Raw genomic sequence first — 53953 nt, 5'->3', positions numbered from 1 at the left:
TGGGTCACAAAAGCTCCCCCGTCGGGCTGCGCCTGCAGATCAACCGCACCTGGGACAGCCGCTGGTTCGCGGATGGCGGCGCCTATTCGAAGCAGTTGGTCGAGGATCTGAAGATCCGCAACTTCATCATGAAGACGCTGCCGCAGGCGGCGATCTCGAAGGTTGTGATCGAGCGTCCGGCCAAGCTTTGCCGCGTCAGCGTCTATGCCGCACGCCCGGGCGTGATCATCGGCAAGAAGGGCGCCGATATCGATAAGCTGCGTAAGAAGATCGCGGCGATGACGACCAGCGACGTGTCGCTGAACATCGTCGAGATCCGCAAGCCGGAGGTCGACTCACGTCTTGTTGCGCAGTCCGTCGCCGATCAGCTGGAGCGCCGGATCGCGTTCCGCCGCGCCATGAAGCGCGCCGTGCAATCGGCGCTGCGTCTGGGCGCGGAAGGCATCCGTATCACTTGCGGCGGCCGTCTCGGCGGCGCGGAGATCGCGCGCGTCGAATGGTACCGTGAAGGCCGCGTGCCGCTGCACACGCTGCGCGCGAATATCGATTATGCAGAGGCCGAGGCGCACACCGCGTACGGCGTCTGCGGTGTGAAGGTCTGGATTTTCAAGGGCGAGATCCTCGAGCACGATCCGCTCGCCCAGGAAAAGGCCATGATGGACGCACAGACATCGGGGGTCCGGCCGGCGCGGTAAGTCCATACGGACCATACCGCGGCGTACGGCCTGATCGAGGACCTCTTTTCCTGTCAGAAGGCTAGTGAAATGCTGCAACCGAAACGCACCAAATACCGGAAGGCGCATAAGGGGCGCATCCATGGCAATGCCAAGGGTGGGACCGAACTGAACTTCGGCTCCATCGGGCTGAAGGCCATGGAACCCGAGCGCATCACCGCGCGCCAGATCGAGAGCGCGCGCCGCGCCATCACTCGTCACATCAAGCGCCAGGGGCGCTTGTGGATCCGTATCTTCCCGGATGTACCCGTCAGCTCGAAGCCCGCGGAAGTCCGCATGGGTAAGGGTAAGGGTTCGCCGGAATATTGGGCCGCGCGCGTGAAGCCGGGCCGTATTCTTTTCGAATTGGACGGCGTGCCGCCGGCGCTGGCCTCGGTCGCGTTCGAGCGCGCCGCTGCCAAGCTGCCGATCCGCACGAAGGTTGTGCGCCGCCTTGGCGAGATGGAGCAGTACTGATGGCCAAGATCGAGGATCTTAAGGGCAAGACCGACGATCAGCTCAACGAGGAGCTGACGCTGCTGAAGAAGGAGCAGTTCAACCTGCGCTTTCAGTCGGCAACCGGTCAGCTTGAAAAGCCGAGCCGGGTCCGCGAGGTGCGCCGCACCATCGCGCAGATCCGCACGTTGCAGACCGAGCGCAGCCGCGCTCAGGCGGAAGGGTAAGGGCATGCCGAAGCGCATCATGGCCGGACCGGTTGTGTCCGACAAAACCGACAAGACGGTGACCGTCCTCATCGAGCGCCGGGTGAAACACCCGCTCTATGGGAAGATCATCCGCCGCTCGAAGAAGTATCACGCGCATGATGAGAACAATGAGTTCTCCATCGGCGACGTGGTCCGGATCGAGGAGTGCGCGCCGATGTCGAAGACGAAGACCTGGCGGGTTATCGGCAAGGCCGGCAAGGACGCCGATGTTGCCGCGACGACCGGCGTAACCACGGAAGGGGCGAACTGACATGATCCAGATGCAGTCCAACCTGGAAGTGGCCGACAATAGCGGTGCGAAGCGTGTTCAGTGCATCAAGGTGCTGGGCGGCTCGAAGCGCCGCTTTGCCGGCGTCGGCGACACCATCGTCGTTTCCGTGAAGGAAGCGCAGCCGCGCGGCCGCGTGAAGAAGGGCGACGTGCACCGCGCCGTCGTCGTTCGCACGGCGAAGGACATCCGCCGTCCCGATGGCAGCGTCATCCGCTTCGACACGAATGCGGCCGTGCTGATCAACAACAATTCCGAGCCGGTCGGCACCCGTATCTTCGGGCCGGTCACTCGCGAGCTGCGTGCCAAGGGCCTGATGAAGATCATCAGCCTGGCGCCGGAGGTTTTGTAAAATGGCATCCGCGAAGATCAAGAAGGGCGACCGCGTCGTCGTTCTCAGCGGCAAGGACAAGGGCAAGCACGGCGACGTGACCCAGGTTCTGCCCAGGGACGGCAAGGTGGTCGTCAGCGGCATCAACGTCGCGACGCGTCACCGCAAGCCGACGCAGGCGAACCCGCAGGGCGGCCTGGACCGCTTCGAGGCCCCAATGGCGATCTCCAAGGTTGCCCTCGAGGATCCGAAGACCGGCAAGCCGACGCGCGTGGGCTTCGAAATCCGCGACGGCAAGAAGGTGCGCGTCGCCAAGAAGAGTGGCGAGGTCATCAATGGCTGAGAATTACAAACCGCGCCTGCAGACGGTCTATGAGGACACGGTCCGTAACGCTCTCAAGGAAGAGTTCGGTTACCGGAACGAGATGCAGACGCCGCGGATCGAAAAGATCGTGCTGAACATGGGCGTCGGCAAGGCGGTCGACGACAAGAAGCACCTGAACAACGCGGTGGCGGAAATGACCCGGATCGCCGGCCAGAAGCCGGTGGTCACCAAGGCGAAGAAGTCCATCGCGGGCTTCAAGCTGCGCGAAGGCAATCCGATCGGCGTCAAGGTGACGCTGCGTGGTCAGCGCATGTGGGAATTCCTGGACCGGCTGGTGAACATTGCCATGCCGCGTATCCGCGACTTTCGCGGCGTGAACCCGAAGAGCTTCGATGGCCGCGGCAATTATGCCATGGGCATCAAGGAGCAGATCGTGTTCCCGGAGATCAACTACGACCAGGTCGACGAAGTGCGCGGCATGGATGTGATCATCACGACGACCGCCAAGACGGACGATGAAGGCCGGGCGCTGCTGCGCCATCTGAACATGCCCTTCATCCGTGAAGACGGCGACGAGCAGAAGGCGGCCTGAGGGCGGTCCTGAAAGGAAAGAGAACTTAAGTCATGGCGAAACTGAGTTCGGTGAACAAGAACGAGAAGCGCAAGCGTCTCGTCAAGAAATATGCGGGGCAGTATGCCCGTCTGAAGGCTGTGGCCGAAGACACGTCGAAGGATGACGACGAGCGTCTGATGGCTCGCCTGAAAATGGCGGAAATTCCCCGGAATGCAAACCCGACGCGCGTTCGCAACCGCTGCGAGCTTACTGGCCGCAGCCGCGGCTATTATCGCCGCTTCGGTCTGTCGCGCATCATGCTTCGGGAACTGGCCAACAAGGGCCTGATCCCCGGCGTCACGAAGTCCAGCTGGTAAGGAAGGGACAGAGCATATGTCTATGACCGATCCGCTCGCGGACCTGCTTACCCGCATCCGCAACGGCCAGCAGGCCAAGAAGGATTCGATCGTCACTCCGACGTCGAAGCTTCGCAAGAACGTTCTCTCCGTGCTGGAGCGCGAAGGCTATATTCGCGGCTTTCGCGACGAGGATGTCGGCGACGCGAAGAAGGCCTTCACCCGTATCGAGCTGAAGTACTTCGAGGGCCAGCCGGCCATCCAGTATCTGCAGCGCGTTTCGAAGCCGGGTCTGCGCGTCTATTCCGGCGCTCAGGAACTGCCGAAGGTGCGCTCCGGCCTGGGTATCACCATCGTTTCGACGCCGAAGGGCGTTCTGTCGGACGCCGAGGCGCGCGAGCAGAATGTCGGCGGCGAAGTGCTCTGCCAGGTCTTCTAAGGGGATAGCGAAACATGTCACGCATTGGAAAAAGGCCGGTGGCGATGCCTGATGGCGTCACGGCGACCCTTAGCGGCGAGACGCTCTCCGTGAAGGGACCGAAGGGCGAGCTGTCCATGCCGGTTCGCGATGAGATCGAATACAAGATCGCGGACGGCGAGATTGCGGTGAACCCGCAGACGGCGAAGGCGCGTCCCTTCTGGGGCATGCAGCGCACGTTGGTGCAGAACCTGGTGACGGGTGTCAGCGAAGGCTTCACGAAGACGCTGGAGATTTCCGGTGTCGGTTATCGTGCGCAGTCGCAGGGCAAGACGCTGAAGCTGCAGCTCGGTTACTCGCACGATATCGATTTCGATATTCCCGAGGGGATCGAGATCAAGACGCCCGACAACACGACGGTCGAGGTTTCGGGCATCGATAAGCAGCAGGTCGGCCAGGTTGCCGCCGAGATCCGCCGCTGGCGCAAGCCGGAACCCTATAAGGGCAAGGGCATCAAGTATCGCGGCGAATATGTGTACCGCAAGGAAGGCAAGAAGAAGTAGCCATGAAAGAGAAGCTGACCCCATTCGCGCGGCGTCGCCGGCGCGTGCGCAGCGCCCTGAAGGCGAAATCGGGCGTACGTCCGCGGCTTTCCGTGCATCGCACTTCGAAGCATATCTATGCCCAGATCATCGACGATACGGCAGGTGGCACCGTCGCCTCCGCCTCGACGCTCGAGAAGGACGCCCGGAAGGACGGCGGCGCGACCGTCGCAGCAGCGACCGAAGTCGGCAAGCGTATTGCCGAGCGCGCCAAAGAAGCTGGTATCGAAAAGGTCGTGTTCGATCGCGGCGGATTCATCTTTCACGGCCGTGTGAAGGCGCTGGCGGATGCCGCGCGCGACGGCGGACTGGAGTTTTAAATGGCTGACGAACAGACCCCGGCACCCACGGCGAGCGAGCCGACGCCGAACGCTGCCCCGCCGGCAGCCGAACATCCGCAGGGCGGCCCGTCCGAGCATGACGGACGTCGCGGACCAGGCGGCGGTCGTGGCGGCCCCGGCGGCGGACGTGGGCGTGGTGGCCCCGGCGGCGGTCGTGGCGGCCGCGACAATCGCGGCGGTGGCCGTGGCCGCGGCCGCGACAATCGCGATGCGGAGACCGGTGAAGAGCTGATCGAGAAGCTGGTTCACATCAACCGCGTCTCCAAGACGGTAAAGGGCGGTAAGCGCTTCGGCTTCGCCGCGCTCGTCGTCGTCGGTGACGGCAAGGGCCGCGTCGGTTTCGGTCACGGCAAGGCGCGCGAAGTGCCGGAGGCGATCAACAAGGCGACGGCGGCGGCCAAGAAGGCCATGGTCCGCGTTCCGCTGCGCGATGGGCGCACGCTGCACCATGACGGCTATGGCCGCTTTGGCGCCGGCAAGGTGCACGTCCGCTCCGCCCCGCAGGGTACCGGCATCATTGCCGGCGGTCCGATGCGCGCCGTGTTCGAAAGCCTCGGCGTTGCCGACGTCGTCACGAAGTCGGTCGGAACGTCGAACCCGTACAACATGATCCGCGCAACCTTCGAGGCGCTGGGCGACCAGTACAGCCCGAAAACGGTGGCGCAGCGCCGTGGCAAGAAGATCGCTGATCTGGTTGCCCGCCGCGACGACATCCAGCCCGGCGCGGTGGAAGCCGAAGCCGAAGCGGTTACGGAGTAAGATCAGATGGCGAAGAAGCAGACGATCAGGGTCAGGCAGGTGGGCTCACCCATTCGCCGTCCGAAGGATCAGCGCAAGGTGCTGACGGGCCTCGGCCTCGGCAAGCTGCACCGTGAGGTCGAGCTCGAGGACACGCCTGCCGTTCGCGGCATGGTGGCCCGCGTGCCGCACCTGGCGCAGATCATCGAGGACTGATCCGGCCCGCGGACTGGCCGGGTTTTCCCGGTAGGATCGCAAATTGGACTTGGCTTTCGCCCGGCGAACGGACTATTCGCCGGGCGAAGCTTTATTCACGGGGGATTCGCCCCCATGCCTGCCATGACGAAAGTCCGGCCCCAGGGTCGGTTTGCCGGCGGGATCCTATCAGCGCGAACAAAAGCGAAAGCGAGTGCAAGACATGAAAATTTCCGATCTCAAGGACAATCCCGGTGCCCGTAAGTCCCGCATGCGTGTGGGCCGCGGCGAGGGCAGCGGCAAGGGCAAGACCGGCGGCCGCGGCCACAAGGGTCAGAAGGCCCGTTCCGGCGTTGCCATCAAGGGTTTCGAGGGCGGCCAGATGCCGCTTCACATGCGGATTCCGAAGCGCGGCTTCAACAATCCGTTCGGCCGCGACTATGCGGAACTGAACCTCGGCATGCTGCAAAAGGCGATCGACGCCGGCAAGCTGGAGGCGGGTGCGATCAGCGAAGACGATCTGCGCAAGGCGAACCTGGTGCGCGGCGGCAAGGACGGCGTCAGCCTGCTCGCCAAGGGCGAATTGAAGGCGAAGGTCGAACTGACCGTTGCCCGGGCCAGCAAGGGTGCGCTCGCGGCTGTAGAGGCCGCCGGCGGCAAGGTCACGCAGACCGTCGGTCCCAAGCAGCGCGAAGCGGCCGACGCGTAATCCTGCCGGGTACGGAGTGGCGGCCACCGTGCCGCCACCCTATGTTCCTCCGGGTGGATATGAGCGGGAAGCGTTAAACTTATGGCATCAGCAGCCAATCAGGTGGCGGCCGGTCTGAACTGGTCGTCCTTTTCCAAAGCCTCCGATCTAAAGAAGCGTCTGTGGTTCACCATCGGCGCGCTTATCGTTTACAGGCTCTGCACCTTCGTGCCCTTGCCGGGCATCGACCCGGTGCAGCTTGAGCTGCTGTTCAACCAGACGCGCGGCGGCGTCCTCGACTATATCAACATGTTTTCGGGCGGCGGTCTGGAGCGCATGTCGATCGTCGCGCTCAACATCATGCCGTATATCACCGCCTCCATCATCGTGCAGTTGATGACATCCCTTTCGCCGAGCCTCGCTCAGCTGAAGAAGGAGGGCGAGACCGGCCGCAAGAAGATCAATCAATATACCCGCATGGGCACGGTGGCGCTCACCCTGTTCCAGGGCTACGGTATCGCCGTCGGCCTGGAGGGCTGGGGCGGCACCTCGTCCGCCGTCATCGATCCGGGTTGGTTCTTCCGCATCACCACCATGATCACGCTCCTCGGCGGCACGATGTTCCTGATGTGGCTGGGCGAGCAGATCACCGCGCGTGGCGTCGGCAACGGCATCTCGCTGATCATCATGGCCGGCATCGTCGCCACGTTGCCAGGTGCGTTCGTCGGCATCTTCGAGCAGAACCGGACCGGCGCCATCGGCGATTTCACGGTGATCCTGATCGTCGTGGGCGCGCTCGCCACGATCGCGTTCATCTGCTTCATGGAGCGCGCCCAGCGGCGGGTCCTGATCCAGTACCCGAAGCGTCAGGTGGCACGGAATCGTCCGGCGCAGGGCGAAAGCTCGCACCTTCCGCTGAAGCTGAACACCGCCGGCGTCATACCGCCGATCTTCGCCTCATCGATCCTGCTGATGCCGCTGACCGTGGCGCAGTTCTCCGGGCAGGGCGCGGCGGCCGCGCCGGGGCAGCCCGTGACGAGCGGCGGTGGTGCGTTCAACGATTTCATGCTGGGTCTCACGGCGGCGCTGCAGCACGGAACGCCGCTTTACATGTTCCTCTACGGCGCGGGCATTGCGTTCTTCTGCTTCTTCTACACCGCGGTCGTCTTCAATCCGGACGACACCGCCGACAATCTGAAGCGGCAGGGCGGCTTTATCCCGGGCATTCGGCCGGGCCAGCGCACGTCGGAGTATCTCAGCTTCGTACTCGACCGGATCACCTTTGTAGGCGCCGCCTATCTGGTGCTGATCTGCCTTATCCCCGAAGCGGTCATGGGCAGCCTGGGCATTGCGCTGATGTTCGGCGGTACCAGCCTCCTCATTGTGGTAAATGTCACTATGGACACGGTTGCGCAGATTCAGTCGCACCTGCTAGCCCACCAGTATGAGGGCCTCATCAAGAAGGCGAAGCTAAGGGGTAAGCGCCGGTGAACATCATTCTGCTGGGCCCGCCGGGCGCAGGCAAGGGGACGCAGGCCGCGCTTCTCGAGCGGGATCGCGGCATGGTTCAGCTTTCCACCGGCGACATGCTACGCGCCGCAGTGAAGGCGGAAACGCCCGTCGGTTTGAAGGCGAAGGCCGTGATGGAGGCGGGCGAACTGGTGTCGGACCAGATCGTGGCCGACATCATCGCCGAACGTCTGGACGCCGACGACGCGCGCGGGGGCTTCATCCTCGATGGATTTCCGCGCACGCAGCGCCAGGCCGAGATGCTGGAGGAGATGCTTGCCGACAAGCGCATGCAGCTCGACCACGTCATCGAGCTGGAGATCGATGTCGAAGCTCTTGTCGACCGAGTAACCGGCCGCTTCACCTGCTCCAATTGCGGGGAGGGCTATCACGACCGGTACAAGCTGCCGAAGGTCCACGGCAAATGCGACGTGTGCGGCGCGGACGCGTTCAAGCGCCGTCCCGACGACAATGCCGAGACCGTGCGCACACGCCTGGATGAATATAATCAGAAGACGGCGCCGATCCTGCCCTTCTATGAGGCGCGGGGCATGGTCAGCCGCGTGGACGGCATGGCTGCGATGGAGGATGTCCATCAGGCGATTCTGCTCATTCTCGACGGAGCGAATTGATCCGGCACCCCTAGATCCAGGGAGAGGCCGCGGTCGCGCCGCTTCGTGTCGGTCCGCAGCCGGAGCTGGAAGGCGCGCTTCGTGGGGCGCCGGCCGGACCGGGTCTTTTCGCTGACGCTCTTTCCTGCTAGAATCAGGGCGTCGGATTGGTCATTGGGAACTATAATCCGATTTTGACGAGAATCGCCCGGCGGATCGCTTGACTTCGCTCCGTCCCGCCCCTATCTCGCCTGCTTCCGAGCAATCCGGAATCAAAACCAAATCATCGGCGCCGGCCGGGCCATCGCCCATGCCGGTGCAATGCTGTGAGATAGGCCGCGCGCCCACGCGGGCTGTGGAGCTGAGGAGATACACCAAGTGGCACGTATTGCGGGCGTCAACATCCCGACGAATAAGCGCGTCGAGATTGCCCTGACCTACATTCATGGTATCGGTCGCACCAGTGCGCTCGATATCGTCAAGAAGCTGGACATTTCGCGCGAGCGCCGCGTCCAGGACCTGACCGATCAGGAAGTCATCAAGATCCGCGAGATGATCGATACCGACTACATGGTTGAGGGTGACCTTCGCCGTGAGCGTTCGATCAATATCAAGCGTCTGATGGACCTTGCCTCCTATCGCGGTCTGCGCCACCGCCGCGGCCTTCCGGTTCGCGGTCAGCGCACGCACACCAACGCCCGTACCCGCAAGGGCAAGGCGAAGCCGATCGCCGGCAAGAAGAAGTAAGGGTCCAGCTTCATGGCAAGAGAACCGCAGCGTATTCGCCGCCGCGAACGCAAGAACATCACCTCTGGCGTCGCGCACGTGAACGCCAGCTTTAATAACACCATGGTGACCATCACCGACGCCCAGGGCAACGCGATCAGCTGGTCCTCCGCCGGGATGATGGGCTTCAAGGGTAGCCGCAAGTCGACGCCCTATGCCGCCCAGGTCGCCGCCGAAGATGCGGGTCGCAAGGCCCAGGAACACGGTGTCCGCACCCTCGAGGTCGAGGTGCGTGGTCCCGGTTCGGGCCGCGAATCGGCCCTGCGCGCCCTCAGTGCCGTCGGCTTCACGATCACCGCGATTCGCGACGTGACGCCGATCCCGCACAATGGCGTGCGTCCGCCGAAGCGCCGCCGCGTCTGATCCGCCGCCGGGCGGCAGGGACGCCTGCCGCGCGGTGCCCACCGGTCCGGGGCGGCTCTCCGCCCCGACCGGCATGAACATTTCTCCCGAAGGGAACAGGACTAAATGGCAGTCAACGCAAAGAACTGGCAGGAACTTACCAAGCCCACCGCCCTGGAGACCAAGTCGACCGACGGCCGCAAGAAGGCGACATTCGTCGCCGAACCGCTCGAGCGTGGTTTTGGCCTGACGCTCGGCAACGCGCTGCGCCGGGTCCTCCTCTCCTCGCTGCAGGGTGCGGCAATCACGTCCATCAAGCTCGATGGCGCCCTGCATGAGTTCTCGTCCCTGCCGGGTGTGCGCGAGGACGTCACGGACATCGTCCTCAACGTCAAGCAGATCGCCCTTCGCATGGAAGGCGAGGAGCAGAAGCGGCTTCAGCTTTCCGCAACGGGGCCGGGCGAAGTCACTGCCGGGCAGATCCGCGTCTCCGGCGACATGGAGATCATGAATCCGGAGCATGTGATCTGTCACCTCGACGACGGCGCCAGCCTGAATCTCGAGCTGACGGCGGATGCCGGAAAGGGCTACCGCGCTGCTGCGGGCAATCGCGCCGCCGATGCGCCCATCGGTCTTATTCCGGTCGACTCGCTCTACTCGCCGGTCCGCCAGGTGTCGTACAAGGTTGAACATGCCCGCGTCGGGCAGGAGCTCGACTATGATCGTCTGGTCCTGACGGTCGAGACGGACGGAACGGTGAAGCCGGACGACGCTGTCGCCTATGCGGCGCGCATCCTGCAGGATCAGCTTGCCCTCTTCATCAACTTCGAGGAGCCGAGCGCCATCCAGGCCGCGCCGTCGACCGCCGCCACGACCGGCGAGGAAGACGACGAGGCACAGATGAATCGTTACCTTCTGAAGAAGGTGGACGAACTGGAGCTGAGCGTCCGTTCGGCGAACTGCCTAAAGAACGACAACATCATCTACATCGGCGATCTGGTGCAGAAGTCGGAAGCCGAAATGCTTCGCACGCCGAACTTCGGCCGCAAGTCGCTGAACGAGATCAAGGAAGTCCTCTCCTCCATGGGTCTGCGTCTCGGCATGGATCTGCCGGGCTGGCCGCCGGAGAATATCGAGGAAATGGCGAAGAAGCTGGAGCAGGATCTGCTCGGCTAAAAGTCGCGGGTTCGGGTTTCGGGGCGGCCGCCCTCTATCGAAAGGCCGCCCGTCCGCAGGTACCTGGAACGGCCTGCGTACGAACAGGAGTGAAGTTTTATGCGTCATCGTTACGGACAGGCCAAGCTGCAGCGCACCAGCAGCCACCGCATTGCCATGCTGCGCAACATGGCCGCCGCGTTGATCAAGCACGAGCAGATCAAGACCACGCTCCCCAAGGCAAAGGCGCTGCGTCCTTATGTGGAGAAGCTGGTCACGCTGGCCAAGAAGGGCGGTTTGTCGAACCGGCGCCTCGCCATGAGCCGGCTGATGGACGACGCCCAACTCGTGAAGTTGTTCGACGTCCTTGCGGATCGCTACTCGGACCGCCCGGGCGGTTACACGCGGATCATCAAGGCGGGTATGCGCGCGTCCGACTCGGCGCCGATGGCGTTCATCGAGTTCGTCGACCGCGATGTAGAGGCCAAGGGTCAGGATTCCGGTCCGGTCGAAACCGACGAAGAGCTGGAAGACGCGGCGTAAGCTATAACAACCCGAGATAAAGGAGGGTCGGCGAGCGAGAGTTCGCCGGCCCTTTCTGTTTGCGGCGAAGAGGGCGCCGTGGTGATGCAGCCGTGACGACCGAGATGTCAAAATCGAAACTGCATTCAAGCATCGGATCGCTGAGGTCTTCGGCCGTCAGCCGTCATGGCGGAATGATGCCGCTGCGACCGACTTCAGAAACTTTAAATATCGGAGAAAGGCGACCCTAGCAGAGGCGCGCAACGACCACGCCGCAGGTCGCGCGGTCGAAGGGGCAGGCGACGCCGGCATAGATCAGCGCATCGCTTCCCTCACCACCGACGATGCGGGCCAGTCCCTCATCGTAGCTGACGCCGCAATAGCCGGCTTTCAGATGCCCATCGAACATGGAACGCTCGGTCACATGCACCCGGCATTCGCGCAGTTCCGTCGTCGCGAGCATCCGTCCGGTCAGGGTGAAGAGCGCTGCGTTGGCAAAGGCCGGATAGAAGCTGACGAACCTGCGGAGGCGGATGGCCGCGCTGGAGAGGTTCGGTTTGTATTCCGGTTCGGCCGCGGCCATGCGGAGCGGCATGTCGCGCGCCAGGGATTCGAAAACAGCGCGCGTCTGTTTGTCGATGTCCGCCTCGCCGGATCCCTGGAAATGATCGTGCAGCCGTTCTTCTACGGCTGCGCTGCTGTGCGTGGCGAGCAACATTGATGAACCCCCGAACCTCGTGGCCGGAGCGTCGCGACTCGCAGGCCGCGACTCGGCCGTTTGCGCTAACGACAATGGCATAACATGTCTTAACGTTTCGTTGTGGGGGTTTTATCGCCGGGAATCCTCGTCTCGCCGCAGACTTGCAAGGTTAACCGGCTTCGGACATTCCTGTCCCATGCAGACGGATTTCTCATTTCACTACGGACCGCGCGTTCGGTCCGGTCCGGGCAGCGCGACCGCTGCGATGGATTTGTTGCCGCAGGGGCCTGTCCTGTTCGTGACCGACAGCGGTCTTCGCAGCCTGGGGCTGACCGACCGCGCGCTTGCGGCGCTGGAGGAGTCCGGCCGCGCCGCGATCGTCTTCGACGCTGTCGAGGCCGATCCCAGTGCCGCTACGGTGGAGGTGGCCGTTGCCGCTGCGCGTTCCGCGAACGCGGCCAGCGTGGTTGGGTTCGGCGGGGGCAGTCCCATGGACGTCGCGAAGACCGCCGCCTACCTTCTCGGCAGCGGCGACGCGCTGGAGGATATTTACGGCGTCGATCGGGCCGAGGGCGAACGTCTCCCCCTGATTCTCGTGCCGACGACGGCCGGGACAGGGTCGGAAGCGACGCCGATCGCGATCCTGACCGTGGGCGGCGCGGAGAAGAAGGGGATCGTGTCCCCAGCGCTCTATGCCGATTGGGCGGTCCTCGATGCCGACCTGATCATCGGATTGCCGCGCGCCGTCACCGCGGCGACGGGGATCGATGCGATGGTGCACGCGATCGAGGCCTTCACCTCCAAACGCCTCAAGAACCCGCTGTCGGACGCTCTCGCCCGGGAAGCGCTGCGCATTCTGTCCCGCAACATTCGCCTGGCCTGCGATGAGCCTGAGAACCGGGAGGCGCGGGGCCAGATGCTGCTCGGGGCACATCTCGCGGGCGTCGCCTTTTCGAACGCACCGGTCGCCGGCGTGCATGCGCTCGCCTACCCGCTCGGCGGGCATTTTCACGTTCCGCACGGCTTGTCGAACGCGCTGATGCTGCCGCACGTCCTCGGCCACAATATGGGCGCGGCGATGGAGCTTTACGCCGATCTGGCGATAGAGGTGGATCCAGGGCTCGGCAGTCTCGGAACGCAGGGCCGGGCGCAGGGCTTCGTAGAGGCGCTGCGTCAGATCGCAGCCGACACCGGTCTCAGCCCGCGCCTGCGCGATGTGGGCGTGGACGCGTCTCACCTTGACCTCCTCGCCGCCGAGGCGATGAAGCAGGAACGGCTCCTCATCAACAATCCCTGCGAGATCACGCAGTCGGATGCCCGCCGACTGTATGAGGCCGCGCTTTGAGCCGCGCACCGCTGAGCCCGCGCGGCGCCTATCCCGTCTTCCGCCCGATCGTCACGCGCTGGTCCGACAATGACGTCTACGGCCATGTGAACAATGTCGTCTATTATTCCTGGTTCGACACGGCGGTGAACGCGCATCTGATCGAGGCCGGACTTCTCGACATAGAGACGGGCGAAACCATCGGTCTGGTGGTCGAGACGGGATGCCGCTACGCTGCCTCGCTCGCCTTTCCCCAGCGGATCGAGGCCGGTGTGGCCGTCAGCAGGATCGGCAATTCGAGCGTGCGTTATCAGGTCGGCATCTTCGCGGAACAGAGTGATGAGCCCGCGGCAGAGGGTTTCTTCGTCCATGTCTACGTCGACCGCGAAACACGCCGGCCGAGGCCCCTTGGCCCGGACTGGCGCGCCGCGTTGCAGGCGCTCCTCGTTCGGGACTGATCGTTCAGCACGAATTCAGGGGCGGAGGTCGAATTTGCGGCCAGCCGCAATTCCGCGCCGACCGAGATTCTGGGGGACGTACCGTGTCCGCTCTTCGCCTTCTGATCGTCCTGACGCTGATCGCCGCCGGCTTTGCCACCGCTGCGAGCGCCGGCCATCGCGATTACCGGCGTCACAGGGGCGGTGACGGTTTCGACGTCGGCGATGCGATCATCGGCGCTGCGGTCGTGGGCGGCATCATCGCCATCGCCAGTGCAGGCAAGAAGGACCGGGACGTTCGCCGCGCAGATCCGCCCGCGCCGCCCGCGCCCTATCCGGTGGCCGGTCCGGACGACGGGTATCCGGTCTATCCGCCGTTCCCCGACAGCACCGGTGTTGATGCGGATTGGCAGGACGAGGATGGCTGGGCCTATGCCGACGCGGATTATGCGCGGCGCTTCCCCTCGGAGCGCGCGGCGATCGACGCCTGCGCCAGGGAGGCCGAGGCACTCGGTAGCCGCTACGGTGCGGAGGCGCGGCTCTGGCGCATCGACGATGTCGACCGGGCAGATCGGGAGTACCGTGTCGCCGGCATCGTCGCCATCGACGATGCGCGGGCGGAACGCCGGGAGGATGCCCGCTTCGCGTGCCGTGCCGACGACGGTCTCGTCACGGATTTCCGGTTCGAGGAGCGTAGCGCCCTGCGCGATTGAACCGCATCGCAGGGAATCTCGTCCGCCCTCGCTAGACTCGGCGCGCGCGCCCGCGTATCCGCGCGGGCATGACCGTGACACCCGCAGAAACCATCCTGGTCGTCGATTTCGGCAGCCAGGTCACCCAGCTTATCGCCCGCCGCGTTCGCGAGGCCGGCGTTTATTCCGAAATCGCGCCCTTCACGCAGGCCGAGGAGGCCTTCGAGCGCCTGAAGCCGAAGGGCATCATCCTTTCGGGCGGGCCGGAGAGCGTCACCGTCGAGGGCGCGCCGTCCGTGCCGCAATATCTGCTGGAGGCGGGCATCCCCATCTTCGGCATCTGTTACGGCCAGCAGGTCATGGCGAACCAGCTCGGCGGCAGCGTGGAGGCTGGCGACAGCGGCGAGTTCGGACGGGCCTTTCTTGAGGTCGTCGGCGAATGCACCCTGTTCGACGGGCTCTGGAAGCCGGGCGAAACGCATCAGGTGTGGATGAGCCACGGCGACAAGGTGCGTGCGCTGCCGGAGGGGTTCGAGGTCGTGGCGAAATCGCCGGGCGCACCCTTCGCTCTCGTCGCGGACGAGGGCCGCAAGTTCTACGGCATGCAATTCCATCCGGAGGTCGTGCACACGCCGGACGGCGGCAAGCTGATCGCCAATTTCGCGCGCCATGTCTGCGGCATCGCCGAAGACTGGTCGATGGCCGAATTTCGCGAGCAGAAGATCGCAGAGATCCGTGAGCAGGTGGGTGACGGAAAGGTCATATGCGGCTTGTCCGGCGGCGTCGATTCGGCCGTGGCCGCCGTCCTTATCCACGAAGCGATCGGCGACCAGCTGACCTGCGTCTTCGTCGATCACGGCCTTCTGCGCGCGGAGGAGGCGAGCCAGGTGGTCGGCCTGTTCCGCGGCCATTACAACATCCCGCTCGTCCATGTGGACGCGGAGGACATGTTCCTGGCAGGCCTTGCCGGCGTGACGGATCCGGAGGCGAAGCGGAAGTTCATCGGCAAGACCTTCATCGATGTGTTCGAGGCCGAGGCGAAGACGATCGGCGGCGCCGACTTCCTGGCGCAGGGCACGCTCTATCCGGACGTGATCGAAAGCGTCAGCTTCACCGGCGGGCCGTCGGTGACCATCAAGAGCCATCACAATGTCGGCGGTCTGCCGGAACGCATGAACATGAAGCTGGTGGAGCCGCTGCGCGAGCTGTTCAAGGACGAGGTGCGCGAGCTGGGCCGCGAACTCGGCCTGCCGGACGCCTTTGTCGGCCGCCATCCGTTTCCCGGACCCGGTCTTGCCATCCGCATCCCGGGCGAGGTGACGAAGGAGGCCTGCGACATCCTCAGAAAGGCCGACCGCATCTATCTGGAGGAGATCCGCAAGGCTGGCCTGTACGACGCGATCTGGCAGGCCTTTGCCGTGCTGCTGCCGGTGCGGACGGTCGGCGTCATGGGCGATTACCGCACCTATGACCGCGTCTGCGGCCTGCGCGCCGTGACCTCGACCGACGGCATGACGGCGGACGTCTACCCCTTCGATGGCAGCTTTCTCTCCAGCGTCGCCACCCGCATTGTGAACGAGGTGAAGGGCATCAACCGCGTCGTCTACGACTACACCTCGAAACCCCCCGGCACGATTGAGTGGGAATAAGCGGCTCACAGGGGGGCACCGGTGCGTTTGCCGTCGCCTCACACCGCCTGGAGGTAGGCGCCCGCGTTTTGCAGGCGTTCGATGTCCTGTTGCGGCGGGGCGCCGAACAGACGGCGATATTCGCGGCTGAACTGCGACGGGCTGTCATAGCCGACGGAGAATCCGGCCGAGCCTGCGCTGACACCCTCTGCCAGCATCAATTGACGCGCCTCCTGCAAACGCAACTGCTTCTGATATTCCAGCGGCGTCATCCGCGTAATCGTTTTGAAATGCGCGTGCAGGGATGAGGGGCTCATCCCCGCCGCCTCCGCGACATCTTTGATACGCAGACGCTCCCGAAAGCCGCCGCGAATGGCGGCGATTGCCCGCGTGATCTGGTTCAAATGGCTGCCCGTCGACGCGATGTGGCGCAGCATGACCCCGTGCGGACCGGTCAGCAGGCGATAAAGAATCTCTTGTTCGATCAGGGGAGCAAGCGTCGCGATATTGGCCGGCGTCTCCAGCAGGGCAACAAGCCGCGACGCCGCGTCGGTCAGATCGGCATCGCCGGAATACACGGCGAGCGCCGGCAGGTCGCTCTTCTCGGTCCGTCCTTCGCTGACCAGCAGGTCGGCAAGCATCGTCATGTCGAGGTCGATCTTGCAGCGCAGATAGGGCGTCTCCGCGCTCGCCTCCAGAATATGCCCGATGAGCGGCAGGTCCACGGACACTAGAAGATAGCGGGAGGCATCATAGACGACGCTACGGTCGGCTATGGAAACGCGCTTCGACCCCTGGGCGATCAGGCAAAGCGATGCCTCGTACACGGCTGGAACCGGCACGGTGGGCCTGTCGGACCGGATCAGCGACAAGCCCGGCACGGCCGTCGCCGCCATCCCTTCTTGCGGCGCGTGACGCGCGATCAGGGCGGCAAGATCGGTAATTCTTCGCATATTGGATCGATCCTTCATTTGGAGGGTAAAGGCAATTGGCTCGTCCAGATTTCGGAGGATCGTGCAAATCCTTCGGGCGATCCGTCTAACGGTGCGGGGCGCAGGGTGTCAGGTTCTCAAGGATCAACCCGAAGCCGAAAGGAACCCGAAATGACGAAACTGAACGACAAGATCATCCTGATCACCGGCGCATCGAGCGGGATCGGAGAGGCAACCGTCCGCGAACTGGCGGCGGCGGGCGCGAAGCTGTTCATTGGTGCGCGCCGCAGCGAGCGTCTGCAGGCGCTGGCGAACGAGCTTGGCGATCAGGTCGGCTGGCGCCGGCTGGATGTAACGGACGATTCCGATTTCGCTGCGTTTGCGGACGCCGCCGAAGCGCGGTTCGGTCGGATCGACGTGCTCGTGAACAATGCGGGCATCATGCCGCTGTCGCCGCTCGCCGCGTTGAAGCGGGACGAGTGGACCCGCATGATCGATGTGAACATTCACGGCGTCCTCAACGGCATCGCCGCCGTGCTGCCGCGCTTTATGGCCCGCGGGGCGGGGCACATCGTCAACGTCGCCTCCGTCGGCGCGCATATCGTCGTGCCGACCGGCGCGGTCTACTGCGCGACCAAATATGCCGTCTGGGCCATTACGGAGGGGCTGCGGCAGGAACAGGACGATATTCGCGCAACGATCGTCTCCCCCGGCGTAACCGACACCGAACTCGGCAGCGACATCACCGATCCGGAAGTTGCCGGCGCGCTGGAGGAGTGGCGCAAGAAGTCGCTGACGCCGGACGCCATTGCGCGCGCCATTCGCTACGCACTGGAACAGCCGGCGGGTGTCGACGTGAACGAGATCGTCGTTCGCCCGACTGCCGCCGACATGTAGCGCCGCCGGGGCCGCGCGCTGCTAGCCTCGTAAGGCGGTTTTAGACGGCGCGCGGCCGCTGGGTCCACCACAGGCCGAACATGGCGAGGGCGTAGAGGAAGCGGCCATGATCGCGCCGGCCGCTGCGATGTTCGGCGAACAGCGTGTCCACGGCACGGGGGTTGAGGAAGCCGGACTGCGCGATGCCGCTTTCCCGCCAGATTTCCTCGACCTGAGCGCCGAAATCGCCGCCGAACCAGCGCGCCATGGGGATCTGGAAGCCTTGCTTGCGCCGGTCCAGAATGCCGGGCGGCAGCCAGGGTTCGACGGCCCTGCGGACCGGATATTTTCCCGTCCGCCCGCGCAGCTTCACGTCCGCCGGCATGGCGAGGGCGAGATCGACGATATCCTCGCCCAGCATCGGCACGCGCACCTCCAGCGAATGCGCCATGCTGGCGCGGTCGACCTTCGTTAGCATGTCGCCGGGCAGGTTCAGGGCGAGGTCGCACATGGCGAACTGCTCCAGCGTGTCGTCCGATATGGCCGCCATGTCGGGATAATATTCCGCCGCCAGCGCCTCGATCGCGCCCTCCTCGTCCCAGCCTTCAAGCTGCGTTCCCGCGAAGAGGCGCCGGCGCAGCGCGGGCGGCGTGATCTGGGTCTTGGCGAAGAAGCGTGCGCCGCCATCGGGCAGGCCCGCGCTGCGGGCGGTCTTCTGCCAGCGCTGCAGGACCGCGTTGCCGGCCTTCATCGGCAGCGGCGGCAGGGCGGCGAAAGCCCGCGCGGCGCGGCGCAGCGGCGCGGGCAGGCGGCCGACATGCCGCTCCGTCATGTGCCGTTTATAGCCGAAGAACAGTTCGTCGCCGCCATCGCCCGACAGCGCCACCTTCACCTCTCCCGCCGCTATTCGGCTGAGATACCATGTCGGAATGGCGGACGAATCGGCGAAGGGCTCGTCATAGGCGGACTGGAGTTTCGGCAGCACGGTCGCCGCGTCCTCCGCCTCCAGAATATGCGTGGTGTGATCGCAGCCGAGGTGCCGTGCGATCGCCTCCGCATAGGGCGCCTCGTTATAGCGCTCCTCGCGAAAGCCGATGGTGAAGGTCTTGATGGAACGATCCGACTGCCGCGCCATGGCCGCGACGACGGCGGAGGAATCGACGCCGCCGGAGAGGAAGGCACCGACATCGACATCGGCGGCGAGCATCTGGTCGCGGACCGTCCGCAGCCAGGTTTCGCGAAAGGCCTCCACCCATTCGTCCGCGCTTCGTCCCTCCCGCCTCTGGTAGCGCGGGGTCCAATAGGCACCCGTTTCGGCCGGGCCCTCTGCGCCGATCTCCAGCCAATGGCCGGGCGGCAGGGTGCGGACCTCCGCATAGATGGAGCGCGGTGTGCGGGCGTGGCCGAAGCTGAAATAATCGTGCACGCCCCGGGGATCCACGGTGAAATCGAGGCCGGGGAGCGCCGTCAGCGTCTTCAGTTCCGACCCGAAGGCAAGGCCGCCCTGCTGCTCGCTGATATAGAGAGGCTTGATGCCCGTGCGGTCGCGCGCGAGCGCGAGTGTGCGAGTTTTTCGGTCCCAGATCGCGGCGGCGAACATGCCGTCCAGCCGCTGCCAGACGCCGCGTCCCCATTCGCGCCAGCCGGCGAGGATGGTTTCGGTGTCCCCCTCCGTATGGAACCGGTGTCCCCGCTCCGAAAGCTCGGCCCTCAGCGCGCGGTAATTGTAAATCTCGCCGTTGAAGACGATCACGTGGCGTTCGTCCTCGCTGAAGATCGGCTGATTGCTGCCGCCAAGGTCGATGATGCTGAGGCGGCGCATGCCGAAGCCGAAATCGCCGTCGGTGAAGATGCCCTGATCGTCGGGGCCGCGGTGCACGATGGTCCCGCACTGCGCGGCGATGGTTGCGGCCGCGACGGGCGTGCCCCCGCGCGGATAGAAGCCGGCAATTCCGCAGATGGTTCGTCTCCGATGCTTGGGCGGGTCCCCCGCGCGCTCGCGGGCAGGGGCGGGGCGTACATAGCGCTGCCCGTCCGGCGTGTCATGATCCGGCGTGTCATGATCCGGCGTGGGCTTGTTCGTCGCGGGCGTTGCCAGTACGGCCCCCGAACCGTGTTTCGTTTCCTCACCTCCCTGTTCCAGCGATCGGCCAGCGGCGTGCGCTCCGCGGCCCGGAATCTTGGCTGGATGCTTGCCAGCCGCGGCGTTCTGGCGGTGCTGTCGCTTATCTATCTCGGAATCGCCACGCGCGCGCTCGGCATAAAGGATTTTGGCCGGTTCGCGCTCATCACCGGTGCGGCGCAGGCCATCGCGATCTTCGCCGCCTTTCAGACCTGGCAGATCGTCGTGCGCTACGGCGTCGATCATCTGGAGAACCGGGACGAGGGCGCGCTCGGCCGGCTGTTCCGCCTGTCGGCCCTCGTCGATCTCGGCAGCGCCGTCGTCGGCATCGGCATGGCGGCGGCGATCCTTTCCATATGGGGGGAAAGTTTCAGCATCGGGCCGGATCTGATGCGCGACACGATGATCTTCGCGGCCGCGCAGCTGATTTCCATACGTTCGACGCCCATCGGCATTCTGCGCCTGCGCGATCAGTTCGCGAAGGCGGCTGCGGCAGACAGCATCACGCCGGCCGTGCGGTTCATCGGCGCCGTCGTCGCGGCGTTCTTCCTGCCGACCGTTGAGGGGTTTCTTTGGGGGTGGGCGGCGGCAGAGGTCTGTACGGCCGCAGCCTATTGGTGGTTCCTGCACCGCAGCGGCGACCTGCGGCGAATCTTCGATGCGCGCGTCAACTGGGCGGAGGCGCGGCGTGAAAATCCCAACATCGTCCGCTTCTCGCTCAGCGCCAATGCCAATGCGACGCTCGGCATGTCGACGAAGCAGATCCCGATCCTGTTTGTCGGCGGTTTTGTCGGAACGACGGCGGCCGGCGCCTTTCGCCTTGCGCTGCAACTGGCGCAGGCGTTGGCGAAGTTGTCGCAGCTTATCGCCCGCGCTGCATTCCCTGAGGTGGTGAAGGCCGTTCGTACGGCGCCCCCCAAAAGACTGTCGCGTCTCCTGTCCCGCGTTTTCGCTGCCACCAGTGCCGGCGCCCTCGTCATTCTGGCCCTAATCGCGCTCGTCGGAAAGCCGCTCCTCGTCGGCGTCGGAGGTGACGAAGCGTTCGTCCGCGCCTACCCGCTTCTCCTGTGGCTGGCGGCCGCAGGCTCGATCGACCTGGCGGTCGTCGCATTCGAGCCCGTGCTTCTGGCGGGCAACCGTGCGGTGACGGCGCTCGTCGCGCGTGTCATCGCCGTTTCGGTTCAGATCGGCGTCATGATCGCGCTGCTGCCGGTGCTCGGTGCGGCTGGCGCCAGCATGGGCGTCTTTGCCGGTTCGCTGGTCGGCGCCGTTCTGCTGGGCGCCGCCGTCATCCACCTCGCGCGCCGATCAGGCGCCTGAGGCGTCTTCCCCGAGGTCTCGTACGAAGTCGAGGTCGGCCGGCTTGTCCACGTCGACGGCGGCAAGGCCGTCCGGACATTCGACGACCGCCGCTTCGACGCCGACGATCTCGCCAAGACGCGCCACGGCCTCCGCCAGTGTCAGCGTCCCGCGCAGATAGCGGAACAGCGGCCGTATCCCCAACAGTCTGACGATTCGCCAGGGGCGCTTGCGGTCGCGCTCGATACGCTGCCAAAGCGCGATGACGCAGCTCGCACGTGGATGCGCGAGATAGAAGAGGTTGCACCCTGACCAGTCGCCGTCCGCAAAGCGCAGATAGGTGCGCTTCGATCCCGGCGCAGCAGCCTCCACCGATTCCCGCCGCGCCAGCAGCACGGCGACATCGGCGGTTGCCGGAACGCGCGCGATAAAATCCGAAACCCACTCCGGGCGCAGCAGCGCGTGGTCGGCTGTCGTGACGAGGAGCGGCGCACCAAGCGCCTCGAAGCCCGCCGCCGTGCTGGCACTCGGGCCCGGCCCCGGTGCGATCAGTTGCGTTCCCAGACGGCGTACTTCGTCTGCCACGTCCGCCGCACCAGCGGACACGGCGATCCGGTCGAAGCCGGCAAGCCGCAACACCTGCGTGACATGCGCCAGCATGGTACGGCCGGCGATGCGGACCAGCGCCTTCTGGGGCACGCCCGCATAATCCGCGACCGGATCGCGCGGCCCGCGTGAGCCTGCGAGAACAAGCGCGCTTCTGATCATGCCGGCCTCAGGCACCGCGCCGTGCGCGCCAAACGCGAAACAGCACCGAGGGCGCGGCCAGAATGGGGTGCCGCTCCCGCCATGGGGTCAAGGGAACCTTCACACCGGTATGTCTCTCGACCTTCCACAGGCCGTATCGGGCCGCGCCGTCGAATGTGCCGGCCGCCTTTACCAGCCGCGCCAAATTCAGCGGCTTGCCCAGCCGCCTTCTGCGCGTCCAGGCATGCGCCAAACGGCGGCGTTCGTCCGCGCGCAGGTCCGGCGTCAGAACATCTCCGTCGGCCCTGAAGCCGAGACCGTTCGATGCCCAGGCGAGGGGGAGCAGGTGCCGATACCGCTCGCGGGCATGGGCGAGGATCTGATCCTCTCGTCCCGGTCGTTCGACGCGGAATTCCGTGGCATAGGTCGCCCGGAACAGCGCGCGCCAATAGGCATCCGCCTGTCCGGATCGGGGGCCGTGCAGCGCGGCGAACGCGGCTGCGGTTTCCGCCGCTGCGGCCACGGCCGCCACGACACGCGCGGCGACGGTCTCGCTGCGGGCCCAGATCAGGGCGCTCGGCTGCACGAAGCGCGCCCATATGGTGGTGTCGACGGTCTGCCCCGCCGCTGCCCGTTCGAAGGTGTCGAGCGGCATCGCTGCAACCTTCGCGCGCAGCGTTCGGCCCCCGATATCCCGTTCATGATAGCTGACGTCCGGCCACAGATGACGGCCCACGAACCCGCTTTTCGCTTCGGTTCCGAGGACATAGAAATCAAGAACGCCGCTCAGGTCGCCCGTGCGCAGGATGGAGCCGTAAAACAGCACCGCCTCACCGCCCAGACGGTCGGCAAGCTGGCGCGCGGCCGCGGCGATGTCGGCATCCACCGGCTGCGCAAGTTCCGCCGCGATGAACCGCTGCAGCGCGCTCACGGAACGGCGAAGTGGACCGGGTCGCCTGCTTTCAGGGTCAGCGCACCGGCCGGATAGGCTTCTCCGTCGAGGATGAATCCTCCCTCGGTCTCTATCTCGTAGGCATCGGAATCGTGATGATGGCGATAACCCGCGCGGGCCAGCCAGCCGCCTTCCTTGCCCATCAGGACGGCGGGCGTCGTCACCGGCAGCCATTTTGGTGGCGCGTCCGTTTCGAGAAGGCTCAGCGTCCCGCGGCTGCGGCCGAAGGGCTTCAGCCCCAGCGGCAGCGACGACAGGGTCGATGCCAGCACCAGATAGAAGTTCCGGTCCATGGTTTCGCCGCTTTCCGCCTTGGCGATCGTCATGTGCTCGCCCACGCGCCACGGATTGTCGCGGCGTCCGAAGAATGTCTGGCCGATCGCCCAGACCAGCGACATGCCGACGGCAAGGCCGTTGAAGGCGCCGATCCGGTGGGTGCGCTGCGCCAGGGCCGTGGCCCGCACGAACGCACCGGCGCCGAACAGGAAACCCCGCAGCGGCTTCGCGCCACGCTCATGCCGGTGAATTTCCAGCGGAGCCCGGCCGCGCGTGCGCCCCGCCCGAACCGACTTCACCGCATCGGCGACCGTCCAGTCGAGCGGAATGCCCAGATCGATGGCGAAGGCGTTCGTCTTGCCCGACGGCAGGATCGCCATGGCGGGCAGCACGCCGCCAAAGGCGGGCAGCGCGGCCGTCATCACGTCGCGTAGCGTGCCGTCCCCGCCATCGACGATCAGCAGATCGACGCCGTGGCGCGCGAAATGCAACATGGCCTCGGCCAGGGCCTCACGCGTGGCGGGCGTCGCAAGCAGCGCGCCGCGTTCGATCTCCAGCTTTGGGCGCGCCCCGGACTTGTTGCGGTGACTGCGCGGATTGCTGATGATGCCGACGCGCGGCGCCGTGCGTGCTTGGCCGGAAGCCGCCGCTTTACGGGCATGGTCGTCGGCCTCGCGCAGGCTCTTGTCCAGCGCCGCCTCTGCCGCACGCCGTTCGGAGACGGCGCCGTCGGCACCGCCCGGAACGGCCGGTCCGAACCGGCCCATCGCAGGGCTATCAGACGTCGAAATGAAACAAACCTCGCTTATGCTGTCGCAGCGGGAGACAATATTCGGCCCGCCATTAACATGATCTTGCCGGTTCTTAATCGATCCGGCAGGTCCGACAAGGCGCGATTGCCGGGCGCCCGTCTTCAACCACCCTGAAATCGGGGCGTTCCACCCCTTGATCCGGCAGGAGATGGGGCCGGAGACCGGTCGCGGCAAGAGCCGCGTCAGGCGAGCCAGCTCTCGATGGCTTGCCCACGCGACCGCCGCGCCATCGCCTGAAACAGACGCCATAGGTGAACGAGCAGAGAGATCATCGTCCAGATCGCAACGGCGACGATGCCCCAGTCCGGCCGGCCCACCAGCAGCAGTGCGAACAGGATGACCATGTTTGGATTGCGCCGCGCGGTGATCAGGCGGAACCAGCTGTCGAAGCGTTCCCACACATGAATATGCATGTCGAAGCGAAGGATGAACGCCCCCTCGATCAGCCGCTGCGCGACATAGCCGAACAGCATCGCGCCGATGACCCACCAGAACACCGTGTCGCTGAGTGGGCGGCCATAGGCGGCGCACCCCTCGGCCCAGGCCCACCACCAGAAGGGCGGGTGGACGAGATCGACGCCGTGATCCCAGGCGTTGCCCAGCTTCGAGGAGGTGATCGTGCACCGCGCCAGCTTTCCATCGACCGTGTCGAGCACCATGAAGACGAGGCCGGCGGCAAGGCCCGTCCAGAACCAGCCATACCAGAAGGCGATGGTGGCAGCGATGCACAGCACCGATCCGATGGCCGTGACGCCGTTCGGCGACAGGCCGATCTTCGCGGACAGCTTCGTGAGCGCAAAGGCCCATTTCGGCCATAGATACTTGGTCAGCAGGTCCGTGACACCCTTATAGGCGCCGAGATAGCTCAGCCGCTCGATGGCGGCGACGTTTGCCGGGGTCAGCTGCTCCGCGAAGGGTTTTTCGCGTTTGCGCAGCGCCTCGTTCAGAATGCCGCCTTCCGCTTCGGCCGCGACGACGGTCAGGTGGGCGGGTAGCGGCGCGCCCTTCGCCGCGGCTTCGACGGCCGTCCGGTCCCCGGCTTCGACATGCGCCAGCACCGGCACGCCGCGGCGGGTCATCACCGTCCCGGGCCGCGTTTCCAGATGGGCCATCCATGCGGGATCGAAGACATAGACCAGGTTCGACAGCAGAAGCGGCCCGGACGCTGCGGCGGGGTCATAGGCGTGCCCCCGGCTCTTCGCGATACGGCGCAGGCGCTCTTCCGCGCTCATGCCCCAGATCGGCGTGTCGTTCGTGCCGAAGGCGGCGACCGTCGGCGCTGCGTTTGTCTCGTTCGTCATGGCCGCGCCGATTAGCGTCCGCCGGCGGGCATGGCGAGTATGCGCAGGATTTGCTCCGCCGCACGCGCGGCCGCCGCACCCGACGTGTCGCCGAGGGCGCTTTCCGCGTAACTCTGCTGGAACGCGATATAGTCGGCGTGCCGCTGCGGCGCCCGCGCGATGGCCGCCATGATATCCTCTGCACGGGTGACGACCTCGCCGGCGCCCCACATGTCGTAGGAGGGATCGCTTGGCCAATCCGTCTCGTGCGTGTTCAAGAAAACGGCGGGCCGCGGCGTCATCAGAAATTCGAGAAGCTGGCTGGACGTGTCACCCAGATAAAGGTCCGCCGCCGCCGTATAGCTGCCATCGACCATGGCAAAGCTGTCGAGGTCGCAGTGCATGTGCGGCAGGTCCGCGACCGCTGCCAGCGCACCGCGCACCCCGGGACAGGTTTCGACCAGCCGCTGGTGCGGGGCAAGAATGACGTTGTAGCGGTCCTGCGCCGCCAGCATGGTGACGATCTCCTGCCCCCATACGGGCCAGGACGAGCGTTCGGCGCGCCAGTGCGGCGTATAGAGCAGCACCGGGCGCGCCTCGGGAAAGCGTGGCCGCGTTGCGGTGCGGTGCCGGAACGCCGCCTTCACGTAACCCGTGGCCGCGATCCGCTGGGGGTTCATGCCGCGCTGAAGATAGGTCGCGCGCTCGCGTTCGCTCGGCACCATTGTGAAGAAGGCGGCACGCCGGCGCTTGTCGTCCCGCGCACTCATCGAACCGACGCCGTGAGAGGTTTTCACGAAACGGGTCTTCAGCGGCAACAAGCGCGGGAGCCACAGGCTCGTCTGCTCCGCGCACACCGCGACCGGCGTGCGCGCGAGAGCCGGCGCCAGCCGCGCAAGCATCGGCATTTTCGCCGGCAAGGGCGGGTTCGTGCCGGGAACGGCATCCGGAAGCTGGTGGAAACCCGGCGCACGGCGTATGCGAACGCGTCCCGGCGGCCGCCAGCCCGCCAGCAGTCCCTCGTGCATGGACGTTGACACCCACAGATCCATGGGCAGGTCGGGAGCGGCCGTCCCCAGCGCTTCGACGATGGGATAAAGATGCGGGATCAGCAGCATTTCGCCCAAAAACAGGAAGGCGACCTCTGCGTTCTGGCGCTCTGACATCGGCGATCCAGCCGTCAGTCCGGCGTCCGGCGTTCGCACCAGTCCGCAATGTCCTCCGGCCGGTCGATCTCCGCCCAGGCCCCGCTCTCCTCGGCGATCAGCTCGACGCGGCCAGTATGCGCAAGATGGGCGACCACGTCGTGATGATAGGCCTCGATACCGCGCGGCCGTCCAATCACCGCATCCAGCGCAGCGCGATAGCCGCTGGCTTCAGCCGCCACGATAACGCCGAGCGAGCGGTGCGTGGCAAGGGCGGGGTCGAGATGCTTCGCAACGGCGCGCACCGATCCATTCCGTTCCTGCACCAGCATATCGTCCGTCTGCGGCCGCTCGATGCGCTCGGCAAGAAGGCCCAGGCTGGCGGGGCGCGCCGAGAGGGCATGGCTCAGGATCTGCGGCTCCAGAATGGTATCCCCGTTCATAAGGCAAAAGCGGCCGCCCAGCAGGTCGCGAACGGCCCAGACGCTGCCGATGCTGCTCGACACCGCCCAGAAGGGGTTGAAACGCAGTTCCGTCGGCAGCGGCGGCGGCGCGGCCTCCAGATGATCCGCGATCCGGTCATGGCGATAGCCGCCGACGACCACGGCCTTCTCTGCGCCCGCCTGCGCGAGCGCGTGGAGTTGGTGGTCGAGAATGGCGCGCGAACCCACGGTCACCAGGCATTTCGGCATCTCGTCGGTAAGCGGCAGCAGTCGGGATCCGCGCCCGGCACTGAGTATGACGGCATTCATCGCCGCGCCATTAGCCCGCGCACGCCGGCTTGTCAGGTCTTCTCGCCGTCCACCGGGCGGGGAGCGTCCGCGTTCCAGTCGAGGATGGGCCATCCGTTTGCCTGCGCCAGCCGTCTGAGCGCCCCATGCGGATTGACCGCGAAGGGTTCGTCGGCCAGCGCGAACATCGGCGCGTCGGATGCGTGATCGGAATAGAAGCGGATATGGACATCGCCGCGCTCCAGATCCTCTCCGCGCATCCAGGCCTCGACCGCCGCGCGTTTTGCCGGACCGTAGACGTTCGCGCCGTTCAGCCGGTTTCGCACATCGCCGCTACCGGCAGAGAGCGATTCCGTCGCGACGACGTCCGCGATATCCAGCCGCTCCGCCAGGGCCTCGGCGTAGAAGCGGTTCGCCGCCGTCGCCAGCACGACACGATACCCGGCGCGGCGATCCGCCTCCATTCGTGTCCGCGCACCCGGGCGGATATTTCCCGCCACGGTTCGCTCCACGAAACCATCCACCAATGGCGCAAGGCGATGGGGCGGAATCGTTCGGCCCAGCATCAGCGCGTGCATGATCTCCTTGATCCGGTCCCGTCCGATCAGGCCCGCCTTGTGCGCCGCGCCCGCGAGTGCGGCGACCGGCACCAGCCCCAACCGCCAGGGCGCCGCCTGCCGCGCGGCCGAAAGCAAGAACGGCGTCCATGTCGGAAGCCGTGTGACGGTCCGGTCGAGATCATAGATTGCAAGGCGCTGCATCCGCCCCGCTTGGCGCGGCCGAAGCCGGTTTGGCAAGCGCCGCCGGAGCGCGGACCTCCGTCCCTACGCGGCGAGCACGGTCAGAGCCAGCGCCGGGTCTGTGCCGTGAAGTTGCGGTAGCGGGCGCCGAACTTCCGTTCCAGATACGCCTCCTCCCGCCGGATCACGCCGAAATCGACGATCAGCAGCGCCGGCAGCAGCAGCGCGAGCGTGAGCGCGCTGTCCGCCAGCACCGCGATGCCTGCATAGGCGAGGGCCATTCCCAGATACATCGGGTTGCGAGACAGGCGGTAGATACCGTCGGCAACAACGGTGGTCGCCGGCTTCCAGGGCTCCGGGTTGGTGCCGGCCCGCGCAAAGCGTTCCACCGCCAGGCCGATAATCGCCAGGCCGGCGAGGATGGCGAGACTGCCGATCGGCCAGCGAAACAGGCCCGGCAGACCCATGCCGCCGTCAAGAACGACAGATTGCAGGACAAGGCCTACAGCCAGCGGCGCGGCGAAGAGGAGCGGCGGCGGCGCGATGACGCCCGGATTGTCGCGGTCCGCCGCGCTCCCGGTCCGGGGGCGTTCGGGCGGCTGGGAGGAGCGTTTGGCGGGCATGGCCAATGAATAGCGCGCCCGGCGTCCGGCTGGCAATGCGCGGCTCTGTGCCACCGCCTTCCAACTCGCTGCCGCCAACTGCCGGCTGTCAACCGGCGCGCGCGCCGTTATGACGTGATTCCCATGACACCGACCGCGACGATCCTTCTCCTCGGCTCCGGCGAACTTGGCCGCGAGTTCGTGATTTCCGCCAAGCGCCTCGGCTGCCGCGTCATCGCATGCGACAATTATGCGGCGGCGCCGGCCATGCAGATGGCGGACGAGAGCGAGGTTTTCTCGATGCTCGACGGCGATGCGCTGGCGGCCGTCATCGAACGGCACCGCCCGGACTTCATCGTGCCCGAGGTGGAAGCGATCCGGACCGAAATCCTCGCGGAGCACGAGGCGCGGGGGACCGTCGTCGTCCCCTCGGCGCGCGCCGCGCAGATGACCATGAACCGCGATGCCATCCGCGATATGGCGGCCGGCGACCTTGGCCTGACGACATCCGAATATCGCTACGCCGAATCGCTGGCGGATTTGCGCGCTGCTGCCGACGAGCTTGGCACCCCGTTTCTCGTGAAGCCCGTCATGTCCTCGTCCGGCAAGGGACAGAGCACCGTGAATACCCCCGGCGAAGTCGAGGCGGCATGGGATTATGCCGTCGCCGGCATGCGCGGCGACCGCCAGCGCGTGATCGCGGAAAAATTCATCGATTTCGATTACGAGATCACGCTGCTGACCGTCTCGGCGGCGGACGGTGTGCATTTCTGCCCGCCCATCGGCCACCGGCAGGAGCGCGGCGACTACCGCGAAAGCTGGCAGCCGGCCACCATGGCGCCGGCTGCGCTGAAGCGCGCGCAGGACATGGCGCGCAGCGTCGTGCTCTCGCTGGGCGGCCACGGCATTTTCGGCGTGGAGTTCTTCGTGAAGGGCGAGGAGGTGATCTTCTCGGAGCTCAGCCCGCGCCCGCACGACACCGGCTTGGTGACGCTCGCCAGCCAGGACTATAGCGAATTCGACCTGCACGCGCGCGCCATTCTCGGACTGCCGATCCCGCCTATCGTGCTGCGCGGCGCATCGGCGAGCGCGGTTATCCTGGCGGACCGCGATGCGGACGCGTTTCGGATCGCCGGGCTGGACGACGCCTTGGCACGCGGCCGCGACGGCACGTTCGTGGACGTTCGCATCTTCGGGAAGCCCTCGACGCGCCCCTATCGCCGCATGGGTGTTGCGATTGCGCGCGTCGGCGGCGGCGACGTCGATGCCGCGCGGGCCGAAGCCGTGGCGGCCGCCGGTCTCGTTCGCATCGAATATGAAGGGGAATAGCCGATGACCGTCACGCTTTACGGAATCGCGAACTGCGACAGCGTCAAGAAGGCGCGCAAATGGCTGGAGGAGCACGGCGTCGCCTATCGCTTCCACGATTACAAGAAGGAGGGCGTCCGCAAGGCCGACCTGGAAAGCTGGGCCGGCGAAGCGGGCTGGGAGACGCTCCTCAATCGGCGCGGCACCACGTGGCGCAAGCTGCCGGATGCGGAGAAGGAGGGCGTGGACGAAGCGCGCGCCATCGACCTGATGGCCGCCAACCCCTCCTTGATAAAGCGTCCGGTCATCGCGCATGACGGTCCGCTGCTCGTCGGCTACGATACGGCTCGGTACGAGGATGCCGGCCTCGCCGCATAGTCCCCGACCAGAGCGCCCGACGGGTGCGGCATGAGCCTGGTCCTGAACCCGGCGACAACCGCCCTTCTTCTCGGCCTGTTCTCTGCGGTGACGCTGGCGGCCGCGAACGTCAGTGTGAAGGCGGGCAGCGACATTCTCGCCTCCCGCGCGCTCCTGCAGGCCAGCGCGGCACTCCTCATCATGCCGGCGGCATTTCTGGTGCCGGTGCCCGATGCCGCAACCTGGTCGGCGCTTGCCTGGGCGGTGCCGGTTCACTTCCTTTATCAGCTCGCCCTTATCGGCGCGCTGAAGCACGGCGATCTGTCTCTCGTTTTTCCGGTGATGCGGGGATCGGCGCCGCTCTTGACCGGCTTTGCCGCCTGGGGCGTCCTTGGGGAGAGGCTGACGCCGGCCGGCCTATTCGGCCTGATGCTCGCCAGCGCGGCCGTCATCGCCTTTGCTTGGCCGCCGCGCGGTCAGCGTCTGGCAGCGCATCCGGACCGGCGCGCGCTTGTCTTCGCGGCGCTGACCGCCATCGGCATTGCCGGCTATAACGTCACCGATGCGCGCGGTGTTCGCATCGCGCCGGAGCCGGCGACGTTCATCGTCTGGCTGTTCATGTTCGACTGCCTTGGCACCGGCACGGTCGCCCTCATATGCAGACGCGGGCAGGTGCGGGCGCTTATCGCCGCGAAGTGGCGATATGGGCTCGTCGGCGCAGTCCTCTCCATCCTCAGCTACGGCGCGGCCCTTATCGCCTTCACGCTGGTGGAGGCGGCGAAGGTATCGGCCGTGCGAGAGACATCCGTCGTCTTCGCCGCGCTGATGGGCGCCTATCTTCTGAAGGAGACGGTGGGCCTGCGCCGCCTCGCCGCCGCGCTCGTGCTGGCGGCCGGCCTCGCCATCCTGCAATTTGCCGGTTAGGAAACGGCTCATGTCTACTTTCCAGCTCGATACGTCGACCAGCCGTTCGCATCCCGTGCCGGAGCCGATGCGGCGGATGACCGTGCCCTCCATCCAGAAGCGCAAGGGCGGCGAGCCCATCGTCATGCTGACCGCCTATACCGCGCGCATGGCACAGCTTCTCGACGAGCATTGCGACGTGCTTCTGGTCGGCGACAGTCTGGGGCAGGTGATCTACGGCCTGTCCAGCACGCTTCCCGTCACGCTCGACATGATGTGCGCCCACGGTGCGGCGGTCGTGCGCGGCTCCTACAAGTCCGTCGTCATCGTCGACATGCCCTTCGGCAGTTACGAGGAAAGTCCGGAGGCCGCCTTCCGCGCTGCGTCCCGCGTGATGGCGGAAACCGGATGCGCCGCGGTGAAGCTGGAGGGCGGGGTGGCGATGGCGGACACCATCGCCTTCCTGACCAAGCGCGGCATCCCCGTCATGGCGCATGTCGGGCTGACTCCGCAGGCGGTGAATGCGCTTGGCGGATACGGCGCACGCGGCAAGAGCCAGGAAGAATATGCCCGCATCATCGAGGATGCAGAGGCGGTCGCGAAGGCCGGCGCCTTCTCTCTGGTGATCGAGGGCGTGGTCGAGGACCTCGCCCGCCAGATCACGGACAGTGTATCGATCCCCACCATCGGCATCGGCGCCTCAGCCGCCTGCGACGGCCAGGTTCTCGTCGTCGACGACATGCTGGGCATGTTCGAGCGGACGCCCCGCTTCGTGAAGCGTTTCGGCACTCTGGCGGAGGATATCGGCAAGGCTGCAAGCGCCTATGCCGCCGCCGTGAAGGATCGCAGTTTTCCGGAGGATGCGCAGCTTTACGGCGTCAAGAAATAACACCGCGTCCCGTAGCGTTCCGACCTCTCTGCCAGGCGCTGAAAATGTGCGGCGACACGAGGGGCCGATAAGGTTTTGCGCGTAACCATTCGCGGCGCTATGGTCCGCCGCCAATTTCCAGCTCATTCCATTTCGGCATTTCCAGGAGCGTAGTCACTTGGCCAAGACGCCAACCCCAGCGGCCGATCCGCAATCGCAGAATTTCATGCGCGAGGTGGACGAGGCCTACCGGTCCGACCTGATGCACGGGTTCTGGACGAAGTATGGCCGTATCCTGCTGGTCCTGATCGGGCTGTTCCTGATCGCCTTTGCCGGATTTCTCTGGTGGCAGGAACAATCGGTTGCGGCCTCTGCGGAGCAGGCCGAATCGTTCGATTCCGCGATCGGGGGGCTCGACCTTGGCGATGCGGACGCTCGCGATACGATCGAGACACTCGCCGACGGCGACGTGCCGGGCTATTCCGACCTCTCGCGCCTGATCGCCGCAGGCTTGTTGGCCGACGACGGCAGCGTGGAGGAGGCCATTGCGAAATATCGTGAGGTCGCCGCCGACACGGCTGTCGTGTCGCCGCTGCGCGATCTCGCAACGATCCGTGCGGCGCGGCTCGCCTTCGAAAACGAGGCGCCTCGCGAAATCATCGCCGATCTGGCGCCGCTCGCTCAGCCCGACAGCCCCTGGTACGGCGTTGCCGGCGAAATGGTCGCTGCGGCCTATTTGAAGGACGGCGATGAAGATGCGGCCGCCGAGCTTTATGCCGGCATGGCGGCCTCCAACGACCTGCCGCCGTCGCTGCGTCAGCGCGCGGCGCAGCTCGCTGCCGCCCATGGTGGGCAGAATTCGGCGATGCAGGCGGTGGAGGCGCAGCAGGACGGCGCGCCCACGGCGGCGTCCGGCGATGGCGATGCCGCCGCCGCCGATGCCGGTGCCGGTGCCGCATCTGCGCCGAAGGCGGGGGGCGAGTGATGCGCGGCAATCTTGGACTTGGAACCGCCCTCGCATTCTCTCTGCTCGTCACCGGATGCGGAATCTTCAGCGGCGACGAGGAAACGACGCCGACGATCGGCAACCGCGTGGCCGTGCTGCCGCAGGAAAGCGGGATCGAGGCGGATGCCGCACTCGCCGATACGCCCGTGACGCTGCCTGCCGGCATCGCCAATGTCGACTGGACCCAGCCCGGTGGAGAGGCTGCGAAGAACCTCGGGGCGCTTACCTTGGCGGCCTCGCCGCAGCGCGTTTGGACGGCGCAGATCGGGCAGGGTTCGGAAACCCGCGCCTATATCGGCGGCGAGCCGGTGGTGGAGGGCAACCGCATCTTCACCATGGACAGGGTCGGCACGGTGCGCGCGTTCGACACGCAGACCGGGCGAGAGCTCTGGTCCGCCAGCCTTCGCAAGAAGGATGAAAGCGAACGCAGCGCCTTCGGCGGTGCGGTGTCCGTCTTCGGCGGCCGCGTCTACGCAACGTCGGGGCACGGCCTTGCTGCCGCCTATGATGCGAATACGGGGGCAGAGATTTGGCGCACCGATCTGGACGTGCCCCTGCGCGGCGCCCCGACTGTCTCCGAACGCAACGTGCTCGTCGTGACGCAGGACAATCAGGTCTATGCGCTCGGCAAGCAGGACGGCAGCCGCAGTTGGGACGTCGTCGGCACCGTCGAGCCGGCTGGCCTTCTCGGCGCCGCCGCTCCGGCCGTCGCGCTCGACACGGCAATCGTCGGCTTCTCGTCCGGTGAACTGACGGCGGTGCGTATGGAAAACGGCCGCACCGTCTGGCAGGACATCATCGCACGGACGGGGCAGACGACCTCCCTGTCCGCGCTCAGCGACATCGACGCCTCGCCGATCATCGACGATGACGGCCGGGTTTACGCCATGGGGCATGGCGGCCGGCTCGTGGCCCTGCAACTTGCTGGCGGTCAGCGTATCTGGGAACAGAATGTGGGCGGCATCGCGCAGCCCTGGCTGGCGGGCGACTGGATCTTCGCCGTGTCGAGCGATGCGGAACTTGTCGCCGTTTCGAAAAGCGACGGGCGCATCCGCTGGGTGTCGCAATTGCCGCAATGGCGAGACCCCGAGGATCGGAAGGGCCGCATTACCTATCGCGGTCCCGTGCTCGCGGGGGACCGGTTGTGGCTGACCTCGTCGGAGGGGCAGATCATCGCCGCTTCGCCGCAGGACGGCTCCGTCACCTTCCAGGCAGAGGCGGGAAAGCAATTCTACCTTGGTCCCATCGTGGCCGGATCGACCCTTTACCTGCTCGACGAAAGCGGGCGCCTGAGCGCCTGGCGCTAGGGCCGAAGCCGTGACGCTTCCAAAGGTCGTCATCATCGGCCGTCCGAATGTCGGCAAGTCGACGCTGTTCAACCGGCTGGTGGGAAAGCGCATCGCGCTGGTCGACGATACGCCGGGCGTGACGCGCGACCGGCGGGAGGGGGAGGCGACGCTTTCCGACCTTCGCTTCACGGCCGTCGATACGGCGGGGCTGGAGGATGCGGTCGCCGAATCGCTGTCCGGACGCATGCGCATGCAGACGGAGGCCGCGCTCGGCGATGCCGCCGCCGCCCTCCTCGTCATCGACAGCCGTGCCGGCCTGACGCCGCTGGACCGTCATTTCGCGGACTGGCTGCGCACGCAGCACGTGCCGCTGATCCTGGTCGCCAACAAGGCGGAGGGGTCGGCCGGCGACAGCGGCATATACGAGGCGTTCGAACTCGGTTTCGGAGAGGCCGTGGCCATCTCCGCCGAACATGGTGAGGGCATGGGCGACCTGCACGAGGCGCTTGCCCCCTATGTCGACGCGGCGACGTCCGCGCTTCAGCGGGATGCGGATGACGAAGAGGCGGAGGGGCCGCTGCGCCTCGCCATCGTCGGCCGCCCGAATGCCGGCAAGTCCACGCTGATCAACCGCATTCTCGAGGAGGAGCGGCTCGTCACCGGGCCGGAGGCGGGCATCACCCGCGATTCCATCGAGATCGAATGGAGCTGGCAGGGGCGCGATGTTCGCCTGATCGACACCGCCGGCGTGCGAAAGCGCGCCCGGGTGCAGGACAAGCTCGAAAAACTCTCCGTCGCCGACACCCGCCGCGCCATCGACTTTGCCGAGGTGGTCGTGCTCTTGCTCGACGCGACGCTGGGGCTGGAGGCGCAGGATCTGAAGATCGCCGATCAGGTGCTGCAGGAGGGGCGCGCCTTGATCATCTGTCTCTCCAAATGGGACGTGGCAGAGGATCAGTCGCGGCTGTTCAACGGTGTGAAGGCCGCGCTTGCGGATGGGCTCAGCCAGATTTCCGGCGTGCCTCTTCTCACCGTTTCGGGCGAGACCGGGAAGGGCATAGATACGCTGATCCAGGTGGCGTTCGAACAGCGCGACGCCTGGAGCCGGCGCGTTTCGACCGGTGCCCTCAATCGATGGTTCGAGGAGGCGCTCGACAAGAACCCGCCGCCCGCGCCCGGCGGCAAGCGCATCAAGATGCGGTATATCACGCAGGCGAAATCGCGGCCGCCCAGCTTCATCGTCTTCGGCAGCCGTCTCGATGCGCTGCCGCGCAGCTATGAACGCTATCTCGTCAACTCGCTGCGCAGCGCCTTCGACCTGGAGGGGGTCCCCCTGCGCCTGACCATGCGGTCGAAGGCGAACCCCTACGCGGACCGGTAGGGTCCAAGACGCTCTATCATAGCCGTCATCCCGGCGAAGGCCGGGATCCACGCCATGATAACAACCCCCCTCGACCGGCCCGGAAGCCCGCGCTAGTCCACCCCTCGACATTCGCAATTGGGGGAGTTCAGCACATGCGTACATCGATTCTCGGCCGGCTGAAGGCTGGCGCGGCCGCGTCCATTCTGGCCGTCGCGGCGGCGTCCGGGGCGGCCACGGGGGCAGCGGCGCAGACCATTCCCGACGATCCGACGGTGTTCCAGCTCATGGACGTGTTCGACCTCGAATATGCCTCGCAGCCGCAGGTCTCGCCCGACGGCAAGACCATCGTTTATGTTCGTCACAGCTTCGACGTCCGCACCGACCGGGAGCGCAGCAATCTCTGGACGATCGACGTCGAAAGCGGCGCACACCGCCCGCTCTTGTCGGGCACGCAGAATTATTCCAGCCCGCGCTGGTCGCCCGACGGGAAGCGCCTCGCCTATGTGAATGCCGGCGACGAGGGCGCGCAGATCTACGTGCGCTGGATGGAGGACGGCCAGACCGCGCGGATCACGGACCTTCTCGAATCGCCGTCGGGCCTCGCCTGGTCTCCGGACGGCAGCCGGATCGCCTTCACCATGTTCACCGATACGGACGCCGAGCCCATCGCCGTGCTGCCGCCCGCGCCGGAGGGGGCGGAATGGAATGCGCGGCCGAAGGTGATCGATCAGACCTTCTATCGCGGTGACGGCGCCGGCTATTACGAGCAGGGCCTGTCGCACCTGTTCGTCGTCAGTGCGGAGGGCGGCACGCCGAAGCGGATCACGCGCGACGATTACGAATATAACGGCACCCCGTCCTGGTCGCGCGACGGCCAGACGCTCTACGTCTCCTCCGATCGGACGGAGGATTGGCGAGAGGGGCAGGGCCAGACCGAAATCTTCGCCGTGGACGTCCGCACCGGCGGCGTGCGTCCCGTGACGCAGACCCCGGTCAGCGAATATGGGCCGAAGCTGTCGCCGAAGGGCGACCGCATCGCCTATGTCGTGCGCAGCGACCGCAAGTCCTGGCATGTTCCCTCAGAGGTGTGGACCAGCCGTCTCGACGGCAGCGATGCACGCCGCGTGGCCGCCGATCTCGACCGCTCCATCGGCGGGTTCGAATGGGATCCGGACGGCCGCGCGCTCTACATGGTCTATGACGATGGCGGCACGACAAAGCTGGCGCGCGCCCCGCTCGGCGGCGGCCATGACGATCTGGCGGAGGGGCTGGGCGGCGAAAGCCTCGGCCGGCCCTATTCCGGCGCCAGCTTCTCGGTCGCCAGGGACGCCGGGACAGTCGCGTTCAACGTCGTCAGCGACAATGCCCCCGCCGAACTCGCCATGCTGGACGGCGGCGAGGTTCGCCAGCTCACGCACATCAATGACGACCTGACCGGCATGAACCGGTTCGGCGAGGTGCGGGCACTCACCTCCACCGCGGCGGACGGCACCGAAATGCAGTCCTGGATGATTACGCCGCCGGGCTTCGACCCGTCGAAAAAATATCCGATGATCCTGGAAATTCACGGCGGCCCGCACGCCAATTACGGCCGCCGTTTTGCCGCCGAACTGCAGCTCTATGCCGCTGCCGGCTATGTCGTCCTCTACGGCAATCCGCGCGGTTCTACCGGCTATGGCGACGACTTCGCCATGGGGATCGACCGCAAATATCCGGGGCCCGATTATGACGACCTGATGGCGGCGGTCGACAATGCCGTCGGGCTGGGCTTCGTCGATCCGGAACGGCTCTACGTGACCGGCGGCTCGGGCGGCGGGGTCCTCACCAGCTGGATCGTCGGCAAGACCGACCGGTTCCGCGCGGCGGTGGTGGCGAAGCCCGTCATCAACTGGACCTCCTTCATCCTCCTGTCCGATTTCGGCGTCGGCCAGTGGGACGAACTGTTCGGCGCGAAACCGTGGGAGGATCAGGCCAGCTACTGGGCGCGCTCGCCGCTGTCGATCGTCGGCAATGTCACGACGCCCACCATGGTCCTGACCGGCGAGGAGGATTACCGCACGCCCATTTCAGAGATCGAGCAATATTACGGCGCGCTCAAGATCCAGGGCGTCGACAGCGCCATGGTGCGCATTCAGGGCGCCGGCCATTCGATCACCGCGCGGCCGTCCAACCTGATGGCGAAGGTCGCCTATATCCTCGGCTGGTTCCGCAAATATGACGAAGCGAAACCGGACGCATCGCAGCAGGTCGCCGGCACCGCGCCGGCCGCACCCGCAGCAAACTAGCGAAGGGCGGGGGAGTAGCCGCCACCCGGCATCCCCCCAACCGTCATCGGGGGGAGCCGTCACCCGGCAACTCCCCCCAACCGTCATCCCGGCGCAGGCCGGGATCCACCTCCTGCGCTCTCGGCAGACACTTTCCGCGCAAGGCGCCTCCGCTTGCCGCCCCCTCGACAAGCCGGGCCCGCCGACGCATGACAGACCGAAAAGAAGAGGGGGGAGGACCATGCACAAATTTCTGATCGCCGCGCTTCTCGGCGCGTCCGCCATCGCCGCTCCGGCAACCGCCGCCGAACGCACCGATCCGCGCAGTGAGGCGGCGCTGTCGCTCTACCGCGACCTCATCGCCTTTCGCACGGCGGAGGGGCAGGGACAGGTGCCCGCCATGGCCGCGCGCCTGACCGAGGAGTTGAAGGCGGCCGGCTTCATCGACGCGGACATCACCGTCCAGCCCATGGGCGAAACCGCCTATCTCCTCGTGCGCTATGCCGGCACGGGCGAGAAGGCGCCCATCGCCTTTCTTGGCCATATGGATGTCGTCGATGCGCTGCCGGAGGATTGGGAGCGCGACCCCTTCACCCTGACCGAGGATGGCGACTATTTCTATGGTCGCGGGACCATCGACAACAAGCTTGGCATCGCCATGCTGACCCGCGCCTTTGCGGAACTGAAACAGGCCGGTTTCAGCCCGGACCGGGACCTCTACCTCGCCTTTTCCGGCGACGAGGAAACCGGCATGCAAACGACGAAGGCGCTCGTCGAGGCGCTGTCCGGCGAACAGCCGGCCTTCGCGCTCAACTCCGACGCCGGCGGCGGCGTCCTGAACGACGGTGATGGCAGCCCGCTCGCCTATATGGTGCAGGTGGCGGAAAAGACCTTCGCCACTTTCGATGTCACCGTCCGGAACGAGGGCGGTCATTCCTCGCGCCCTCGCCCGGACAATGCGATCTACGAACTGGCGGACATATTGAAGAAGGTCGAGGCCTATCAATTCCCCGTGCAGTCGAACGCCGTGACGCGTGAATTCTTCGCTGCCACTGGCGAGAGCATGGGCGGAGAGGCCGGCGCCATGCTGACCCGCTTTGCCGAAAACCCCGACGACCCGGAGGCGGCGGCCGCCATCGCCGCGGACCCGTCCATGGTCGGCTTCACCCGCACGACCTGCGTCGCCACCATGCTGGATGCCGGCCACGCCGAAAACGCCCTGCCGCAGCGCGCCACCGCCACAGTCAACTGCCGGATCTTTCCTGGGACGGAGGTGTCGGCCGTGCAGACGACGCTGGCCGAGGTGGGCGACAATCCGGACGCGCAGTGGGTGCTGCGCGGGGATCCGACGACCAGCCCGGTTTCCGATCCGCGGGACGATGTGAACGCTGCGGTGGCGCAGGCGGTGCATGCGCGCTATCCGGACCTGCCGCTGATCCCGTACATGGAATCGGGCGGCACGGACGGCATGCATTTCCGCGTCGCCGGCATCCCGACCTATGCCGTTTCCTCGCGCTTCATGCGCCGGAACCAGATGTTCGCTCACGGGCTTGATGAACGTATGCGCGTGGACTCGTTCTTCGCCGGTCTCGAACACTGGCCGACGATCATCCGCGCCCTCGCAAGCGAATGAAAACATAACAGGAGGACCATTTGAAACTCGCAAGCCTGAAGGGCGGCCGCGACGGCCGTCTCGTCATCGTGTCGAAGGATCTGCACTGGTATACGGACGCCGCGCACATCGCGCCGACGCTGCAGGCGGCGCTCGACGATTGGGACCGCATCTCGCCAAAGCTCGAATCGCTGGCCGAGGATCTGGAGCATGAGGCGGTGCCGCGTGAGCGGTTCCACGAACATGATGCCGCCGCGCCGCTGCCGCGCGCCTATCAATGGGCCGACGGCAGCGCCTATGTGAACCATGTGGAGCTCGTTCGCCGGGCGCGCGGCGCGGAGCTGCCGGACAGCTTCTGGGAGGACCCGCTCATGTATCAGGGCGGCAGCGACGGCTTCCTCGGCCCGCGCGATCCCATCACGCTCGCGGACGAAAGCTGGGGCTGCGACATGGAGGCGGAGATCGTCGTCGTCACGACCGATGTGCCGCAGGGCGCCAGCCGGGAGGAGGCGCTGAAGCGTATCGCGCTCGTCGGCCTGACCAACGATGTCAGCCTCAGGAACCTCATTCCCGCCGAACTGGGCAAGGGGTTCGGCTTCGTGCAGTCGAAGCCGGCAAGCGCCATGTCGCCCGTCTATGTCACGCCGGATGAACTCGGCGATGCATGGAAGGACGGCAAGCTGCATCACGCGCTGAAGGTCGATTACAACGAAAAACCGTTCGGCCGCGCGGAGGCGGGCGAGGAAATGACCTTCGACATGGGCGTTCTCGTCGCGCACCTCGCAAAGACCCGCGCGGTCGGCGCCGGCTCGATCATCGGTTCCGGCACCGTGTCCAACCGCGACCCCGACAATTCCCCCGGCCGCCCCGTCGCGGACGGCGGCAAGGGCTATAGCTGCATCGCGGAGCAGCGCATGATCGAGACCATCGCCAGCGGCAAGCCGGCAACGGAGTTCATGAAGCATGGCGACCGGGTCCGCATCTGGGTCGACGGGCCGGACGGCAAACCGCTGTTCGGAACCATCGAGCAGGAGGTCGTGCCGCTTCAGACCAGCGCGACGGGCGGCCAATGAGCGAGCGGCTGCTTTACGGCTATTGGCGATCCTCGGCCGCCTACCGGGTCAGGATCGCCCTCAATCTGAAGGGCCTCGATTACGAGCAGACCTCGATCGACCTGAAGAAGGGTGCGCAAGGGTCGCCGGGTTTCAAGATGATGAACCCGCAGGGGCTGGTGCCGCTGCTGGTCGACGGCGACAAGGCGTTCAACCAGTCCATGGCGATCGTCGAATATCTCGACGAAACTTATCCCGATCCGCCGCTCCTTGGTCAGACGCCCGAGGAGCGCGCGCGTATCCGCGCGGCGGCCCAGATCATCGGCTGCGATATTCACCCGCTCGATAATGTCCGCGTCCTCAAATATCTGAAGACAGAGATGGGGCAGGATCAGGACGCGATCGACGCCTGGTATCTGCACTGGATTCGGGAGGGATTCCGGCCGCTGGAGGAACTCGCGGAGCGTTCGCCCGGTCCCTATCTGTTCGGCGACCGCATCACGCTCGCGGACATCTGCCTGCCGCCCCAAATGTACAATGCCCGGCGCTTCCGAATGGATCTGGAGGCATTCCCCGCGCTCGTCGCGGCGGACAAGGCGCTCATGGAAAACGAAGCGGTGAAGGCGGCGCGCCCGGAGGCGCAGCCCGACGCCGAGACTTGAAGGAAGACGAACCGAGCATGGCAAAGTGGCTGGTAAAGTCCGAACCGAACGTCTGGAGCTGGGACGATCAGGTGAAGAAGGGCACGGAGAGCTGGGACGGCGTCCGCAGCGCCCAGGCCCTCAACAATATGCGGGAGATGAAGGCGGGCGATTCCGTCTTCTTCTATCATAGCAACAAGGGGCTGGAGATCGTTGGCATCTGCTCCGTCGCAAAGGAATTCTACGACGATCCGGGCGATCCGAAGTCCGGCCTCGTCGACCTGAAGACGGAGCGTCCGCTGCCCCGCCCCGTGACCTTGAAGGAAATCAAGGCGGACGGCCGCTTCGACGACCTCGCCCTCGTGCGCCAGTCACGCCTCAGCGTCATGCCCGTGACGGACGAGCATTGGGACGCCCTGATGACGATGGCGGAGACGAACGAAGGTTGAAGCCTGTCGTGATCTCCGGCTGCTCCGGTGGCGGGAAATCGACCTTGATCGCTGAATTGGCGCGGCGCGGCTTTGCGGTTTCTGAGGAGATCGGGCGCGCCGTCATTGCGTCGGGCGGGCCGGACCCGGCCGAGGCGCCGCTCGCCTTTGCGTCCGCGGTGGCGCGAGGCGAACGGGACCGGCTGATGGCGCATGCCGGCGCCGACCGGCCGGTGTTCTTCGACCGCTCGTTGATCGACCAGATCGCCTTCTGCCGCCGCGTTGCCGGCCAGTGCCCGTTCGCGCATGGCGACGAGGATACGCTCTATCACGACACGATTTTCCTGACGCCGCCCTGGCCGGATATCTACCGGCAGGATGCGGAGCGGCGCCACGATTTCGCCGCCGCCACCGCCGAATATGACGATCTGTGCCGCGCCTATCCGGCGGCCGGATACCGCACCGTCATCCTGCCGAAAGTTTCGGTCGCCGCGCGCGCCGACGTCATCCTCCGCACGCTCGCCTTGCCTCAGTTGCGGTAATCGAGCGGCGGGTCGCGGTCGCCGAGGAGGGCGCGGTATTCGAACCCGTCCGGCTTGCGGCCCTTCCACTCGCTGCGTGCCCGCTCGATCAGGGCGGGCTGTTCGTAAAGGTCTATCGCCGTCAGCGCGAGGATCTTCGCGGCGTTCTGCATGCCCTTCCAGCCGATGGACATGCCGCCCGCCGCGACCGCCTGCCAGCTATGCGCGGGCGTTCCCGGCACCCAGGTCGCGGTGCGGAAGCCTGCGGTCGGGACGGCCCAGCTCACGTCGCCCACATCGGTCGATCCGGCGCCGTGATCCTCTGACAGGGGGTCGATCTCGCCAGCTTCGGAAATCGGCGCGGGCTCGGCCAGCGTCGGGCTGATCGTCTCGGCAAAGGCGGTTTCTTCGGCATCGTAGTCGATGCCGCCCACCTCGGTCATCTTCTGGTGTACCAATGTCTGCAGCGTCTCGTTGGGAAGCAGCGGCATGGCGCCGTGGATCACCTCGTAATCCATGGTCGTGCCCGTGCCCATGGCCGCGCCCTCCGCGACCTTCACCAGCCGGTCGAACGTGTCCCGCACGACCTCCGCGTCCGGGTTTCGCACATAGTAGAACACCTCGGCATAGTCCGGCACGACATTGGGCGCGCGGCCGCCGGCGGTGATGACGTAGTGCATGCGGCTTTCCTGCGGCATGTGTTCGCGCAGCATGTTCGCCATCATGTCCATGGCCTCCACCCCGTCGAGGGCGGAGCGGCCCTGCTCCGGCGCGGCGGCGGCATGGGCCGACTTGCCGTGAAAGCGGAATTTGCCCGACTTGTTGGAATTGGATGTGGCGATGTCGGCGCTGTTCTCGCTGCCGGCATGCCAGTGCAGCGCCACGTCGACATCGTCGAACAGCCCCTCGCGCACCATATAGACCTTGCCGGCGCCGCCTTCCTCGGCCGGCGTGCCATAGAAGCGAACGGTCCCGGGCGTGCCGGTGGACACCAGCCAGTCCTTCACCGCGATGGCGGCGGAGGCGGAGGCTGTGCCGAACAGGTGATGGCCGCAGGCATGACCCGCATCAGTGCCCGGCACCGCCTGTTTTTCCGGCTGCGCGGCCTGGCTGAAGCCGGGCAGGGCGTCGAACTCGCCCATGATGCCGATGGTGGGGCCATCGCCCGTCGAGTAGGTCGCGGTAAAGGCGGTGGGCGCCCCGGCGACGCCCGCCTGCACCTCGAACCCCTCGGTGCTCAGCCGGTCCTGCAGCAGTTTCGACGACTGCGTTTCCTGATAGCCGACCTCCGCCAGTTTCCAGATCGCGTTCGCCGTTTCGATGTTCGCGGCGCGGTCGGCCTCGATACGATTAAGGGCGACGCTCTCCTCAGCCGCCAGCGCCGGCAGGGCGAGCGTCATCGCGGCAAGGCTGGCGGACAGGAAACGGATCGGCTTGGACATTGGACCTCCCTTTTGGATTCGGACGGGCGGCGAATCGGCAGAAGGAGTCCCCCCTCTCTGCAAGCCCCCCGCCTTGCATTGCCTCATGCAAAGCGTGCCCGCGCAGACAGGGCAAGCGGAAATCCGCCGGGCAATTTTGTGGGCCGCCCGCCATTGACCCGGCCTTGGCGAAGGCCGTAGCGCGCGTCGCATGAAATTCTTTTCCGACAATGCCGCCCGCGCCTGCCCCGAAGTGCTGGACGCGGTCGTCGCCGCCAACGATGTCACCGACGGATCCTATGACGGCGATTCCATCTCGGCCCGCCTCGACGGTGTCTTCGGTGAATTTTTCGGCACCGAATGCACGGTGTTTCCGGTTTCGACCGGCACGGCCGCGAACGCGCTTGCGCTCGCGTCCATGGTGCCCCCCTGGGGTGCCGTGATCTGCCATGAAGAGGCGCATATTCAGGTGGACGAGGCGGGCGCGCCGGAATTCTTCACCGCCGGCGCGAAGCTGATCCTGGCGCGGGGGGAGGGCGCGGTCCTTTCCCCGGACAGTGTGGCGCAGGCCGTCGCGGCCCTTCGCGGCGACGTGCACCAGGTGCAGGCCGGCGCGCTGTCGATCACGCAGGCCACCGAATATGGCCGCGTCTATGCGCCGGCCCAGGTGGCCGCGCTCAGCGAGGATGCGCGCGCACGCGGCTGGCGCGTCCACATGGACGGCGCGCGGCTTGCCAACGCGCTCGTCCATATGGACTGCCATCCGGGCGACGTCACCTGGCGCGCGGGCGTCGACGTTCTGTCCTTCGGCTGCATCAAGAATGGCGGCATGTCGGCGGAGGCGCTCGTCTTCTTCGACAAGGATCTGGCCCGCAGCATTCCGCACCGCCGCAAGCGGGCCGGCCAGACTCCGTCGAAGGGCCGCTTCGCTGCCGCGCAGCTGATCGCCATGATCGAAAGCGGCGCGTGGCAGCGCAACGCCCGCGCGGCGAACGACAGCGCGCAGGCTCTCGCGCGCGCCGCCGGGGACCGGTTGATGCACCCGGTAGAGGCGAACGAGGTGTTCGTGCGCGTCGGCGTGGAGGGCGCGGCGCGGCTGCGCGAGCAGGGCTTCGATTTCTACGACTGGGGCGATGCCGGCTCCGGCGAAGCGCGCCTCGTCATGGCGTGGGACAGCGATCCCGCCCATGTGAAGGCGCTCGCCGCCGCGCTCGAAGCTCTCGGCTAGGCCGGCCGCAGATCATGGAGCCGCGGCATCTCCTCCCGCTCGGCATCGTCGCCATCGTCTGGGGCACGACCTGGTACGTCATCAAGACGCAGATCGGTGTCGTTCCGGTCGAATGGTCGGTCGCCTACCGCTTCCTGACAGCGGGTGCGATCATGTTCGGCGCGGCCATCCTGATGAAGCGGCGGCTGCGCTACGACTGGCGCGCGCATCTGTTCTTCCTCGGCGTCGGCCTGTTTCAGTTCGCCGGCAATTTCAGCTTCGTCTACCAGGCCAGCCGCTACGTCACCTCCGGTCTCATCGCCGTTGCCTTCGCCCTCCTCATCGTCCCCAACGCTATTCTTGCGCGGCTGATCTTCGGACACCGTGTGACGGCGCGGTTTGTCCTTGGCGCGGTCCTCGGGATTTGCGGCGTCGCGCTGCTCTTTCGGCAGGAACTGCTTGCGCTGGAGGGATCGCCCGGTCTCGTGTTCGGCCTTGGTGCGACGATCCTCGCCGTGCTTTGCGCCAGTGCGGCGAACGTCATGCAGGCGGCGCCGTTCGTCCGGTCCTATTCGATGATCGGGATGCTGGCTTGGGCCATGCTGTACGGCGCCGGCATCGACGTCGCCATCGCCTGGGCGCTGCGCGGCCCGCCGGTCATCGAATCGACCCCCCTCTATCTGGGCGGCGTGGCCTATCTCGCAATCTTCGCCTCCGCGATCGCCTTTTTGCTGTATTTTAATGTGATCAGGCAGATCGGCCCGGCAAAGGCAGCCTATTCGGGCGTTGTGGTTCCATTCGTCGCCATGGCGATCTCCACCCTGCTTGAGGGGTATGTGTGGACGAGTGCGGCTGTTCTCGGCGGCATTTTGACGCTGGGGGGGCTTGTCGTGGCGATTTCCGCCCGGAGTTGAACAAGGCAAGTGGACGCGGCACCTTTTCGCGGTTTAAGAGTTTTCTCGGGGCAGCATTCGGCAGGTCATTCAACGGGTAAGGGGCGGTTGTGCACGACGGGAACAAGACGGACGACCCGAGCCTGACGTCGGAGATTCTGGATGGTCACTTCCGCAAGGCGGCGATTTCCGTTCTGCCCTTCGCCCTCACCATCAGCAATCCGCGGATCGACGACAATCCGCTCGTCTATGTATCGCCAGCCTTCTGCCGGATCACCGGCTACGCCAAGGAATCCTGCGTCGGGCGCAATTGCCGCTTCCTGCAGGGGGCGAACACCCATCCTGACGCCGTCGCCGCCATCCGTGAGGGCATCGAGAAAGAGCGGGAGGTCAATGTCGACCTCCTCAACTACCGGGCCGACGGCACGGAATTCTGGAACCGGCTGCTGCTGGCGCCGCTCTTCGACGACGATGGCGAGCTCGCCTATTTCATGGGCATCCAGCACGAGCTTCGCGACGCGCCGAAGCAGCAGAACGCGAACGGCGACGAGACGGTGCTTGAGGAGTTGCAGCACCGGGTAAAGAACCACCTTGCCATGGTCGTCAGCATGATCCGCATGCAGTCGCGAAGCGAGCAGGCGGGCAGCGACTACAAGACGCTCGCGCGGCGCGTGGAGACCCTGCAGCTTCTCTATCAGGAATTGTCCGATGCCGGCGTGGCGCGGCACAATTCCGACATGGTGCCGCTCGGCGCCTATATCAGCCGCGTGGCGAGCGCCGTCAGCCATCTGGACGGCCGTGAATCCATTCGCGTCAACATCGACGCCGACGAGATCGACGTGGAATCGCAGCGCGCCGGCCAGTTCGGTCTGATCGTTTCGGAACTGCTGACGAACGCGCTACAGCATGCGTTCGAGGATCAGCGAAACGGTCTCGTCACCGTGCAGCTGAAACAGTTGACGAACGGCGTCGTTCGCCTGCGCGTGTCCGACGATGGCGCGGGCATCCCGCAGGATGTCGAATGGCCGCGCGACGGCAATCTCGGCGGCCGCATCGTGCAGGGCCTCGTCAACGATCTCGGCGCCCTCCTGTCAGTCGACCGCGGCGGCATCGGCACCAGCGTCACCCTCGACCTGCCCGCACGCTAAGGAAGGGCGCTGGCGCCGTGGTTACGCCGCCACCTGCGCCTCTCGCGCCATTCGCCACAGCTTCTCCGGCGTTGCCGGCATGTCCAGATGCCGTCCGCCCAGCGCGTCCGACAGTGCATTCATGATGGAGGGCATGGCGCCGATGGTGCCGGCCTCTCCGCAGCCCTTCGCGCCCAGCAGGTTGTTGGGCGTCGGTACGGGTCGCGACTGAAAGCGCATGTCCAGCGGCACGTCGTCGGCGCGCGGCAGGCCGTAATCCATGAAACTGCCGGTCAGAAGCTGCCCGCTTTCGTCATAAACGATGTTTTCCAGCAGCGCCTGGCCCAGCCCCTGCGCGACGCCGCCCTGCACCTGGCCCTCGACCAGCATCGGGTTTACGATCGTGCCGAAATCGTCGGTGATCGTGTATTTGGCGATGCGTACCAGACCCGTCTCCGGATCCAGTTCGACCTCCGCCACATGGCAGCCATTGGGATAGGCCGGCACGGGGTTTTCGGGCTTGTAGACGCCGCGCGTGTCGAGCGCGCCCGGAAAGGCGGCGGCAATCTCCAAGAGGGAGCGTGTCTCGTTGGAGCCGTCCGCCCGGAACACGCCGGATTCCGCGTCGAACGTCGCCTCGCCGCCCAGCGCTTCCGATGCCAGCGGCCGCGCCTTTTCCAGCACGGCATCCGCGGCGACCAGCCCCGCGCCGCCGCCCCACACCATGGAGCGGGAGCCGCCCGTGCCGTGCCCGACCTCCAGCCGCGCCGTATCGCCCTGTTCGATGATGACATCGTCCAGGTTCACGCCCAGGCGTTCCGCGATCACCTGCGCATAGGCGGTTTCGTGTCCCTGTCCGTTCGACTGGGTGCCGATCGCCGCACGGACCTTGCCGCCCTCGATACGGATGTCCGCGATTTCCTCTGTCGAGCCGCCGCCGGCGATTTCGACGTAGAAGGCGGCGCCGCGACCATACAGCTTGCCGCGCGCTTCGGCGTCCGCCTTTCTTGCCGCGAAGCTCGACCAATCCGCATTGGCGAGCGCCGCGTCCAGCAGCCCCGGATAATCCCCCACATCGAAGGTCAGCCCCAGTCCGTTCTCGTGCGGCAGTTCGTCGGGGCGCAGCAGGTTGCGGCGGCGCAGGTCGCCGACATCGCGTCCTGTCTCCCGCGCGGCGGTCTCGATCAGCCGCTCGATCAGATAGGTCGCTTCCGGCCGGCCGGCGCCGCGATAGGCGTCGGTCGGCGTCGTGTTCGTGACCGTGCCGTGGACCCGGTTGTGGATCGCCGGAATGCGGTAGACGCCGCCCATGATGCGGCCGCCGGCAAAGGTCTGGATCGCCGGTCCGAACTGCGCCTGATAGGCGCCGAGGTCGGACCATGTGCGAACGCGCAGGGCCAGGATCATGCCGTCCGCATCCAGCGCCAGCGCCGCGTCCGACTGCATGGCGCGGCCATGCGCATCGCTCAGAAAGGCATCGGAACGCTCACCCGTCCACTTCACTGGCCGGCCGAGGTCGCGCGCGGCGTGGAGGACCAGACCATATTCCGGGTACAGGAACACCTTCATGCCGAAGCCGCCGCCGACATCGCCCGTCCGCACGCGCAGCCGCTCCGGATCGATCTTCATTATGTGCGTCGCCAGGTTCGTTCGCATGCCGGCGACGCCCTGGCTGCCGGTGGTGAAGGTGAAGCCCGCCGCTTCGTCATATTCGCCGACCGCGCTGCGCACCTCCATGGAATTGGGCGCGACACGGTTCTGGACGATGTGAAGTTCGGTGACATGCGCGGCCCGCGCGAACGCGTCCTCGGCCGCGTCCGCATCGCCGACCTGCCAGTCGAAGACGATATTCCCGTCCGCTTCGTCCCAGATCTTCGGCGCATTCTCCGCGATGGCCGCGTTCAGAGAGGAAACCGCCGGCAGCTCCTCATAATCGATCATCACCGCTTCGGCAGCGCGCCGCGCCTGTTCGCGCGTTTCGGCCACCACGAAGGCGGCGCCGTCGCCAACGAAGCGCACCCGGCCGTCCGCCAGCAGTGGGCGCGGCGTCTTCAGATCGCCCGACAGCGGGACGAGGCAGGGGACGGGGCCATACTCGGCGATGTCCGCATGGGTGTAGACGGCGAGGACGCCCGGCATCTCCCGCGCTGCCTCGGCATCGATGGAGGTGATGCGGGCATGGGCATAGGGCGAACGAACCGTGACGCCATAGGCGCAGCCGGCCGGCGTGTAATCGTCGGTATAGCGGCCGCGGCCCGTCAGCAGCCGTTCGTCCTCCAGCCGCTTCGGGCTCTGGCCCACGCCGAATTTCATCATCATCCCTGCTCCTCTCGCCAGACGGCCCGCAGGCCGCCGCGGTAATCCGGATAGCGCAGCGATGCGCCCAGCACCCGCTTCATACGCCCGTTCGCAACGCGCCTGTTTTCGGAATAGAAGCCTCGCGCCGCCGGGGAAAGCTCCGCCTGATCGAGAGGCTGAAGGGGCGGGGGCGACACGCCCATCAGCTGGGCGGCAAACGCCGTTACCTCATGCGCCGGCGCTGGTTCGTCGTCCGCGATATTGTAGATGCCGGGTGCGGGCGCGGTCATGGCCCTCATCACGGCGCCGACGATATCGTCCACATGAACGCGGCTGAACACCTGACCCGGCGATCCGATGCGTTTTGCCGTGCCCGCCCGCAGCCGGGCGAATGGGGAGCGGCCGGGGCCGTATATTCCGGGCAGGCGAAAGATATGGCAGCCGGGCATCCCCTGCCAGCGTTCGTCCGCATCGCTGCGACCCGTCCGCCGTCCGCCGCCAATGGGTGCGCTCTCGTCCACCCACGCACCCCGCCAGTCGCCATAGACGCCGGTCGAGGACAGATAACCGCGCCACGCCCGCGCCGCGGCGATTCGCGTGCCGTACCGATCCAGCACCGGATCGCGATCCCCGGCGGGGGGTATGGATGACAGGATGTGCGTGGCGCCCTTAATGGCGGCGGCGACGGAATCCTCGTCATCGAAGGAAAGCACGCCTTCGCGCGCCTCGCGTGCCGTTCCGGTAACCTGCCAGACCCGCGTATCCAGCGCCGCGCGCAGACGGCCGCCGGTATAGCCCTCGCCAAGGATCAGGAGGTGCGGCATGGCCGGCGGCGCGCGCGGGCCGGGCCGGTTCAGGCCGCGGCTTCGCGCGTGTCGGCGGGGCCGCCCGTCAGGATGAACCTGCGGTCGCAATAGCCGCAATCGACAAAGCCATCATTGCCCATCTGCAGCCAGACACGCGGATGCCCCAGCGCGCCGCCTTCGCCTTCGCAGGCGACACGGGTGCTCTCGGCGTAAACGGTTTCCGGGGTGTTCGGGTCGATGATCATGCCCGCGCTGATAGCAGCGGCGCGGCACAGCGCCAAGCGGCTTTGCTTCGCGGACCGGATCACGCTTCGGCGCAAATCGGCATTTTGCATGGCTTTACCGCAATGTCAGTCATTGAGGCGTAACGGTCGCATGTGTATGAGGCGCAGCCATGGCCTTTGGGGGAGGGCCGATAAGGGAGGGAAGACGAGTGGAAAGTTTGCCAGTCTCACCATCGGAACCGGACCACGGCAGCGAACCGGTCGAATCGCGCCAGGCCATTTCCTTGCCGGACGGCTACAGGCCAAGCGCCGACGAACCCTTCATGAACGCGCTTCAGCAGGCCTATTTCCGCAAGAAGCTGCTCGACTGGCGCGACGACATCCAGCGAGAGGCGCAGGAGACGCTGACGGAGCTCAAGGCCGGCTCGCTGCATGAGGCGGACATGGCCGACCGCGCCTCCAGCGAAACGGACTGGTCGGTGCACTTGCGCACCCGCGATCGCCAGCGGAAGCTGATCGGCAAGATCAACGCGGCGCTGCGGCGTCTGGAGGCGGGCGAATATGGCTATTGCGAGGTGACGGGCGATCCGATCTCGCTCGGCCGTCTCGATGCCCGCCCGATCGCGACCATGACGGTTGAGGCGCAGGAAGCGCACGAGAAGAACGAAAAGGTCTCGCGCGACAATTGATGACGCTCCGGCGGCAAGGGGCGATTGCGGCCCCTTGCCGCAGCTTTGATCCACATCTATCGACTTGCCGGCGGGCGGAACGTAATGAGAACGGATGGCCCGTCTCGATACAAGGCAGAAGCTGGCGATCCTCGCGGATGCGGCGAAATACGACGCCTCCTGCGCCTCCTCCGGCACGCAGAAGCGCGACAGTTCCGGCGGCAAGGGGATCGGTTCGACGGAGGGTATGGGCATCTGCCATGCCTATGCGCCCGACGGCCGCTGTATCTCACTGCTCAAGATCCTGCTGACCAACAGCTGCATTTTCGACTGCCACTATTGCATCAACCGCAAGAGTTCGAACGTCCGCCGCGCGCGCTTCACGCCGGAGGAGGTCGTGCAGCTGACGCTGAACTTCTACCGGCGCAATTATATCGAGGGGTTGTTCCTGTCCTCCGGCATCATCCGCTCGTCCAACTACACGATGGAGCAACTGGTCGAGGTTGCGCGCACGCTTCGCGAGGTTCACGACTTTCGCGGCTACATCCACCTGAAAACCATTCCCGATGCGGATGAGGAACTGGTGCGGCAGGCCGGCCTTTATGCCGACCGCGTGTCGATCAATGTGGAGCTCCCGACCGAGCGCGGACTGAAGGAACTCGCACCCGAAAAGGATGAAAAGCGCATCGAGGGCGCGATGACGGACATGAAATCCGCCATCGACGATCTGAAGGACGCGCGCCGCAAGTTCAAAAGCGCGCCCAAATTCGCCCCCGCCGGACAATCGACGCAAATGATCGTCGGCGCGGACGGCGCCGATGACGGTGCGATCATCATGCGCGCCAGCGGCCTTTACGACCGTTTCAAGCTGCGCCGCGTCTACTATTCCGCCTTCAGCCCCATTCCGGACGCCAGCGCCGTGCTGCCGCTGTCGCGCCCGCCGCTGATGCGCGAACATCGCCTTTATCAGTCCGATTGGCTGATGCGCTTCTACGGTTACACGCCCAGCGAGGTTGTCGCGGCGTCCGACGATGGCATGCTGCCGCTCGATATCGATCCGAAACTTGCCTGGGCGCTCAAGTTTCGGGACCGGTTTCCGGTCGATGTGAACCGGGCGCCGCGGGAAATGCTTCTGCGCGTTCCCGGTCTCGGCACGAAGGCGGTGAAGTCGATTTTGGGGGCCCGGCGCTTTCGCCAGCTTCGGCTCGACGATATTCGCCGCCTCACCGTTTCCCTGAAAAAGCTGCAGCCGTTCATCGTCGCTGCCGACTGGCGCCCTGTTGCGCTCACCGACCGCGCCGATTTGCGCACGCTCGTCAAGCCCAGGCGGGAACAGCTGGAGCTGTTCGCGGCTTGAAGCTGTCGCAATGTATTGCGTCACGCTCGCCCATCACGAAGATTTCGCCGGCTGGCGAGAGGCGGCGCGTGCGCTCGCGCTCGCCGGTGTCCGGGCGGAGGGTATCAGCTGGCAGGTCGGCGATGCGCCGCAGGACCTCTTCGGCGACGAGGCCATTCCCGACGCGCAGCCCGGCGCCGCGCTGACCGTCCCGAAGCCGTTCATCGGTCTGGCCCAGTCCGTCATCTGCCATTCCGACACGGAACGCTTCGCGCGTCTATATTCGATGCTCCTGAAGCTGCAGCAAAACCGCCGCGCGCTGGAGGACAAGGCGGACCCCCTGCTGCGCCGGCTGGAGGAGCTGCGCAAGGCGGTCGGCCGCGACCTGCACAAGATGCGCGCCTTCGTCCGCTTTCGCGAAATGCCGGAGGAGGGGGTGCCGGACGGCAAGCGTTACGTCGCGTGGTTCGAGCCGGATCATCATATCGTCCGCACCAACGCGCCGTTCTTTCAGCGCCGCTTCGCCGCCATGCACTGGTCGATCCTGACGCCGGAACTGTGCGCACACTGGGATGGCCGCGCGCTGTCCTTCACGCCGGGCGCGACCCGCGCCGATGCGCCGGACGGCGACCCCGTGGAGGAAACCTGGAAGACCTATTTTGCCAGCATCTTCAACCCCGCGCGCGTGAAGGTGAAGGCGATGACGGCGGAAATGCCGAAAAAATACTGGAAGAACATGCCGGAGACCGCGCTCGTCCCCGGCCTGATCGCTGGCGCGCGCGCAAGGGAGTTGGAAATGGTCGAGAAGTCGAAGGGCAAGAGCCTGAAACCGGTCGAGGTCCGCGGTCTGAAGCGCGCCGAGGAAGAGGAGCGGCGCCTGTCCCCCGGCGGCAACCGCCTGGCGGCGTGGGAGGCGCTGCTCGAGGAGGCGAAGCGCTGCACCCGCTGCCCGCTCTACAAGCCCGCGACGCAAATGGTATTCGGCGAGGGGCCGGTGGATGCGCCGCTGATGCTGATCGGGGAACAGCCCGGCGACCAGGAGGATCAGGCCGGCCGTCCCTTCGTCGGACCGGCGGGTCAGGTGCTGGACGATGCCCTCGACAAGGCGGGCATCGACCGGTCGCAAACCTACGTCACCAACGCCGTCAAGCATTTCAAGTTCGAGCAGCGCGGCAAGCGCCGCATCCACTCGAAGCCGGGCGCGCAGGAAATCGAAGCGTGCCGCTGGTGGGCGGACCAGGAGCGTGACCTGATCGCGCCGAAGGTCACCGTCGCCCTCGGCGCGACCGCCGCGCGTTCCATGATCGGCAAGGTGGTGACCATTTCCAAAACCCGCGGCGCCGCCATCGAACTGCCCGGCGGCGGGGAGGGGTGGGTGACCGTTCACCCCAGCTACCTCCTGCGCATCCCCGACAAGGGAAAAGCCGACGAGGAACTGGCCCGCTTCATAGAGGACCTGCGCACCGTCCAGAACCGCCTCACCGCCCTCGCGGCATAAAGCTCACACCCCCCGCCGCCGTCGTTCTCGCAAGGGCAGGCTCTATTCCCCTCTCGTCATTCCTGCGAAGGCAGGAATCCACCGGCCTGCGCGGCCCATCCGGCTCCAACTCGCTGCGCCGCATGCACCCCTGCTTCCGCAAGGGTGACGATGACGGTGGAGGTCTGCGCAAAGAACCTCCACCGAAGCGCCACACCGCCGCTCAGAAAAGGGTCGAGTTCAGAGGCAGGTCACCCCGACCGCTCAGCAGTCTGAAAACCACCTGCCCCCTTTCGTCATTCCTGCGAAGGCAGGAATCCACCAGCCTGCGCGGCCTTACAGCTCCGCGCAGCCGCCGCCATGGACCCCTGCCTCCGCAGGGGTGACGAAGACGGTGGAGATATGCGCAAA

Annotated in this window: 60 protein-coding genes (1 of these 60 cut by a window edge); 45 read left to right on the top strand and 15 right to left on the bottom strand. The window is 66.1% G+C overall.

Translation table 11 applies throughout. The annotated features are described in order from the left end of the window. From rpsC to rplQ, 20 genes are all read left to right on the top strand, one after another. On the top strand, positions 1 to 695 hold the 3' portion of the coding sequence (gene rpsC, locus C725_RS11310; protein ID WP_008603051.1) for a 30S ribosomal protein S3. The gene continues 1 nt to the left of window position 1, outside the view; the window shows 695 of its 696 coding nt (coding positions 2-696); only part of the start codon is in view: it crosses the left edge, with 2 bases visible at positions 1 to 2; its stop codon occupies positions 693 to 695. 69 nt (positions 696 to 764) lie between these two features. Beyond that, positions 765 to 1190, top strand: coding sequence for a 50S ribosomal protein L16 (rplP, locus tag C725_RS11305; RefSeq protein WP_008603049.1), 426 nt, complete (start codon positions 765 to 767; stop codon positions 1188 to 1190). Next, positions 1190 to 1396 carry a 50S ribosomal protein L29 gene (gene rpmC, locus C725_RS11300; RefSeq protein WP_008603047.1) on the top strand — a complete coding sequence of 69 codons (207 nt, stop codon included), beginning with the start codon at positions 1190 to 1192 and terminating at the stop codon, positions 1394 to 1396. The genes rplP and rpmC overlap by 1 nt, the downstream gene beginning before the upstream one ends. A 4-nt stretch (positions 1397 to 1400) precedes the next feature. Beyond that, entirely contained in the window at positions 1401 to 1688 is a 288-nt protein-coding gene (gene rpsQ, locus C725_RS11295) for a 30S ribosomal protein S17 (protein ID WP_008603045.1), read from the top strand. A gap of 1 nt (position 1689) precedes the next feature. Then, the gene (rplN, locus tag C725_RS11290) at positions 1690 to 2058 is read left to right on the top strand and encodes a 50S ribosomal protein L14 (RefSeq protein WP_008603043.1); all 369 of its coding nucleotides are present in this window, start codon (positions 1690 to 1692) and stop codon (positions 2056 to 2058) included. A 1-nt stretch (position 2059) separates the two neighbouring features. Beyond that, positions 2060 to 2380, top strand: coding sequence for a 50S ribosomal protein L24 (gene rplX / locus C725_RS11285; protein WP_008603041.1), 321 nt, complete (start codon positions 2060 to 2062; stop codon positions 2378 to 2380). Continuing rightward, a complete protein-coding gene (gene rplE / locus C725_RS11280) occupies positions 2373 to 2954 on the top strand; it encodes a 50S ribosomal protein L5 (protein ID WP_008603039.1) in 582 nt (193 codons plus the stop codon). Before rplX ends, rplE begins: the two co-directional genes overlap by 8 nt. Before the next feature lie 32 nt (positions 2955 to 2986). Next, on the top strand, positions 2987 to 3292 hold the full coding sequence (rpsN, locus tag C725_RS11275; RefSeq protein ID WP_008603037.1) for a 30S ribosomal protein S14: 306 nt from the start codon (positions 2987 to 2989) through the stop codon (positions 3290 to 3292). 16 nt (positions 3293 to 3308) lie between these two features. After that, entirely contained in the window at positions 3309 to 3710 is a 402-nt protein-coding gene (gene rpsH / locus C725_RS11270; RefSeq protein ID WP_008603036.1) for a 30S ribosomal protein S8, read from the top strand. Between the two features lie 14 nt (positions 3711 to 3724). Further along, on the top strand, positions 3725 to 4252 hold the full coding sequence (gene rplF, locus C725_RS11265; protein WP_038283021.1) for a 50S ribosomal protein L6: 528 nt from the start codon (positions 3725 to 3727) through the stop codon (positions 4250 to 4252). A gap of 2 nt (positions 4253 to 4254) precedes the next feature. Further along, entirely contained in the window at positions 4255 to 4611 is a 357-nt protein-coding gene (rplR, locus tag C725_RS11260; protein WP_008603032.1) for a 50S ribosomal protein L18, read from the top strand. Beyond that, positions 4612 to 5391, top strand: a complete 780-nt coding sequence (gene rpsE / locus C725_RS11255) for a 30S ribosomal protein S5 (protein ID WP_008603030.1) — start codon at positions 4612 to 4614, stop codon at positions 5389 to 5391. It begins immediately after the preceding gene. A 6-nt stretch (positions 5392 to 5397) separates the two neighbouring features. After that, positions 5398 to 5586, top strand: coding sequence for a 50S ribosomal protein L30 (gene rpmD, locus C725_RS11250; RefSeq protein ID WP_008603028.1), 189 nt, complete (start codon positions 5398 to 5400; stop codon positions 5584 to 5586). Between the two features lie 202 nt (positions 5587 to 5788). Beyond that, positions 5789 to 6274, top strand: a complete 486-nt coding sequence (gene rplO, locus C725_RS11245) for a 50S ribosomal protein L15 (RefSeq protein ID WP_008603026.1) — start codon at positions 5789 to 5791, stop codon at positions 6272 to 6274. Between the two features lie 81 nt (positions 6275 to 6355). Then, positions 6356 to 7744 (top strand): preprotein translocase subunit SecY, encoded by a 1389-nt coding sequence (gene secY / locus C725_RS11240; RefSeq protein ID WP_008603024.1) that lies wholly within the window; start codon positions 6356 to 6358, stop codon positions 7742 to 7744. Then, the gene (locus C725_RS11235) at positions 7741 to 8394 is read left to right on the top strand and encodes an adenylate kinase (protein ID WP_008603022.1); all 654 of its coding nucleotides are present in this window, start codon (positions 7741 to 7743) and stop codon (positions 8392 to 8394) included. Before secY ends, C725_RS11235 begins: the two co-directional genes overlap by 4 nt. Before the next feature lie 357 nt (positions 8395 to 8751). Continuing rightward, a complete protein-coding gene (gene rpsM, locus C725_RS11230) occupies positions 8752 to 9120 on the top strand; it encodes a 30S ribosomal protein S13 (RefSeq protein WP_008603018.1) in 369 nt (122 codons plus the stop codon). Between the two features lie 12 nt (positions 9121 to 9132). After that, complete coding sequence (gene rpsK / locus C725_RS11225; protein WP_008603016.1) at positions 9133 to 9522, top strand: 30S ribosomal protein S11; 390 nt, start codon at positions 9133 to 9135, stop codon at positions 9520 to 9522. A 105-nt stretch (positions 9523 to 9627) separates the two neighbouring features. Further along, a complete protein-coding gene (locus tag C725_RS11220; RefSeq protein ID WP_008603014.1) occupies positions 9628 to 10677 on the top strand; it encodes a DNA-directed RNA polymerase subunit alpha in 1050 nt (349 codons plus the stop codon). 99 nt (positions 10678 to 10776) lie between these two features. Further along, positions 10777 to 11199, top strand: coding sequence for a 50S ribosomal protein L17 (gene rplQ / locus C725_RS11215; protein WP_008603013.1), 423 nt, complete (start codon positions 10777 to 10779; stop codon positions 11197 to 11199). 226 nt (positions 11200 to 11425) lie between these two features. Here the strand turns inward: rplQ and C725_RS11210 are convergent, their stop codons facing one another. After that, complete coding sequence (locus C725_RS11210; RefSeq protein ID WP_008603011.1) at positions 11426 to 11896, bottom strand: hypothetical protein; 471 nt, start codon at positions 11894 to 11896, stop codon at positions 11426 to 11428. A 178-nt stretch (positions 11897 to 12074) separates the two neighbouring features. On the opposite strand from C725_RS11210, the gene C725_RS11205 reads away from it, so the two are divergent. From C725_RS11205 to guaA, 4 genes are all read left to right on the top strand, one after another. Continuing rightward, positions 12075 to 13223, top strand: a complete 1149-nt coding sequence (locus C725_RS11205; RefSeq protein WP_008603009.1) for an iron-containing alcohol dehydrogenase — start codon at positions 12075 to 12077, stop codon at positions 13221 to 13223. Further along, on the top strand, positions 13220 to 13660 hold the full coding sequence (locus tag C725_RS11200; RefSeq protein WP_008603008.1) for an acyl-CoA thioesterase: 441 nt from the start codon (positions 13220 to 13222) through the stop codon (positions 13658 to 13660). Before C725_RS11205 ends, C725_RS11200 begins: the two co-directional genes overlap by 4 nt. A gap of 83 nt (positions 13661 to 13743) precedes the next feature. Next, positions 13744 to 14352, top strand: coding sequence for a hypothetical protein (locus tag C725_RS11195; RefSeq protein WP_008603005.1), 609 nt, complete (start codon positions 13744 to 13746; stop codon positions 14350 to 14352). 68 nt (positions 14353 to 14420) lie between these two features. Continuing rightward, positions 14421 to 15980, top strand: coding sequence for a glutamine-hydrolyzing GMP synthase (gene guaA, locus C725_RS11190; RefSeq protein ID WP_008603004.1), 1560 nt, complete (start codon positions 14421 to 14423; stop codon positions 15978 to 15980). 38 nt (positions 15981 to 16018) lie between these two features. Here the strand turns inward: guaA and C725_RS11185 are convergent, their stop codons facing one another. Beyond that, a complete protein-coding gene (locus C725_RS11185; RefSeq protein ID WP_008603002.1) occupies positions 16019 to 16912 on the bottom strand; it encodes an AraC family transcriptional regulator in 894 nt (297 codons plus the stop codon). Positions 16913 to 17062: 150 nt separating this feature from the next. Between C725_RS11185 and C725_RS11180 the strand changes: the two genes are divergently transcribed. Further along, entirely contained in the window at positions 17063 to 17788 is a 726-nt protein-coding gene (locus C725_RS11180; RefSeq protein WP_008603000.1) for an SDR family oxidoreductase, read from the top strand. Between the two features lie 40 nt (positions 17789 to 17828). Here the strand turns inward: C725_RS11180 and asnB are convergent, their stop codons facing one another. Next, positions 17829 to 19718 (bottom strand): asparagine synthase (glutamine-hydrolyzing), encoded by a 1890-nt coding sequence (asnB, locus tag C725_RS11175; RefSeq protein WP_276324529.1) that lies wholly within the window; start codon positions 19716 to 19718, stop codon positions 17829 to 17831. A gap of 162 nt (positions 19719 to 19880) precedes the next feature. Between asnB and C725_RS11170 the strand changes: the two genes are divergently transcribed. After that, positions 19881 to 21209 (top strand): lipopolysaccharide biosynthesis protein, encoded by a 1329-nt coding sequence (locus tag C725_RS11170; protein ID WP_008602996.1) that lies wholly within the window; start codon positions 19881 to 19883, stop codon positions 21207 to 21209. Here C725_RS11170 and C725_RS11165 read toward each other — a convergent pair. From C725_RS11165 to C725_RS11130, 8 genes are all read right to left on the bottom strand, one after another. Then, positions 21198 to 21956, bottom strand: a complete 759-nt coding sequence (locus C725_RS11165; RefSeq protein ID WP_038283072.1) for a nucleotidyltransferase family protein — start codon at positions 21954 to 21956, stop codon at positions 21198 to 21200. The genes C725_RS11170 and C725_RS11165 overlap by 12 nt on opposite strands. 7 nt (positions 21957 to 21963) lie before the next feature. Further along, the gene (locus C725_RS11160; protein ID WP_008602993.1) at positions 21964 to 22866 is read right to left on the bottom strand and encodes a hypothetical protein; all 903 of its coding nucleotides are present in this window, start codon (positions 22864 to 22866) and stop codon (positions 21964 to 21966) included. Beyond that, entirely contained in the window at positions 22863 to 23930 is a 1068-nt protein-coding gene (locus tag C725_RS11155) for a diacylglycerol/lipid kinase family protein (protein ID WP_008602991.1), read from the bottom strand. The genes C725_RS11160 and C725_RS11155 overlap by 4 nt, the downstream gene beginning before the upstream one ends. 227 nt (positions 23931 to 24157) lie before the next feature. After that, complete coding sequence (locus tag C725_RS11150) at positions 24158 to 25276, bottom strand: CDP-alcohol phosphatidyltransferase family protein (RefSeq protein WP_008602989.1); 1119 nt, start codon at positions 25274 to 25276, stop codon at positions 24158 to 24160. A gap of 11 nt (positions 25277 to 25287) precedes the next feature. Next, positions 25288 to 26460, bottom strand: coding sequence for a hypothetical protein (locus tag C725_RS11145; RefSeq protein ID WP_008602987.1), 1173 nt, complete (start codon positions 26458 to 26460; stop codon positions 25288 to 25290). Further along, positions 26436 to 27152 (bottom strand): phosphocholine cytidylyltransferase family protein, encoded by a 717-nt coding sequence (locus C725_RS11140; RefSeq protein WP_008602984.1) that lies wholly within the window; start codon positions 27150 to 27152, stop codon positions 26436 to 26438. The genes C725_RS11145 and C725_RS11140 overlap by 25 nt, the downstream gene beginning before the upstream one ends. 32 nt (positions 27153 to 27184) lie before the next feature. Further along, positions 27185 to 27892, bottom strand: coding sequence for an HAD family hydrolase (locus C725_RS11135; RefSeq protein ID WP_008602982.1), 708 nt, complete (start codon positions 27890 to 27892; stop codon positions 27185 to 27187). Positions 27893 to 27972: 80 nt separating this feature from the next. Further along, the gene (locus tag C725_RS11130; RefSeq protein WP_051051359.1) at positions 27973 to 28494 is read right to left on the bottom strand and encodes a methyltransferase family protein; all 522 of its coding nucleotides are present in this window, start codon (positions 28492 to 28494) and stop codon (positions 27973 to 27975) included. 123 nt (positions 28495 to 28617) lie between these two features. Between C725_RS11130 and purT the strand changes: the two genes are divergently transcribed. The 13 genes from purT (at position 28618) to C725_RS11065 (ending at position 42106) form a co-directional block, all read left to right on the top strand. After that, a complete protein-coding gene (gene purT, locus C725_RS11125) occupies positions 28618 to 29802 on the top strand; it encodes a formate-dependent phosphoribosylglycinamide formyltransferase (RefSeq protein WP_038283012.1) in 1185 nt (394 codons plus the stop codon). A gap of 3 nt (positions 29803 to 29805) precedes the next feature. After that, positions 29806 to 30159 (top strand): ArsC family reductase, encoded by a 354-nt coding sequence (locus C725_RS11120; protein ID WP_008602977.1) that lies wholly within the window; start codon positions 29806 to 29808, stop codon positions 30157 to 30159. Positions 30160 to 30189: 30 nt separating this feature from the next. Continuing rightward, entirely contained in the window at positions 30190 to 31062 is an 873-nt protein-coding gene (locus C725_RS11115; RefSeq protein WP_008602975.1) for a DMT family transporter, read from the top strand. A gap of 10 nt (positions 31063 to 31072) precedes the next feature. Then, a complete protein-coding gene (panB, locus tag C725_RS11110; RefSeq protein ID WP_008602973.1) occupies positions 31073 to 31930 on the top strand; it encodes a 3-methyl-2-oxobutanoate hydroxymethyltransferase in 858 nt (285 codons plus the stop codon). A 157-nt stretch (positions 31931 to 32087) separates the two neighbouring features. Continuing rightward, positions 32088 to 32894 carry a tetratricopeptide repeat protein gene (locus tag C725_RS11105; RefSeq protein WP_008602971.1) on the top strand — a complete coding sequence of 269 codons (807 nt, stop codon included), beginning with the start codon at positions 32088 to 32090 and terminating at the stop codon, positions 32892 to 32894. Beyond that, positions 32894 to 34222, top strand: a complete 1329-nt coding sequence (locus C725_RS11100; protein ID WP_038283010.1) for an outer membrane protein assembly factor BamB family protein — start codon at positions 32894 to 32896, stop codon at positions 34220 to 34222. The genes C725_RS11105 and C725_RS11100 overlap by 1 nt, the downstream gene beginning before the upstream one ends. Before the next feature lie 10 nt (positions 34223 to 34232). Beyond that, positions 34233 to 35585 (top strand): ribosome biogenesis GTPase Der, encoded by a 1353-nt coding sequence (gene der / locus C725_RS11095; RefSeq protein WP_008602967.1) that lies wholly within the window; start codon positions 34233 to 34235, stop codon positions 35583 to 35585. A gap of 134 nt (positions 35586 to 35719) precedes the next feature. Then, a complete protein-coding gene (locus tag C725_RS11090) occupies positions 35720 to 37852 on the top strand; it encodes an alpha/beta hydrolase family protein (RefSeq protein WP_008602965.1) in 2133 nt (710 codons plus the stop codon). A 220-nt stretch (positions 37853 to 38072) separates the two neighbouring features. Then, entirely contained in the window at positions 38073 to 39464 is a 1392-nt protein-coding gene (locus C725_RS11085; RefSeq protein WP_008602961.1) for a M20/M25/M40 family metallo-hydrolase, read from the top strand. 20 nt (positions 39465 to 39484) lie between these two features. After that, entirely contained in the window at positions 39485 to 40516 is a 1032-nt protein-coding gene (locus tag C725_RS11080) for a fumarylacetoacetate hydrolase family protein (RefSeq protein ID WP_008602958.1), read from the top strand. After that, a complete protein-coding gene (maiA, locus tag C725_RS11075) occupies positions 40513 to 41157 on the top strand; it encodes a maleylacetoacetate isomerase (protein ID WP_008602955.1) in 645 nt (214 codons plus the stop codon). The genes C725_RS11080 and maiA overlap by 4 nt, the downstream gene beginning before the upstream one ends. A 17-nt stretch (positions 41158 to 41174) precedes the next feature. Beyond that, positions 41175 to 41585, top strand: a complete 411-nt coding sequence (locus C725_RS11070) for an EVE domain-containing protein (RefSeq protein WP_008602952.1) — start codon at positions 41175 to 41177, stop codon at positions 41583 to 41585. Between the two features lie 8 nt (positions 41586 to 41593). Further along, a complete protein-coding gene (locus C725_RS11065; RefSeq protein ID WP_008602950.1) occupies positions 41594 to 42106 on the top strand; it encodes an AAA family ATPase in 513 nt (170 codons plus the stop codon). On the opposite strand, the gene C725_RS11060 is transcribed toward C725_RS11065, so the two are convergent. Continuing rightward, positions 42094 to 43527, bottom strand: a complete 1434-nt coding sequence (locus C725_RS11060) for an amidohydrolase (protein ID WP_008602949.1) — start codon at positions 43525 to 43527, stop codon at positions 42094 to 42096. The two genes, C725_RS11065 and C725_RS11060, sit on opposite strands and share 13 nt — an antisense overlap. Positions 43528 to 43717: 190 nt before the next feature. On the opposite strand from C725_RS11060, the gene C725_RS11055 reads away from it, so the two are divergent. From C725_RS11055 to C725_RS11045, 3 genes are all read left to right on the top strand, one after another. Further along, on the top strand, positions 43718 to 44734 hold the full coding sequence (locus C725_RS11055; protein ID WP_008602946.1) for a threonine aldolase family protein: 1017 nt from the start codon (positions 43718 to 43720) through the stop codon (positions 44732 to 44734). A 14-nt stretch (positions 44735 to 44748) separates the two neighbouring features. Further along, complete coding sequence (locus tag C725_RS11050) at positions 44749 to 45627, top strand: DMT family transporter (protein ID WP_008602943.1); 879 nt, start codon at positions 44749 to 44751, stop codon at positions 45625 to 45627. 89 nt (positions 45628 to 45716) lie between these two features. Next, positions 45717 to 46754, top strand: coding sequence for a PAS domain-containing protein (locus C725_RS11045; protein ID WP_008602941.1), 1038 nt, complete (start codon positions 45717 to 45719; stop codon positions 46752 to 46754). A gap of 21 nt (positions 46755 to 46775) precedes the next feature. Here the strand turns inward: C725_RS11045 and C725_RS11040 are convergent, their stop codons facing one another. Genes C725_RS11040 through C725_RS11030 form a run of 3 tightly spaced genes read right to left on the bottom strand, consistent with a single transcriptional unit; the run spans position 46776 to position 50082 of the window. Further along, positions 46776 to 49052 carry a xanthine dehydrogenase family protein molybdopterin-binding subunit gene (locus tag C725_RS11040; protein ID WP_008602940.1) on the bottom strand — a complete coding sequence of 759 codons (2277 nt, stop codon included), beginning with the start codon at positions 49050 to 49052 and terminating at the stop codon, positions 46776 to 46778. Next, the gene (locus C725_RS11035; RefSeq protein ID WP_008602939.1) at positions 49049 to 49855 is read right to left on the bottom strand and encodes a Rossmann-fold NAD(P)-binding domain-containing protein; all 807 of its coding nucleotides are present in this window, start codon (positions 49853 to 49855) and stop codon (positions 49049 to 49051) included. Before C725_RS11035 ends, C725_RS11040 begins: the two co-directional genes overlap by 4 nt. Positions 49856 to 49884: 29 nt before the next feature. After that, positions 49885 to 50082, bottom strand: a complete 198-nt coding sequence (locus tag C725_RS11030) for a zinc-finger domain-containing protein (RefSeq protein WP_038283056.1) — start codon at positions 50080 to 50082, stop codon at positions 49885 to 49887. Positions 50083 to 50384: 302 nt separating this feature from the next. Here C725_RS11030 and dksA point away from each other — a divergent pair, with 302 nt between their 5' ends. The 3 genes from dksA (at position 50385) to C725_RS11015 (ending at position 53563) form a co-directional block, all read left to right on the top strand. After that, complete coding sequence (gene dksA / locus C725_RS11025; protein ID WP_243442743.1) at positions 50385 to 50750, top strand: RNA polymerase-binding protein DksA; 366 nt, start codon at positions 50385 to 50387, stop codon at positions 50748 to 50750. 94 nt (positions 50751 to 50844) lie between these two features. Next, on the top strand, positions 50845 to 52086 hold the full coding sequence (locus tag C725_RS11020) for a putative DNA modification/repair radical SAM protein (protein WP_008602933.1): 1242 nt from the start codon (positions 50845 to 50847) through the stop codon (positions 52084 to 52086). 10 nt (positions 52087 to 52096) lie between these two features. After that, on the top strand, positions 52097 to 53563 hold the full coding sequence (locus C725_RS11015; protein ID WP_008602930.1) for a UdgX family uracil-DNA binding protein: 1467 nt from the start codon (positions 52097 to 52099) through the stop codon (positions 53561 to 53563). Positions 53564 to 53953: the final 390 nt, after the last annotated feature.

The sequence above is a fragment of the Pacificimonas flava genome, assembly GCF_000342165.1.
Lineage (GTDB): Bacteria > Pseudomonadota > Alphaproteobacteria > Sphingomonadales > Sphingomonadaceae > Pacificimonas > Pacificimonas flava.
The sequence above is the reverse complement of the archived record's forward strand: the minus strand, read 5'-3'. Positions and strand labels throughout refer to the sequence as shown.

What these genes read in the sequence shown, in the direction of transcription:
- rplP (WP_008603049.1), top strand. Translation starts at nt 765, where the DNA reads ATGCTGCAACCGAAACGCACCAAATACCGGAAGGCGCATAAGGGGCGC.
- rpmC (WP_008603047.1), top strand. Translation starts at nt 1,190, where the DNA reads ATGGCCAAGATCGAGGATCTTAAGGGCAAGACCGACGATCAGCTCAAC.
- rpsQ (WP_008603045.1), top strand. Translation starts at nt 1,401, where the DNA reads ATGCCGAAGCGCATCATGGCCGGACCGGTTGTGTCCGACAAAACCGAC.
- rplN (WP_008603043.1), top strand. Translation starts at nt 1,690, where the DNA reads ATGATCCAGATGCAGTCCAACCTGGAAGTGGCCGACAATAGCGGTGCG.
- rplX (WP_008603041.1), top strand. Translation starts at nt 2,060, where the DNA reads ATGGCATCCGCGAAGATCAAGAAGGGCGACCGCGTCGTCGTTCTCAGC.
- rplE (WP_008603039.1), top strand. Translation starts at nt 2,373, where the DNA reads ATGGCTGAGAATTACAAACCGCGCCTGCAGACGGTCTATGAGGACACG.
- rpsN (WP_008603037.1), top strand. Translation starts at nt 2,987, where the DNA reads ATGGCGAAACTGAGTTCGGTGAACAAGAACGAGAAGCGCAAGCGTCTC.
- rpsH (WP_008603036.1), top strand. Translation starts at nt 3,309, where the DNA reads ATGTCTATGACCGATCCGCTCGCGGACCTGCTTACCCGCATCCGCAAC.
- rplF (WP_038283021.1), top strand. Translation starts at nt 3,725, where the DNA reads ATGTCACGCATTGGAAAAAGGCCGGTGGCGATGCCTGATGGCGTCACG.
- rplR (WP_008603032.1), top strand. Translation starts at nt 4,255, where the DNA reads ATGAAAGAGAAGCTGACCCCATTCGCGCGGCGTCGCCGGCGCGTGCGC.
- rpsE (WP_008603030.1), top strand. Translation starts at nt 4,612, where the DNA reads ATGGCTGACGAACAGACCCCGGCACCCACGGCGAGCGAGCCGACGCCG.
- rpmD (WP_008603028.1), top strand. Translation starts at nt 5,398, where the DNA reads ATGGCGAAGAAGCAGACGATCAGGGTCAGGCAGGTGGGCTCACCCATT.
- rplO (WP_008603026.1), top strand. Translation starts at nt 5,789, where the DNA reads ATGAAAATTTCCGATCTCAAGGACAATCCCGGTGCCCGTAAGTCCCGC.
- secY (WP_008603024.1), top strand. Translation starts at nt 6,356, where the DNA reads ATGGCATCAGCAGCCAATCAGGTGGCGGCCGGTCTGAACTGGTCGTCC.
- rpsK (WP_008603016.1), top strand. Translation starts at nt 9,133, where the DNA reads ATGGCAAGAGAACCGCAGCGTATTCGCCGCCGCGAACGCAAGAACATC.
- C725_RS11220 (WP_008603014.1), top strand. Translation starts at nt 9,628, where the DNA reads ATGGCAGTCAACGCAAAGAACTGGCAGGAACTTACCAAGCCCACCGCC.
- rplQ (WP_008603013.1), top strand. Translation starts at nt 10,777, where the DNA reads ATGCGTCATCGTTACGGACAGGCCAAGCTGCAGCGCACCAGCAGCCAC.
- C725_RS11210 (WP_008603011.1), bottom strand. Translation starts at nt 11,896, where the DNA reads ATGTTGCTCGCCACGCACAGCAGCGCAGCCGTAGAAGAACGGCTGCAC.
- C725_RS11205 (WP_008603009.1), top strand. Translation starts at nt 12,075, where the DNA reads ATGCAGACGGATTTCTCATTTCACTACGGACCGCGCGTTCGGTCCGGT.
- guaA (WP_008603004.1), top strand. Translation starts at nt 14,421, where the DNA reads ATGACCGTGACACCCGCAGAAACCATCCTGGTCGTCGATTTCGGCAGC.
- C725_RS11185 (WP_008603002.1), bottom strand. Translation starts at nt 16,912, where the DNA reads ATGCGAAGAATTACCGATCTTGCCGCCCTGATCGCGCGTCACGCGCCG.
- C725_RS11180 (WP_008603000.1), top strand. Translation starts at nt 17,063, where the DNA reads ATGACGAAACTGAACGACAAGATCATCCTGATCACCGGCGCATCGAGC.
- C725_RS11165 (WP_038283072.1), bottom strand. Translation starts at nt 21,956, where the DNA reads ATGATCAGAAGCGCGCTTGTTCTCGCAGGCTCACGCGGGCCGCGCGAT.
- C725_RS11155 (WP_008602991.1), bottom strand. Translation starts at nt 23,930, where the DNA reads ATGGGCCGGTTCGGACCGGCCGTTCCGGGCGGTGCCGACGGCGCCGTC.
- C725_RS11150 (WP_008602989.1), bottom strand. Translation starts at nt 25,276, where the DNA reads ATGACGAACGAGACAAACGCAGCGCCGACGGTCGCCGCCTTCGGCACG.
- C725_RS11140 (WP_008602984.1), bottom strand. Translation starts at nt 27,152, where the DNA reads ATGAATGCCGTCATACTCAGTGCCGGGCGCGGATCCCGACTGCTGCCG.
- C725_RS11135 (WP_008602982.1), bottom strand. Translation starts at nt 27,892, where the DNA reads ATGCAGCGCCTTGCAATCTATGATCTCGACCGGACCGTCACACGGCTT.
- C725_RS11130 (WP_051051359.1), bottom strand. Translation starts at nt 28,494, where the DNA reads ATGCCCGCCAAACGCTCCTCCCAGCCGCCCGAACGCCCCCGGACCGGG.
- purT (WP_038283012.1), top strand. Translation starts at nt 28,618, where the DNA reads ATGACACCGACCGCGACGATCCTTCTCCTCGGCTCCGGCGAACTTGGC.
- C725_RS11120 (WP_008602977.1), top strand. Translation starts at nt 29,806, where the DNA reads ATGACCGTCACGCTTTACGGAATCGCGAACTGCGACAGCGTCAAGAAG.
- C725_RS11115 (WP_008602975.1), top strand. Translation starts at nt 30,190, where the DNA reads ATGAGCCTGGTCCTGAACCCGGCGACAACCGCCCTTCTTCTCGGCCTG.
- panB (WP_008602973.1), top strand. Translation starts at nt 31,073, where the DNA reads ATGTCTACTTTCCAGCTCGATACGTCGACCAGCCGTTCGCATCCCGTG.
- C725_RS11100 (WP_038283010.1), top strand. Translation starts at nt 32,894, where the DNA reads ATGCGCGGCAATCTTGGACTTGGAACCGCCCTCGCATTCTCTCTGCTC.
- C725_RS11090 (WP_008602965.1), top strand. Translation starts at nt 35,720, where the DNA reads ATGCGTACATCGATTCTCGGCCGGCTGAAGGCTGGCGCGGCCGCGTCC.
- C725_RS11085 (WP_008602961.1), top strand. Translation starts at nt 38,073, where the DNA reads ATGCACAAATTTCTGATCGCCGCGCTTCTCGGCGCGTCCGCCATCGCC.
- maiA (WP_008602955.1), top strand. Translation starts at nt 40,513, where the DNA reads ATGAGCGAGCGGCTGCTTTACGGCTATTGGCGATCCTCGGCCGCCTAC.
- C725_RS11070 (WP_008602952.1), top strand. Translation starts at nt 41,175, where the DNA reads ATGGCAAAGTGGCTGGTAAAGTCCGAACCGAACGTCTGGAGCTGGGAC.
- C725_RS11060 (WP_008602949.1), bottom strand. Translation starts at nt 43,527, where the DNA reads ATGTCCAAGCCGATCCGTTTCCTGTCCGCCAGCCTTGCCGCGATGACG.
- C725_RS11055 (WP_008602946.1), top strand. Translation starts at nt 43,718, where the DNA reads ATGAAATTCTTTTCCGACAATGCCGCCCGCGCCTGCCCCGAAGTGCTG.
- C725_RS11050 (WP_008602943.1), top strand. Translation starts at nt 44,749, where the DNA reads ATGGAGCCGCGGCATCTCCTCCCGCTCGGCATCGTCGCCATCGTCTGG.
- C725_RS11040 (WP_008602940.1), bottom strand. Translation starts at nt 49,052, where the DNA reads ATGATGATGAAATTCGGCGTGGGCCAGAGCCCGAAGCGGCTGGAGGAC.
- C725_RS11035 (WP_008602939.1), bottom strand. Translation starts at nt 49,855, where the DNA reads ATGCCGCACCTCCTGATCCTTGGCGAGGGCTATACCGGCGGCCGTCTG.
- C725_RS11030 (WP_038283056.1), bottom strand. Translation starts at nt 50,082, where the DNA reads ATGATCATCGACCCGAACACCCCGGAAACCGTTTACGCCGAGAGCACC.
- dksA (WP_243442743.1), top strand. Translation starts at nt 50,385, where the DNA reads ATGAACGCGCTTCAGCAGGCCTATTTCCGCAAGAAGCTGCTCGACTGG.
- C725_RS11020 (WP_008602933.1), top strand. Translation starts at nt 50,845, where the DNA reads ATGGCCCGTCTCGATACAAGGCAGAAGCTGGCGATCCTCGCGGATGCG.
- C725_RS11015 (WP_008602930.1), top strand. Translation starts at nt 52,097, where the DNA reads ATGTATTGCGTCACGCTCGCCCATCACGAAGATTTCGCCGGCTGGCGA.